At 34.3% G+C, this 57,671-nt stretch carries 46 protein-coding genes (1 of these 46 running past the window's edge); 31 read left to right on the top strand and 15 right to left on the bottom strand.

Going from position 1 to position 57,671, the window contains the following annotated elements; genetic code table 11:
- Positions 1-967 carry the 3' portion of an SDR family NAD(P)-dependent oxidoreductase gene (locus tag IC221_RS13860; RefSeq protein ID WP_188169537.1) on the top strand. The gene continues 17 nt to the left of window position 1, outside the view, so the window shows 967 of its 984 coding nt (coding positions 18-984); the start codon falls outside the window, past its left edge; its stop codon occupies positions 965-967.
- A gap of 82 nt (positions 968-1,049) precedes the next feature.
- Here IC221_RS13860 and IC221_RS13855 read toward each other — a convergent pair whose 3' ends face one another.
- Positions 1,050-1,829 carry an enoyl-CoA hydratase/isomerase family protein gene (locus IC221_RS13855; RefSeq protein WP_188169536.1) on the bottom strand — a complete coding sequence of 260 codons (780 nt, stop codon included), beginning with the start codon at positions 1,827-1,829 and terminating at the stop codon, positions 1,050-1,052.
- A gap of 261 nt (positions 1,830-2,090) precedes the next feature.
- Between IC221_RS13855 and IC221_RS13850 the strand changes: the two genes are divergently transcribed.
- From IC221_RS13850 to IC221_RS13820, 7 genes are all read left to right on the top strand, one after another.
- Complete coding sequence (locus IC221_RS13850; RefSeq protein WP_188169535.1) at positions 2,091-3,761, top strand: formate--tetrahydrofolate ligase; 1,671 nt, start codon at positions 2,091-2,093, stop codon at positions 3,759-3,761.
- 1,221 nt (positions 3,762-4,982) lie between these two features.
- Positions 4,983-5,840, top strand: a complete 858-nt coding sequence (locus IC221_RS13845; RefSeq protein ID WP_188169534.1) for an AraC family transcriptional regulator — start codon at positions 4,983-4,985, stop codon at positions 5,838-5,840.
- 62 nt (positions 5,841-5,902) lie between these two features.
- Positions 5,903-6,328, top strand: a complete 426-nt coding sequence (locus IC221_RS13840) for a DUF4345 domain-containing protein (protein ID WP_188169533.1) — start codon at positions 5,903-5,905, stop codon at positions 6,326-6,328.
- Positions 6,329-6,351: 23 nt separating this feature from the next.
- The gene (locus IC221_RS13835; protein ID WP_188169532.1) at positions 6,352-7,275 is read left to right on the top strand and encodes an SDR family NAD(P)-dependent oxidoreductase; all 924 of its coding nucleotides are present in this window, start codon (positions 6,352-6,354) and stop codon (positions 7,273-7,275) included.
- A gap of 242 nt (positions 7,276-7,517) precedes the next feature.
- Positions 7,518-9,572: a tail fiber domain-containing protein gene (locus IC221_RS13830; protein ID WP_188169531.1), complete on the top strand. Its 2,055-nt coding sequence runs from the start codon at positions 7,518-7,520 to the stop codon at positions 9,570-9,572.
- Between the two features lie 7 nt (positions 9,573-9,579).
- Positions 9,580-12,693: a T9SS type A sorting domain-containing protein gene (locus IC221_RS13825; RefSeq protein ID WP_188169530.1), complete on the top strand. Its 3,114-nt coding sequence runs from the start codon at positions 9,580-9,582 to the stop codon at positions 12,691-12,693.
- Between the two features lie 97 nt (positions 12,694-12,790).
- Positions 12,791-13,435: an HAD family hydrolase gene (locus tag IC221_RS13820; protein ID WP_188169529.1), complete on the top strand. Its 645-nt coding sequence runs from the start codon at positions 12,791-12,793 to the stop codon at positions 13,433-13,435.
- Positions 13,436-13,501: 66 nt separating this feature from the next.
- Here the strand turns inward: IC221_RS13820 and typA are convergent, their stop codons facing one another.
- The gene (typA, locus tag IC221_RS13815; RefSeq protein ID WP_188169528.1) at positions 13,502-15,271 is read right to left on the bottom strand and encodes a translational GTPase TypA; all 1,770 of its coding nucleotides are present in this window, start codon (positions 15,269-15,271) and stop codon (positions 13,502-13,504) included.
- 265 nt (positions 15,272-15,536) lie between these two features.
- Here typA and IC221_RS13810 point away from each other — a divergent pair, with 265 nt between their 5' ends.
- Both IC221_RS13810 and IC221_RS13805 read left to right on the top strand, forming a co-directional pair.
- A complete protein-coding gene (locus tag IC221_RS13810) occupies positions 15,537-15,782 on the top strand; it encodes a hypothetical protein (RefSeq protein ID WP_044205368.1) in 246 nt (81 codons plus the stop codon).
- Positions 15,783-15,982: 200 nt separating this feature from the next.
- A complete protein-coding gene (locus IC221_RS13805; protein ID WP_188169527.1) occupies positions 15,983-16,228 on the top strand; it encodes a hypothetical protein in 246 nt (81 codons plus the stop codon).
- 120 nt (positions 16,229-16,348) lie between these two features.
- Here IC221_RS13805 and IC221_RS13800 read toward each other — a convergent pair whose 3' ends face one another.
- The 3 genes from IC221_RS13800 to purD all read right to left on the bottom strand — a co-directional run bounded on the left by IC221_RS13800 (position 16,349) and on the right by purD (position 22,366).
- Positions 16,349-19,582, bottom strand: coding sequence for a WG repeat-containing protein (locus IC221_RS13800; RefSeq protein ID WP_188169526.1), 3,234 nt, complete (start codon positions 19,580-19,582; stop codon positions 16,349-16,351).
- Between the two features lie 255 nt (positions 19,583-19,837).
- A complete protein-coding gene (locus tag IC221_RS13795) occupies positions 19,838-20,956 on the bottom strand; it encodes a 5-(carboxyamino)imidazole ribonucleotide synthase (protein ID WP_188169525.1) in 1,119 nt (372 codons plus the stop codon).
- A gap of 138 nt (positions 20,957-21,094) precedes the next feature.
- Positions 21,095-22,366 carry a phosphoribosylamine--glycine ligase gene (gene purD / locus IC221_RS13790; RefSeq protein WP_188169524.1) on the bottom strand — a complete coding sequence of 424 codons (1,272 nt, stop codon included), beginning with the start codon at positions 22,364-22,366 and terminating at the stop codon, positions 21,095-21,097.
- Between the two features lie 223 nt (positions 22,367-22,589).
- Here purD and IC221_RS13785 point away from each other — a divergent pair, with 223 nt between their 5' ends.
- The 5 genes from IC221_RS13785 (at position 22,590) to IC221_RS13765 (ending at position 27,504) form a co-directional block, all read left to right on the top strand.
- Positions 22,590-23,504, top strand: a complete 915-nt coding sequence (locus tag IC221_RS13785) for a DUF5675 family protein (protein WP_188169523.1) — start codon at positions 22,590-22,592, stop codon at positions 23,502-23,504.
- Between the two features lie 902 nt (positions 23,505-24,406).
- On the top strand, positions 24,407-24,760 hold the full coding sequence (locus IC221_RS13780; RefSeq protein WP_188169522.1) for a hypothetical protein: 354 nt from the start codon (positions 24,407-24,409) through the stop codon (positions 24,758-24,760).
- A 406-nt stretch (positions 24,761-25,166) separates the two neighbouring features.
- On the top strand, positions 25,167-25,517 hold the full coding sequence (locus IC221_RS13775) for a hypothetical protein (protein WP_188169521.1): 351 nt from the start codon (positions 25,167-25,169) through the stop codon (positions 25,515-25,517).
- 204 nt (positions 25,518-25,721) lie between these two features.
- A complete protein-coding gene (locus IC221_RS13770; protein WP_188169520.1) occupies positions 25,722-26,699 on the top strand; it encodes a hypothetical protein in 978 nt (325 codons plus the stop codon).
- Between the two features lie 139 nt (positions 26,700-26,838).
- Positions 26,839-27,504 (top strand): phosphatidylserine decarboxylase family protein, encoded by a 666-nt coding sequence (locus tag IC221_RS13765; protein ID WP_188169519.1) that lies wholly within the window; start codon positions 26,839-26,841, stop codon positions 27,502-27,504.
- Positions 27,505-27,585: 81 nt separating this feature from the next.
- On the opposite strand, the gene IC221_RS13760 is transcribed toward IC221_RS13765, so the two are convergent.
- The 3 genes from IC221_RS13760 to IC221_RS13750 form a co-directional block, all read right to left on the bottom strand.
- Positions 27,586-28,356, bottom strand: a complete 771-nt coding sequence (locus IC221_RS13760; protein ID WP_188169518.1) for an MBL fold metallo-hydrolase — start codon at positions 28,354-28,356, stop codon at positions 27,586-27,588.
- A gap of 23 nt (positions 28,357-28,379) precedes the next feature.
- Positions 28,380-28,673 (bottom strand): hypothetical protein, encoded by a 294-nt coding sequence (locus tag IC221_RS13755; RefSeq protein WP_044205381.1) that lies wholly within the window; start codon positions 28,671-28,673, stop codon positions 28,380-28,382.
- 72 nt (positions 28,674-28,745) lie between these two features.
- Positions 28,746-29,120 (bottom strand): response regulator, encoded by a 375-nt coding sequence (locus IC221_RS13750; RefSeq protein ID WP_044205382.1) that lies wholly within the window; start codon positions 29,118-29,120, stop codon positions 28,746-28,748.
- A 286-nt stretch (positions 29,121-29,406) separates the two neighbouring features.
- Here IC221_RS13750 and IC221_RS13745 point away from each other — a divergent pair, with 286 nt between their 5' ends.
- From IC221_RS13745 to ftsZ, 7 genes are all read left to right on the top strand, one after another.
- Positions 29,407-29,871, top strand: coding sequence for a DUF6702 family protein (locus IC221_RS13745; RefSeq protein ID WP_188169517.1), 465 nt, complete (start codon positions 29,407-29,409; stop codon positions 29,869-29,871).
- 91 nt (positions 29,872-29,962) lie between these two features.
- On the top strand, positions 29,963-32,893 hold the full coding sequence (locus IC221_RS13740) for a gliding motility-associated C-terminal domain-containing protein (protein WP_188169516.1): 2,931 nt from the start codon (positions 29,963-29,965) through the stop codon (positions 32,891-32,893).
- A 281-nt stretch (positions 32,894-33,174) separates the two neighbouring features.
- Positions 33,175-34,287 (top strand): undecaprenyldiphospho-muramoylpentapeptide beta-N-acetylglucosaminyltransferase, encoded by a 1,113-nt coding sequence (murG, locus tag IC221_RS13735; protein WP_188169515.1) that lies wholly within the window; start codon positions 33,175-33,177, stop codon positions 34,285-34,287.
- A 10-nt stretch (positions 34,288-34,297) separates the two neighbouring features.
- Positions 34,298-35,668, top strand: coding sequence for a UDP-N-acetylmuramate--L-alanine ligase (gene murC, locus IC221_RS13730; protein WP_188169514.1), 1,371 nt, complete (start codon positions 34,298-34,300; stop codon positions 35,666-35,668).
- A 6-nt stretch (positions 35,669-35,674) separates the two neighbouring features.
- A complete protein-coding gene (locus IC221_RS13725; protein ID WP_188169513.1) occupies positions 35,675-36,454 on the top strand; it encodes a cell division protein FtsQ/DivIB in 780 nt (259 codons plus the stop codon).
- 176 nt (positions 36,455-36,630) lie between these two features.
- Positions 36,631-37,974 (top strand): cell division protein FtsA, encoded by a 1,344-nt coding sequence (gene ftsA / locus IC221_RS13720; protein ID WP_188169512.1) that lies wholly within the window; start codon positions 36,631-36,633, stop codon positions 37,972-37,974.
- 194 nt (positions 37,975-38,168) lie between these two features.
- Positions 38,169-39,602, top strand: coding sequence for a cell division protein FtsZ (ftsZ, locus tag IC221_RS13715; RefSeq protein ID WP_188169511.1), 1,434 nt, complete (start codon positions 38,169-38,171; stop codon positions 39,600-39,602).
- Between the two features lie 244 nt (positions 39,603-39,846).
- Here ftsZ and IC221_RS13710 read toward each other — a convergent pair whose 3' ends face one another.
- The gene (locus IC221_RS13710; RefSeq protein WP_188169510.1) at positions 39,847-40,716 is read right to left on the bottom strand and encodes a DMT family transporter; all 870 of its coding nucleotides are present in this window, start codon (positions 40,714-40,716) and stop codon (positions 39,847-39,849) included.
- A gap of 178 nt (positions 40,717-40,894) precedes the next feature.
- Between IC221_RS13710 and IC221_RS13705 the strand changes: the two genes are divergently transcribed.
- Positions 40,895-43,324, top strand: a complete 2,430-nt coding sequence (locus tag IC221_RS13705) for a heavy metal translocating P-type ATPase metal-binding domain-containing protein (RefSeq protein WP_223241380.1) — start codon at positions 40,895-40,897, stop codon at positions 43,322-43,324.
- Between the two features lie 87 nt (positions 43,325-43,411).
- Here IC221_RS13705 and IC221_RS13700 read toward each other — a convergent pair whose 3' ends face one another.
- Positions 43,412-44,098, bottom strand: coding sequence for a head GIN domain-containing protein (locus tag IC221_RS13700; protein WP_188169509.1), 687 nt, complete (start codon positions 44,096-44,098; stop codon positions 43,412-43,414).
- A gap of 234 nt (positions 44,099-44,332) precedes the next feature.
- On the opposite strand from IC221_RS13700, the gene IC221_RS13695 reads away from it, so the two are divergent.
- Entirely contained in the window at positions 44,333-45,670 is a 1,338-nt protein-coding gene (locus tag IC221_RS13695; RefSeq protein WP_188169508.1) for an ATP-dependent 6-phosphofructokinase, read from the top strand.
- A 481-nt stretch (positions 45,671-46,151) separates the two neighbouring features.
- Here the strand turns inward: IC221_RS13695 and IC221_RS13690 are convergent, their stop codons facing one another.
- Positions 46,152-47,198 carry a cytochrome-c peroxidase gene (locus IC221_RS13690; protein ID WP_188169507.1) on the bottom strand — a complete coding sequence of 349 codons (1,047 nt, stop codon included), beginning with the start codon at positions 47,196-47,198 and terminating at the stop codon, positions 46,152-46,154.
- Positions 47,199-47,470: 272 nt separating this feature from the next.
- On the opposite strand from IC221_RS13690, the gene IC221_RS13685 reads away from it, so the two are divergent.
- From IC221_RS13685 to IC221_RS13675, 3 genes are read left to right on the top strand one after another with little or no spacing between them, the layout of a single operon-like run.
- Positions 47,471-48,487, top strand: coding sequence for a sugar phosphate nucleotidyltransferase (locus IC221_RS13685; protein WP_188169506.1), 1,017 nt, complete (start codon positions 47,471-47,473; stop codon positions 48,485-48,487).
- Positions 48,471-49,040 carry a bifunctional 2-polyprenyl-6-hydroxyphenol methylase/3-demethylubiquinol 3-O-methyltransferase UbiG gene (locus IC221_RS13680; protein ID WP_188169505.1) on the top strand — a complete coding sequence of 190 codons (570 nt, stop codon included), beginning with the start codon at positions 48,471-48,473 and terminating at the stop codon, positions 49,038-49,040. Before IC221_RS13685 ends, IC221_RS13680 begins: the two co-directional genes overlap by 17 nt.
- 6 nt (positions 49,041-49,046) lie before the next feature.
- Positions 49,047-49,799: an SDR family NAD(P)-dependent oxidoreductase gene (locus tag IC221_RS13675; protein WP_188169504.1), complete on the top strand. Its 753-nt coding sequence runs from the start codon at positions 49,047-49,049 to the stop codon at positions 49,797-49,799.
- Between the two features lie 339 nt (positions 49,800-50,138).
- Here the strand turns inward: IC221_RS13675 and IC221_RS13670 are convergent, their stop codons facing one another.
- The gene (locus tag IC221_RS13670; protein ID WP_188169503.1) at positions 50,139-50,612 is read right to left on the bottom strand and encodes a hypothetical protein; all 474 of its coding nucleotides are present in this window, start codon (positions 50,610-50,612) and stop codon (positions 50,139-50,141) included.
- Positions 50,613-50,795: 183 nt separating this feature from the next.
- On the bottom strand, positions 50,796-51,224 hold the full coding sequence (locus IC221_RS13665) for a Fur family transcriptional regulator (RefSeq protein ID WP_188169502.1): 429 nt from the start codon (positions 51,222-51,224) through the stop codon (positions 50,796-50,798).
- Positions 51,225-51,413: 189 nt separating this feature from the next.
- On the opposite strand from IC221_RS13665, the gene IC221_RS13660 reads away from it, so the two are divergent.
- The 4 genes from IC221_RS13660 to folE are packed head-to-tail and all read left to right on the top strand — an operon-like array spanning position 51,414 to position 55,524.
- Positions 51,414-53,816 (top strand): TonB-dependent receptor, encoded by a 2,403-nt coding sequence (locus tag IC221_RS13660; protein ID WP_188169501.1) that lies wholly within the window; start codon positions 51,414-51,416, stop codon positions 53,814-53,816.
- Positions 53,817-53,823: 7 nt separating this feature from the next.
- The gene (locus IC221_RS13655; RefSeq protein ID WP_188169500.1) at positions 53,824-54,441 is read left to right on the top strand and encodes a GTP cyclohydrolase; all 618 of its coding nucleotides are present in this window, start codon (positions 53,824-53,826) and stop codon (positions 54,439-54,441) included.
- Positions 54,442-54,447: 6 nt separating this feature from the next.
- Positions 54,448-54,861 (top strand): phosphoribosyl-AMP cyclohydrolase, encoded by a 414-nt coding sequence (gene hisI / locus IC221_RS13650; RefSeq protein ID WP_188169499.1) that lies wholly within the window; start codon positions 54,448-54,450, stop codon positions 54,859-54,861.
- On the top strand, positions 54,862-55,524 hold the full coding sequence (gene folE / locus IC221_RS13645) for a GTP cyclohydrolase I FolE (protein WP_188169498.1): 663 nt from the start codon (positions 54,862-54,864) through the stop codon (positions 55,522-55,524). It abuts the gene before it with no gap.
- A 125-nt stretch (positions 55,525-55,649) separates the two neighbouring features.
- Here the strand turns inward: folE and IC221_RS13640 are convergent, their stop codons facing one another.
- Positions 55,650-56,231 carry a hypothetical protein gene (locus tag IC221_RS13640; protein WP_188169497.1) on the bottom strand — a complete coding sequence of 194 codons (582 nt, stop codon included), beginning with the start codon at positions 56,229-56,231 and terminating at the stop codon, positions 55,650-55,652.
- 223 nt (positions 56,232-56,454) lie between these two features.
- Positions 56,455-57,456: a hypothetical protein gene (locus tag IC221_RS13635; protein WP_188169496.1), complete on the bottom strand. Its 1,002-nt coding sequence runs from the start codon at positions 57,454-57,456 to the stop codon at positions 56,455-56,457.
- Between the last annotated feature and the right edge of the window lie 215 nt (positions 57,457-57,671).

Genomic DNA, 57,671 nt, shown 5'->3' with positions numbered 1-57,671 from the left:
ACAAAACACAAGGATTTTAATTACGGGAGCAAATGGAGGAATGGGTTTAGAAACCACCAAAATACTCTTCAATAAAGGATATGGTAGTATTTTGATGGCTTGTAGAACCAAAGAAAAAGCACAACAAGCAAAGCATAAGATTTTATTAAATGCAGAAAGCAATAAGACTGCTGATACTTTAGAAACATATGGAGGATTTGATATGAATGATCCTTTGGCTATTGAAGAAGCAGTGGGCACTCTTCCTTCTCAACATAAAATAGATGTTGTGTTTTTACAATCAGGAGGAGTCATTTTTGGGAAAGAGTTCAAGTACATCAATTGGAATGGACATACCATTGAGAAAACAATTTTCCAAAACGTAATAGGAGGGTATATTGTACTTCAAAATTTAAAAAGACATAATCTTCTCTCAGAAAACTTTAGGGTGATATTTGCCGGTGGAGAAGGAGCAAGAGGTATTCCAGGAATGATGGATAAACCGACTTTTCGTTCTCCAAAAATCTTGGGAGATTACATTAAAGGTAATCTGAAAGGTCAAAAATATCATGATATGAATGCTATGGGGACCTCCAAATTGATGAGTGCACTCTTAGTGTCAAAGCTCGCTCAAGATGCAGAAGACGGTCAAGAGTACATTTGGTTCACCCCAGGTTTAACTTATGGTACCAATGGCCTAGCCACAAAACCGGCTTTCGAGAGATGGTTTTTAGAGAATATAGGATTTACAATGATGAAATGGGTGGGAATGGCACAAAGCCCTGTGCAGGCAGCTCAAAAGTATGTAAGTGCTATCGAAGGAATAAGAGGTGAAAATGGAGATATTTTAGGTTCTCCCGAAAAGAAAACATTAGGCCCGACCGTAGACCAAAAGCCAATGAATTCAGCTTTTACAGATCAGGGTTTGATCGATGAATTCTACGCTATAATTCAGGAAGTTTATCCTGAAAAAGAAATAGTACAATAAGACTTGTATTAGGTATGAGGTAAGAATGAAGAGGTAAGAATCCCACATCTTACCTCTTTATTCTTACCTCATACCTCAAAAATTACCATTCAATTTTTTCTTTATTCAAAAAAGCAGCAATACCTTTTTTACAATCTTCATTACTTCTAGCTTTTGCATTCGAAACAACGGCTAAATTCATTGCTTCTTCTAAAGGTAAATGCCAAGTTGAAGCAATAAGATGTTTGGTATCCGCTTTGGCTTGTAAAGAGGTTTCGGAAACTAATTTTTTAGCGAATTCAAGAACCTCTTCCTCCAAATTTTCAGCAGAAGTGATTCCATTAATCAAACCATAATCTAATGCTTTTTGAGCTGTAATAACTTGTCCTGAAAGGAGGAGTTGCTTTGCTTTTCCTTCTCCAATTTTTCTGACTAAAAAAATGCTGACAATGGCAGGGATAAAACCAATTTTAACTTCAGAATAACTAAACTTAGCACCACTTTCAGCAAATGCAAAGTCACAAACCGTTGCCAATCCGCATCCTCCAGCAATAGCGGCACCTTGAATACTCGCTATGATAATTTTTGGATAATAATAGATTTTAAGAAACAACTCTTTAAGGTGGTTTGAATCTTCTAGATTTTCCTCATAAGAGAAATTCTGAAGGTCTTGTATATAAGCCAAATCAGCTCCAGCGCAGAAAGCTTTTCCTTCTCCTTTGAGTACTACTGCTTTTACAGTATTGTCTTTTTCTATATTATCGAGGGCCTCTTTGAGTTCAGAAACTAACTGATGATTCAGTGCATTGCGTTTCTCAGGTCTGTTGAGAGAGATGTAAGCTATTTGTTGAGTTTTCTTGTAGTTAATTAATTCCAATGTCATTCTATGTGTTTTTGTTAGATGGTGATTTATAACACCTTAATTTACTATTAATATGTTTTATTTTGGCATACCAATCAATGAAAATTAAACTGTAGTGTGATTTAAGTTGCTGATAATGTAATATTTATCGTTGTTATGTAAATTAAAAATGTTATGAAAATAGTTATATTTCAATTCGCCTAACTATTTCATTTCGCACATGTACTATAGTAAAAGGACCATATTAAGCATTATAAACATATTATTATTTCCTGACGAACTATGAAAACCGATATAGAAATCGCTAGAGAAACTGTCTTAAAACGTATTTATGAGGTGGGAAAAAGTATTGGTATTCCAGAGGAAGACCTGATTCCTTACGGTCATTATATGGCCAAAGTTCCTTATGAATTATTGAATAAGAAAAGAGATAACAAGAAAAAGCTAATTCTTGTAACAGCGATCACTCCTACTAGAGCGGGAATTGGAAAAACAACAACTTCTGTTGGTCTAGCTTTAGGTTTACAAGAGTTGGGACACAATGCAATTCCAGCATTGCGAGAGCCTTCATTAGGGGTTTGTTTTGGTATGAAAGGAGGTGCTGCAGGGGGCGGTCACGCTCAAGTATTGCCAATGGAAGACATCAACTTACATTTTACAGGAGACTTCCATGCCATTACTTCCGCCAACAATATGATCTCAGCATTGGTTGATAACCACCAACATTTTGAAAGAGCTTCTGGGAAGCAATTGAAGTCCATCAACTGGAGAAGGGTTTTGGATGTCAATGACCGAACACTTCGTCAAATTGTTACAGGTTTGGGTGGCATTGGAAATGGTGATGTTGCTGAAGCAGGTTTTGATATTACACCAGCCTCTGAATTGATGGCTATTTTATGTTTAGCCGAAAATAGAGAAGACCTCCAGGAGAGAATCGGTAATATCTATTTAGGGTATGACCATAATAATGACCCAGTTTATGTAAGAGACCTAGGTGTGGAAGGTGCAATGGCTGTATTGATGAAAGATGCTATTCACCCCAATTTGGTGCAAACGACTGAAAATACTCCTGCGTTTATCCATGGAGGGCCATTTGCCAATATTGCTCATGGCTGTAATTCTGTTTTGGCCACTAAAATGGCCATGAACTATGCTGATTATACGATTACCGAAGCAGGTTTTGGGGCAGATTTAGGTGCTGAGAAATTCTTCAATATCAAATGCAGAAAAGCAGGTTTAAACCCAGACCTTACAGTGATTGTAGCGACCTCTCAGGCTTTAAAATTGCATGGAGGTGTGGCTTTAGACGACATTAAGCTACCCAATATTGAAGGCCTGAAGTTAGGGATGAAAAACCTTGAAAGACATATTGAGAATATGCAAGGTTTCGGACAAACAGTGATGGTGACATTCAACCAGTACGCTTTTGATACCACAGATGAGATGAATTTTGTAGAGCAATGGTGTAATGAGAGAGGAGTAGAGTTTGCTGTCAATGATAGTTTTATGAAAGGCGGAAAAGGAGCCACTGACTTAGCTCAAAAAGTAGTAGACGTGATTGAAACTAACCCTTCTGGCCCGTTACAGTTTACCTATGACCTTGAAGACTCTATCTATGAAAAGCTAGATAAGATCGCTAAAAAGATTTATAGAGCGGATGGAATTAAAATGGATTCCAAAGCTTTGAAGAAATTAAAAAGAATTGAGAAATACGGTATGTCTGAATTGCCAGTTTGTGTGGCGAAAACACAAAGTTCATTTACAGACAACCCAAAGATTCTTGGAGCACCAACTGGAGGTTTCCATATTCACTTTGAAGATTTATTAATCAACAATGGTGCAGGTTTTATCGTAGCAAGAGCGGGTAGCATTATGAGAATGCCAGGTCTGCCAAAAGAACCTCAAGCCAATAAAATTATGTTTAAGGATGGGTTAATTGATGGATTATCATAATTAATACATTGTAAACTAAATTATCGTTAATTACAGTATTCAGAAATCAGGAGATTTCTGATGATCTGAAGGACACAAATGACGCTAACGCTTAACATTAGCGCCAGTGAGCTTTCTACCATTTTAGTTTGGTAGTATTCCCCCGGCATTGAAGGGAAAAGCGTGAAGAATTTCATGTATTGAGTCGTTAAAAATGATTTTGTTGTTTGAGTGCAGCGAGTTTAAAATCATTTAGGCGAGAGAAATGGAATTTAGCTTTTGACTTCTAAGCCTTGAATTTTTTGCTTCTTTTTGTTTCAAGACAAAAATGAAGAAGAAAGTAGCTTGAAAGGAGACCCTATCAATACTTGTATGAAGTTAGCTTGAAAGATGGCGATAATTCAGTTAATAATGTATTAGCCTTGACATTAAATGAATAGTTAAGTTCCCTTTGAAGTATCATTTGATATTTTGAAGGGAATTTTATTTTTAAAATTGAATTAAAGCCATTTGACACTATAACCAACTGTCCTTAAAGCAGATCAGAGTTGTATTAATGCTTATTAAAGTTAAAATAATTGAAAAAAATACATCCTATAACATTGTTCAATCATTAAAACCTTAACAAATTAAAAAATGTATTAAAATAAGTTGAATGAATATGATTTTAAAGTGTGATACAATGTTATGTGTAACTTATACAAGTGCAATTGAAAATCTGTTTAATTATAGGAAAAGCCGTATTTTAAATTAAATTATTGTTAAGTGAATATTTAATGTTGTGATTTTTATAAATGTATAACGAACAATAATTATTATATTTTCAAATAAAATGATTTTTATTGAAAATGTCATAAAATTAAATCTGCGTTATAACAGGTTAATTTATGGTGTAAAAGACTATATATGCTTGTTTTAACACATGTTAATTATTAAATACAACCTTTACCTTTGTAATAACGTAAAACATAACTGAAAGGAAAAAAGATTTGAAGTTTTACAAGAATGGTACTTCAAGTTGAACTTGTTTCAATATTTCATTATTCCTTTTAATACTTATCAAAAGTTATTTAAATTAGGATAAGTAATTCAAACAGAGAAAAATATATAATATTTAAAAATATAAGTAATAATTCATTTCATTTCATACTAAGTTGGAGAGGTTATCATGATAATGGTAACCTCTTTTTGTTTTTAGTTATTTTCAATATTTTTGAATAATATCTTTTTTAACTTCTGACCATGGGATATCAAGAACAACATATTACTTATAAAGGGCAACCTGTCTTCATCAAGTTATCTATGCCTAGCTTTGATCGTACTTTAAAACAGTATGTTGAGAATGAAGCTTGTTTTATGTTCGTTAACAAAGGAGAAGTAGCTGTACGAACACCTGAGGATTATTTCAAAGTCAACCGTCATCAAGGAATGTTGGCAAAGTGTTTAAACTATTTCTTCGAGCCAGTGAAAGATTCTAAAAGTTGTGATGAAGGAATTGAATCAGTTGGTATCTTCTTATATCCATCGATTGTAAAAGATCTTTTTGAATTCGATTTTACGAAACTCAATCATAAAGTAGACTATAATGTAAAGCAAGTGGAGGTGGATAAGTTATTGGATAACTATAGGGAGAGCATTAATCTTTTGCTGGATAATCCTTCTTTGGCAGATGAAAGCCTTATTAAGGCAAAACTCAAGGAGTTTATTTTGTTAGTTTCAAAATCAACCGCAGCCCCTTCAGAATTAGATTTCCTTTCGGCAATTTTTAAACCCAATGAGGTAAATTTTAAAAAAGTGATCCAAAAACACCTTTATACAAACTTGTCGATAGATGAATTGGCTAGCCTAGCACAGATGAGTACCTCTTCTTTCAAGCGAAAGTTTAAAGAGGTATTTGATGAAAGCCCTAAAAAGTACATCAACACTAAAAAAATTGAAAAAGCTGTAGACTTATTGCAAAGTACCAATGATAGAGTTTCAGATATTGCTTATGATGTAGGGTATGATTCTTTGGCTACTTTTAATCGAAATTTTATGGATTTTGTAGGGAAATCACCCTCTGATTTCCGCTTGAACCAAAATGAGAAACCTTTGAGCTAAAACGATCAAACAATCCTTTATTTTTCATCGACTTTTGTAGTACACAATTACAAACAGAAGTTATGAAACAATCTAAAACAATCAAGAGTTATCTCGTACTCTCAGGACTATTACTTTCATTTATAGGTCTTTCTTCATTGGTAATGCCTATCGAAATGAAAGCCACTGGAGGAATTGATCTTTCAGGTGGAAATGTAAATGCACTCAACGAAGCGAGAGCATATAGTGCCCTTCTTTTCGCTCTTGGACTGACAACAATAACAGGAGCATTCAATTCAAAACTCTCGTATTTATCCACTTTAATTCCCACTATCGTTTTCCTATCCATAGGTACAGGAAGGTTGATTAGTATACTATCAGACGGAATGCCGGTAGAGGAAGTGATCAAAGCTACAGTCTTAGAATTCATATTAGGTTTTGTAGGCTTTTTCCTTTTCCAGAAGAAAAAAATTGAAGCAAATTCTCCTTCATTCTCATCCTCAATTTAATTAACCCTATAAACATTACAATCATGAATAAAGTAATAATGATTACTGGTGCCAATGCAGGTATTGGTAAAGAAACAGCTCGTCAATTAGGTCAAATCAAAGAAACTGAAAAAATATATTTGGCTTGTAGAAATTTAGAAAAAGCAAAAGTTGCGAAACAGGAATTAGAGAAAGTAACAGGGAGGAATATTTTTGAAATTATCATTATGGATGTTTCTCAAACAGATTCTGTAAAGAAAGCAATAGCAGGTTTAGATACTTCAATTGATGCATTAATAATGAATGCTGGAGGAATGGGAGGAAAGACACCTGATAGAACCACAAAAGAAGGTGTGACTACTATTACTGCATCTAACTTATTAGGTCATGTTGTGCTCGTAGATGAGTTACTCAAGAATAATAAATTGAACAATATTGCACTTTATGCAAGCTCGGAAGTGGCAAGAGGAGTGAAGAAAATGGGAATGGAACAATATCAGCTGAAAAATGCAAGCGTAGATGAATTTACGTCGCTTTTTGATGGTTCTGCTTTTGGGAAAAACTTTGATGCGATTCTAGCTTATTCAGGCGTGAAGTTGAGTGGTACTTTATGGATGTCCTCAATGGCAAGAAAATATCCTAATATCAAATTTATTAGTGTAAGTCCAGGTGGAACAAGAGGAACAGATGGTTTCAATGATATGCCTTTCTTGCAGCGTATCATGTATAAATATGTAGGTATGCCGATCATAATGCCACTTTTAGGACTTTCTCATAGTTTAGAAAGTGGAGCCAGAAGATTTGTGCAGAGTATTAATAACGAAAAATTAGAGAGTGGCGTTTTTTACGCAAGTAAGAAGAATGTGTTGACAGGACCTTTAGTAGATCAAAGTCCTTACTATAATGGTTTTAGTAACCCTGTTTATCAGGATAATGCCAATGAAGCAATACACCGATTTATCAATTAAATTTTATGAGTATCTATTTAAGGTGATGGAGTTTTTCATCACCTTTTTTATGCCCAAATCACCACTATTAATTTCCAATAAATAGAGTATAAAGAGTGTTTAAAAAGTAGTTAACATGTTGATTCATAAAAAATCGAGGTTTAATTATGTAATATTTGTAAATAATGTATAGATTTGAATCGACTCGTGATTTTTGAAAATCACAAAGGAAACTATTTTATCATGCATAACCTACTTTAAAAATGAAAACACTTTTTCTCTTTGCGGTTGCAATGTTTGCAGCCCTTATGCTTCATGCCCAAAAAATACCTTTTCAAGGTAAACTCTCAGAAAATGGTACCCCTGTAAATGGTACCAAAACAATTTCCTTCTCTATTGGTAATTGGAATGAAACACATCAAGATGTTCAAATTGTAGATGGTTTTTATGCTGTAGTATTGGGATCAATTACCCCAATAGAAGGTGATATTTATAACCTTCAAGGAGAAACTACTCTTTTTGTAGAAGTAGATGGAACTAAGCTTGATCCAATTAGCTTATATGCTCCCGTTGTTAATAAAAACATGAAGGAGCTTTCAATTCAACATCCTAATGATAGTGTTGGAACAATGATTACTTCTTCTCGAACTAGAATTTATTCTTTAGATGGAATTCGTAATGTTTCTATAGAGTCTAACCGCTTTAAAAACGGAAGTGTAGCCCTTTATGACAGTACAGGAGCTTCAAAAGCGTGGTTGACTGGTTATTCTCAGAACCAAAAAACAAGTGGTTTACTTTCTTTATATGGCAATGGAGGTGCTTGGGTTGGTACAGGTTTTAAAACTTGGGATGCAGATGATTTACCCTATTTTCACTTGGAGGGGTACAAGGTAGAACACAAACCTTTGGTCAACCTTCAGTTGAATACACTTCATGATCAAAGTGATCAAATGGTAGGAGAGGCAGCATCGTTTAGATTACAAACCTCTGAGGATTCTCAAGCTGCTATTGATTTTCATTTCAATACAGATCCAAACGGAGGACCTTCTTCAGTGATGGAAATTTGGGGACATTCCTCTCCAAATATTACAATGGCAGGACAAGAATGGACCAATTCAAACCGTCCTATGATTCATATTTATGGTGAAACCCCTGATGATGGAGATTGGTTCAAAAGTATGCTAGACATATCTGTTGAGTATGATGATCATCTTCAATCGGAGTATGGTGCAATCTCTTTTTATAATGGTATCTCTGATAAGCAACATACACATATAAATGCATCTAGCTTTAATCATGAAGCAGACAATGGAAGTGGAGTAACAATCTATGAAAAAGACTGGGATGGTCATTTACCTATGGTTGCTTTAAACCCTTCTAAAGATTCTAATGCAAATGGTAGTCTTGTAAATGTTCAAATTTCAAAGTTACAAGAAAACGGTATGGAGTACGGAGATATTTGGATGAAACATGCCAATGATAGTATCTATGCTAGTTATACTTCAGGTTGGATGTCTATTAGTAATGATATCAAAGGAGCTGCTTCTGATATGACTTCTGATAATATTTCAATTAATAAATATGGAAATGTATCTTCAAGAATTAGTTTTGATGTTCCAGATTGGAACAATTATCTTCCTTCAATGCAAATGAGCAAGGATGATGAAAACTTATTTGAAGCTATTGTAATAGAAGAAACAGAAAGTACTCACGCATCGATTTTTGTTAGAAATGTAGGTAGTACAAAAGAAGTTGGAATTGATCCTAATGGTTTCAGAATTTCAAGAGAAAATATTGGTGATTTGGTAAGAGTATCAACCGCTCACGATAATCAATTCGGAGAATATGGTGAAATTATAATTCGTGATACTTTAGGAGGAGAATTGGTATTAAATAGATTTACAGATTTTAGTGCTATTTCATCAGATCGTCGTTACAAGTCAAATATTAATCCACTCCAAAATAGTTTAGAAAAAGTAATGCAATTAAAAGGTGTTTCTTATTTCTATAAAGCAGACCAATTCCCTAAAAAGTCTTTTGATAGAGATCAACAAGTGGGTTTGATTGCTCAAGAGGTGGAGGAAGTATTTCCTGAATTAGTAAAAACAGATCAAGAAGGTTACAAGTCTGTGCACTATGCTCAAACAGTGGCTGTATTGATTGAGGCTATCAAGGAATTAAATCAAAAAATTGAGACATTATCCGAAGAAAATAAGTCACTGAAAGCGAGTTTGAATACTGCACAAGAAAATGCCGAGCAAATCAAAGTATTACAAGCTCAAATGTTACAATTACTATCAGAAGTACAATCGAAATAATAACAATATGATACCTTCTTATGTAAGGGCATTATTGAAAGTAATCTCGTTTGTTACTTTTATTATTTGTGTCTCATTCAACACAAATGCCCAAATAACACAGAAAACGCACAGTGTATTATCTATTGGAGGGGCACATTCTTCAACAGGAAATTATCAGCATTTTTCAAATGTTGGTAGCCCTATTGTTTTCTCTCAAGGTGGACCTTACACACATAGCAATGCTTTTATGCATGTCGGCCAAATTTCTAATGATGGAGACACCACAGTTGTAGTTGATACAACTATGGTTGAGTTTAGGGTGGATATGAAAGCTGCGATCAATCAAAACCTCTTTAGCCCAATTGCAGACTTTGTCGATATAGCAGGAAGTTTCAATAATTGGAGTGGAGGAAATGAATATATTCTTAATGATGATGATCAAGACAGTATTTATACCTTAAAGTTCGAACCTTCATTTAGAGATTCTATTCAATTTAAAGCAAGAATAAATGCTTCTTGGGAACCACTAAGTCATGAGTATGCCGCAACAAGCGTAACTCGTCATGCTTTTATTGCAGACAAACAGCATAACATTATTTCATTTAAGTACAATGATGAAGATGTTTATTATCCATTGACCACATTTGAGGTAAATATGGAACAGGCTATTTTTTTAGGGATTTTTATGCCTGAAGATTCAACTCAAACCCTTAGTTTAAAGGTTTTAAGGCCTGATGGACAAGTGCATCATAAATACCTATTACAACACAAAGAGGAAAGCATTTATAAAACAACCTCGCAGTTGAGAAATGTAGGAGAAGAATATGAATTTATTGTTGAAATAAGCACACACATTCCAGGCACTACACCAACAATTGTTCAAGAGGATAACTTCAGAATCTATACTGTAATGGACAATAGTAATTTGGTTTCCTTTTATTACAATGATATTGATTTTGTCGGTTCATTACAGTTAACTGTTGACATGCGATGGGAAGCTGAGCATGGAGATTTTGATCCAAGTGTCGATACCGTGAACTTTATTGGAAGCAATAGTTCTTGGTCACAAGACATAATGCTTACTGATGACGATGATGATTTGATCTATAATGTTCTGATTGATTCATTAATGGATTCAGATCTGGAATTTAAGATCAGGTTGAACAGTAACTGGAATCGAAACGAATTAAGGTCTTCCTACAATAGGGCGTTGATGTTACAAAGAGGAGTAAATGATTTTTCAATTTTCTATAACAGAGAAAATATTGATAACCCTAGAACCACTTTTGAAATAGATATGTCTAAAGTGATGTTGGAGGATACGGTGACAGGGAATGTACGATTATATCTTTATGATAATGAATTAGCAGTTCAGCCACTGAGAGGGTATTCGTTGGAGCTAAAAGAAGATTTTATTTATACAGGATTTTCAAATGTGATAGGCCTCAATGATTCCTTAATTTATAAAGTCGCTTACAATTCGGTAATAGATACGATAGAAAATGAATTTACAATTTATCCAGTTACAGGAACATCGACCACTTCAAGGTATTTCAACAACGATGAATTCTATACAGGTCTACGTTTTGTAGTGAATATGTTTGGTATGGCTGCAAATGGCCGTTTTGATCCAGGGCAAGATGAACTTGATGTCGTTGGGACAATGACCGATTGGAATGGCGGAATTATTGATTTGACGGATGAAGATGGTGATAATATTTATGAAGGTGAATACAGAATTGGTAATCACTCAGAAGCCGAAATAAGCTTTATTACAAGAATCAATGGAGAATGGTTTAGCCTCAGTCGTGAGTTTCCTGGCGGAGAACGTTTAAGGACAGTTACTCCTGTAAGGGGTCAAACGACCACATTAGAATATCACTTTGATGAGGAGGATATTGACAATAAAGAAGTAGTTTTTAAGGTAAATATGTCACATCAGGAAACGTTAGGTAAATTTGACACTGAAGTAGAAGGTGCTGGTTTGAGAATTGAAATCTACGATGGTATTCACCGTTATAATTACCCAATGATTGTGGATGATGAAGGTTTGTACACTTACAATACAAGAAAGTTTGAAGTAGATTCATTGATTTCATTTACAGTGCTTCATTATACCCAAAAGGATGGAGAAGATGATGTTGTTGTACGTGAAGACAGTATTAGAAGAGTAACAAAGGAAAATAGTCAGCAAATCATATCGATGTGGTTTAATGATGAAATTCCAGAGGAACGTTTTGATGCTGTATGGCAAGTTAATATGCAACCGGCCATCAATACGGGTGGGTTTGATGCAATAAATGATGTACTTACTATAAAAGGTTCTTTTGATAATTGGTCTGAGGAAATTGAATTGGTGAAGAATGATACAACAAATGTTTATTCAACTTCCATTTCCCTTCCTGAAAGCATAATTTACTATCAGTTGTTTGTCAATGGAGAAGCAGAAGCTTTTGTTGGACAGGATGAAAGTAACAATCGTTCACATCATCTATCGGAAAATAATACTGTGATCAGTGTGGTTTACAACTTCGAGGAAGTAGAGAAAGTTGAAGAAGAGGATCTGCAAATCGAAGAAACTGAAGATGGTAAAGCTGTTGTAGAAATTGCAGAAGAGCTGTTTAAGGAACTGATTGGTGAAATTATTTATCAAGTATTGTTAGCCAATGGGGATGCCTTACCTGATTGGGTGATTTTTGATCCAGAAACATTAACCTTCACTATTGATCCGTCAAAATTACCTAGTGGTACAAGGATAGAAAATGCGATTGAAGACTTAGATATTATCATTTTAGCCAGTGACGAAGCAGGTCAATCTGTAGCCGTGGAGGTCACTTTACCAACTGAAGAAATCATTGCTGATATCACTGATCCTGAAGGACCGAATGCATTAGAGGATGGTTTGGGAAATTTGGTGAACGTTTATCCAAGTTTTGTTGATCAAATCACTACAATTGATCTCGATCCAGCTATCCAAGGAGCAACAGTTTTAATTACAAATGCTTCTGGAGTTCAATTAGAAACATTGACCATTAGAAAATCTACTCCATTGGATATGAGTACTTACTCATCAGGGTTATATCTGATCCAATTGAAAGTGGAAGATCAATTGATCATTAAAAAGGTCGTGAAAAAATAATAGCCACTACAGATAAAGAATAGAGGAACCAAGGATTGATTTTCTTGGTTCTTTTTTTGTGTACTAGCTAAAAATCATAAATCTAAACAAAAAACAAATGAACTTAATCGTATTTGATATCGACGGTACATTAACAGACTCAGTAAAGGTTCATATCAATGCCTTTTTAATAGCATTAAAACAGCTAGGAGTAAAGGAAGAAGGCTTTAATTTTAAAACATATAAACATCATACAGACTCTTATATTTCAAAAGTAATTTATGAAGAATACGTTCAAAAAGAATTTACGTCTGAAGTACAAGAACAGTTCGCGTCGATCCTTTATTCAGAGATTAATAAACATGAAATCAAAGAGATTAAAGGTGCTTCTCAATTAATACAAAGCCTTCAAAAAGATGAGAACTATGGTATTTGTTATGCGACTGGCTCAATTATTCAACCCGCTAAATTAAAGTTAGAAGTAGTTGGAGCCTCTTATGATCCTTCTCAATTAGTGCCTTCAAATGACATTTACGAAAGAGAAAATATAGTTTCAAAAGCGATAGAAAATGCGAAGGAATTTTACCAAGTAGAGCAGTTTGATAAAATCTATTCAATAGGAGATGGGCTATGGGATTTGAAGACCGCCCAAAACTTAGAGTTAGAGTTTATTGGAATTGGAGAGGAGAACGAAGCAATTATGAGAGAAAATGGAATGCAGACTTTTTACAAGGATTTGACCGAATTTGAATTACCTCTTTAAAATAAAAAACGGCTTGAAAAATTAATTCCAAGCCGTTTTTTGTAAGTCAAAAATCAATTAATGAAATTACTTCAATTTGATTTTACGCATACGAATATTCTCAGGAGTAACCTCTACTAATTCGTCTTCTCTGATGTATTCCATACATTCTTCTAGAGAGAATTGACGTTTAGGAGCAATCTTAGAGTTGTCATCAGAACCTGCAGCACGCATGTTCGTTAATTTCTTACCCTTGATAATGTTAACTCTTAAATCCATTGGTCTGTTGAATTCACCAATTACTTGACCTTCATAGATTTCCTCAGTAGGATCTACGAAGAATACACCTCTATCCTGAAGCTTATCTAATGAGTAAGCAGTAGGAGTACCAGTTTGGTCAGAGATGATAGCACCGTTTGTTTTAGAGTTCATCTCTCCTTTGAAAGGAGCGTATTCTTTGAAACGGTGAGTCATGATTGCTTCACCAGCAGTTGCCGTTAAGATGTTGTTTCTTAAACCGATGATACCACGTGAAGGAATTTGGAATTCTAAGTGTTGCATGTCACCTTTTGGCTCCATGATCAACAATTCACCCTTACGTTGAGTCGCTAATTCGATTGCTTTACCAGAAACTTCCTCAGGAACGTCAATTACTAATGTTTCAATTGGCTCGTGCTTCACGCCATCAATCTCTTTGTATAATACTTGAGGCTGACCTACTTGAAGTTCGTAACCCTCACGACGCATTGTTTCAATCAATACGGCTAAGTGAAGAATACCACGACCATAAACAATAAATCTATCTTCAGAATCTGTAGCTTCAATTCTTAAAGCTAAGTTCTTTTCAGTTTCTTTATATAAACGATCACGTAAGTGACGAGAAGTAACAAACTTACCTTCTTTACCGAAGAAAGGAGAGTTGTTAATCATGAACAACATACTCATTGTAGGCTCTTCGATCGCCATACGAGGAAGTGGCTCAGGATTTTCTACAGTTGTGATTGTATCACCGATTTCGAAGTCATCGATACCAACAATTGCACAAAGATCACCTGCGTGTACTTCTTCAACCTTCTTACGACCTAAACCTTCGAAAGTTTGAAGTTCTTTGATGTGTACTTTCTTGATTGAACCGTCAGCTTTTGCTAAACCAACAAAAGATCTCTCTTTTAAAGTACCTCTAGTTAAACGACCGATAGCGATACGTCCAACGAAGTTAGAGAAGTCTAATGAAGTGATTTGTAACTGAGGATCACCTTCTGGAGATGGAGCTTCTGGTACAAGATCAATGATACCGTCTAATAATGGAACGATTGAATCTGTTTCATTTTTCCAGTCATCACTCATCCAACCATTTTTAGAAGAACCGTAGAAAGTTGGGAATTCTAATTGCTCTTCAGTAGCGTCAAGGTTGAAGAACAAGTCAAATACTTGGTCATGCACTTCGTCAGGACGACAGTTTGGCTTGTCAACTTTGTTGATTACTACGATTGGCTTTAAACCTAATGAAAGTGCTTTACCTAATACAAAACGAGTTTGAGGCATTGGTCCTTCAAAGGCATCAACTAATAGTAATACACTATCAGCCATTTTTAATACACGTTCTACCTCACCACCAAAGTCGGCGTGACCAGGAGTGTCAATAATGTTTACTTTTACTCCTTTGTATTCGATAGCAACATTTTTAGAAAGGATGGTGATTCCTCTTTCACGCTCTAAGTCGTTGTTATCAAGGATCAACTCACCTGTTTCTTGATTTTCGCGGAACAATTGAGCCGCGTGTAGCATTTTATCTACTAGTGTGGTCTTGCCATGATCGACGTGGGCGATGATAGCGATATTACGGATACTACTCATGATAATTTTTTATGAACGTGCAAAGATAATAGAACTATTAAACTATTATAACTTTCTTTTGATCTATTTAGAATCAATTCATATTTATTTCTAATGAATTGTATTTCATACCATTATAGTTTACAGAGAATTAACAATAAAAGTTTGCGAAATCGGTTGCAGAACTTGACCTTTGTATTAATAGTTGAAAACAATAACAATTAAAGATTGTTATCTCGAAACGTTACCCTTTATTTCTTAACTAAGTAATAACCTAATAATAATTATGTCAACAGAAGTCAAGTATTCTAAGTTCCTTATCGGATTATGCCTGAAAAGTGGTGATTCTCTACAATCCATTGCCAAAAACTTTGGAATTCATGCCAATAGAGATGAAATCAACAATTTTGTATCAAAATTAGAGATGGACGGTTTCGTTTCTAAAATTGAAAGATCAACGAAAGAAACTTTTGCTTATTTATCACCTAAAGGAAATGATAAAGCAATGAGTCTAATCAATGGTGATGCTTAATTAAGCATTCAAGTTATAAAGATAGAGCTGTGGTTTTTTCGAAAATCACAGTTTTTTTGTGTTTTTAGGGTCACGCTTTTAAAGCGTCTTAAAATAATATTGTTTGATATTAAATAGAGTTAAACAATGAATCTTAACGAAACCGATTTCGTAATTAAATATTAACTATTATAACTGTTAAACCTTAACCCTTTATTGATATGTCAAGTGAAATCAAATTCTCGAAACTGTTAGTCGGTATTTGCCTCAATTCTGGAAACTCTTTTGGTGAAGTTGCAAGGAACCTTGGAATTTCAATGACCAATTCAGAGTCGGAAGTATTACTGAATATGATGGAAAACCAAGGTTTTATTCATCATCCTGAAATTTCAAACAAACGAACTTGCCCTCATTTAACATCAAAAGGAGAAGAACAAGCAAAGTCACTAATGAATTCAAGTATATAAATTCGAAACAACTAATAAACAACAATAAATTAAGGTGGTATATAGGTGTCACCTTAATAAAAATGGGCAGATCAAATTGAAAGATTGATCTGCCCATTTTTGTGAAATAAAAGAATATTTTTAGTGGATAAACTCCGAATTCCCTTCATTATAGATTAGAATCCCATCACTGAAAAGCTGAGTGGATTGAATGAAATGTTTCGTTACAATATTTCCATTTTGATCGGTCACCTCACCTATGTTTTTAATTTCAAACGTAAATGTGCCGTCTTTGTGGTCTTTTACATTATAAAATAAAATATTGTTGAGTGGTTGACCATCTAGTCCTATCATTCTCCATTGCCCATCTTTAACTTTTTCGAATCCATGGTCTTGTGATACGTCTCCCGTAAGTGAAACTACCCTTCTATTCTTACCATATTTTTCTTCATAGAACTCCTTTTCTGTTTTTGTAAACAGCTTTGTGACTTTGTTTTCGTTAATCGTTCTATTCAAAACCCATTGCTCACCTGTTTTTACAAAGGCAATTCCTGCACTATTAAAAGCAGTTACTTCGTTAAAATCCATATCATAAAGTTCAATTCCATTAATAGAAAGGTGTTTTTCGTAGCCAATACCTTTTACAATAATATGGTTTTGATGAACCGATTTGATCGATTCTGATTTGAGAATACTCCCTATTGTTTTCCCTTCTTGGTTAATAATTATAGTTTCATTAACAATAGCAATGCTACCATAAAAATCAGAAGCCTTATTGTATTGAATAGGAAGTGTGATTTTATTATTTTGATCGATATAGCCCCATTTGTTTTTCATACAAACTGCAGCTAAACCATTAGTAAAAGAATGTGCATTATTATAAGTGGCTGAGATAACCCATTTCCCTTTTTTATCAATAAAGCCGTATTTTCTATCTTTTGCTGATTTTCCATCTTTTTGTGCAACGGCTATGCCTTCATTAAATGGCAAAATCTTTTTAAAGCTTAGTTTAATGATCACTTTCCCTTCCTTATTAATCACACCTTGCAGTTTTGATTTCCCTTTTTTGGAAACAATAGCGTAATCCTTTCCAATATGATGGTAAGTATATTCGTCTTTCTTTTGAAGAGAAGAAACCTTTTCCTCTTTTTCTGTAATTATCTCATTCGTCCATTGTCCATCATCTAACAAGGAATAAACAAGGGAAGTATCTTGTATCAATTGAGAGTATTTTGAAGATAGAGGTAATGCTTTTGAATGTTTAAAAGCAACCGTTGTATCTCCCTCTTGATTGATCATTCCCCATTTTTTATTGGGTACTTGTCCCACAAATAAATTGGAATTGACTTGAAATAATTTAGGATACACAAATGGCGATATTTTATTTCCTTCGAAGTCTATCAACCCTTTCTTTCCGTTTAATTGAGCAATGGCTACTCCGGTGCTATCGTTCCAAATTTTCTCATAACTTTCACTTATATCATCATATTCAAATGGTAAAACTGCTTTCCCGTTAGAGTCTACAAATGAAGTTAGTCTATCTTTATTTGTTACTTTAGCAATCCCTTTGTGTATAGTCCAAATTTCAGTGAAGTTACCTGTTGAAAGATACTCTGCTTCTAATACTACTTCTCCTAAATAATTGACAAAGCCATGTAGGTTTTTCTTGTTGATAATCGCTAAACCTTCTTGTTTTTCCCAAGCTTTCTGAAAACCAATAATAGAAGAGTAAACAGGAGGAATGATTACTTTCCCATTTTCTTTAATGAAGCCTTGATATTTATAACCACGAATAGTCTTTCTGTCGACTGGATCATAAATCGGTTTTCTTTCCATTTTTGCAATTCCATTATTGAAAGCATGAATTTTAGAAACCTTGATTTTTGGAGTAAAAGCCCACTTATATGAACGTAGATATCGCCCCCAAGCTCCGTTTAATTTTACATTGGCTCCTTGATCATCTAATAATACTTCTTGGTATTTACATTCTAATACTGTTTTTCCAGAAGTGTTGATAACTCCCCATTTACCAGAGATTCCAGAACCCATTTTGACCCTAAACCAACCTTTCTCGCAAAGTGAAATGCCATCATAAGAAATAGGGATAACCACTTTTCCTTGTTGATTAATGGCTCCAAATTTCCCATTTTTCTTCACAATAGAATATCCTTCTTTAAAATCGGACGCTAGTGAATAGGTAGGATGAATAACACTCTCAGCATTAGTATTGATAAAACCGTAGCTGTTATTGTTCTTTGCATGGAAATAGGCAAAACCTTCATAAAAGTTGCCAATGTCAAGCATGCTGTAATTCATACCATCTGCCTGAATTGTTCTCTTTACGTCACCGTCTTTATTAATCAGACAATCCCAAAGCGTATCTACAGAGATTCTAGCCCAGTTACTTTCTCCAAAATCAGCAAAAACAATGTCTTTAAAAGTATCACTAAAAAGGATTTTTCCTTCTTGATGATTAATTAAATAATATTTTAATGTACCATCTCTTTCTTCTCTTCTTGCAATTGAAAGTGGACTGTCTTCTGCTTGTTGAACGTAGAAAAATGACTTGCCTTCTAGTAATTCTTTACCATTGGGAGCAATTAAATAATGATCTCCCATGATTTCGATCCATTGTGGTGCAGTCGTTCCACTTTGTGCAAATTCCTTTTTTATGACACTTAAATAAAATCTTTTCTGAAAAGATTGAAAGTCAGATTTTTTGTTGAAATCTTTTTTACTTTTTAAGCTTCCATCGTCATTAATTAAAATAAATGAAACGAGTGGAGTATTGTGATAAGTCGCTAATAGCTGTTTATGGGCAACGACTTTAATATCTTTGAATTCAATAGTTAAAGGGGCTTCCCCTTTTAAATCAACAAAACCTTTTTGATCTCCATTTTGTACGACAAAGACAGGGTTGTTTTTGAGTAAAGTAACCGTGTCATAAATTGGTTTGCAAATGACCGTACCGTCTTTTTTGATGACACCCTCTTTTCCTTTGTCCGTTACTTTAAGGTACATTCCAAAAGGAGAAATGTGATCGTAATACGTTGTGCTGAGAGGAACGTTTTGTTTATTTACAATTGTGGCTCCTTTCTCATTCCAAACTACATATAATTGATTACTGACAACTTCAATTCGATCATATTCACAAGGGATTAAAGTTTCTCCAGAGAGATCTAAAATTCCAATTTTATTGGATTGTCCAACTTTGAAAACTTCATCATTTTTATTGTAAGTGATGAATTGATAGGGGTAAGTGTTATTTGAATTTTGTAGAAAACCCCATTTCCCATTTTTTGAGACAGGTGTTAAAGTCTGTGACAAGCAGAATAGGGGAGTTATTAATAAGAAGATAAAAGTTAATGTTCTCATCTAGGATTGATAGTGATTGTTTGGAAAACTAAAGTCGAAAGTCATGCCAAATAATATGGTTTGAGTGGAGTTAAGTACCTGTTCAAAATTATCTATAGCTTAAATGCATTTGAATTAAACTCAGGTAAGGTAAAATTCATTCTGTATTTATGAACTATTTTTAATTATGATCAGCCACTTATTACATAATAGACCAACAAAAAAGGAGATGCTATTTTTCATAACATCTCCCTTGTATTGTCATCAAAGCTGCTATTAAGCAATCACTTTGAAGTATTTTTTTACCTTATTCACTTTTTCAAGTAATTCATCTTTGTCATCAGCAATAATGGTAATATGTCCCATTTTACGTTCTGGTTTAGTGAATTTCTTTTCGTAAAGGTGAATATAAACACCAGGAATCGCTAAAATCTCCTCAACACCTTCGTATTTCGCTTCACCTGTATAACCTTTTTCCCCTAAAACGTTGACCATTGCAGAAGCACATCTTCTACTTGTGTCGCCTAAAGGAAGGTCAAGGATTGCTCTAATATGTTGGTCAAACTGAGAAGTTACATTGCCTTCAATTGTTTGATGACCACTATTATGTGTTCTTGGTGCAATTTCGTTAACAATCACATTTCCTTCCTTGTCCACAAAGAATTCAATGGCTAATAATCCTACATAATCCAATTTTTCAAGAAGATCATAAGCAATGATTTTAGCGCGTTCTTCTACATCTGAAGAGATGCTTGCCGGAGAAAGCAAATAATCTACTAAGTTGCTTTCATGGTAAACGATTTCAACAGCAGGGAAAGTAGTGATGTCACCACTTGGGTTTCTTGCAGCAATGATAGAGATTTCTTTATCAATATCTACCATTTTTTCTAATACTGAAGGAGCATTAAATCCCTTTTCGAAATCATCTTTAGATTTCATCACCTGAACACCACGTCCGTCATAGCCACCTTTTCCTACTTTCATTACCGCAGGAAGGAAATCTTCATACTCTTCTAATTCGTCTTTGGATTCAACCAATACAAATGGAGAAGTTGGAATACCATTGTCAAGATAAAATTGTTTTTGTACCCTTTTGTCTTGAATCATTTGAATATGATTCGGTTTGGGATACACAACAATTCCTTGTCTTTCAATATCAATTAATGCTTGGGCGTTTACGTTTTCCATTTCTATGGTTAAAACATCAACGTCTTTGCCGAATTCTACAACAGTGAAATATTCATTAATTGAGCCTTCAACAAATTGGTGTGCCATTGCCTTACATGGGGCATTGGGATCAGGATCTAAGGTTTTCACTTGAATATTTAAATTCATAGCGGACTGTATCATCATACGGCCTAATTGCCCACCTCCTAAAACACCTATCTTTTTCATGGTATAATTGAAATGATTGGAGCACACTTACTTAAAAAGTATGCAGTTATGATTAAGAAATTTACTTTGTAGAGCATGTTTAGAACTTAGAAATAAGCTCTAAACACACCCTTATAATTTTAGATCTGACTCAAGTGATTATAAGTCAAAGCCAATATCTTTTCTGAAGTACTTTTGATCGAACTGAACTGTTTCTGCAGCAGCAAAAGACTTTTGAAGTGCTTCGTTCATGTCTTTTCCTTTAGCAGTCATTGCAATCACTCTACCACCGCTAGTAATTACTTCACCTAATTCGCTGAAAGTAGTACCTGCATGGAAAGGAATCACATCTTGTACCTGATCAATTTCAGTGATTTTTTTGCCTTTTTGGTAAGCTTCTGGGTATCCACCAGATACTAGCATTACTGTAGAAGCAAAGTCCTCGTCAATTTCGATTGAGGCCTCATCAAGTTTACCTTGAGCAGCTAAATCAAGAATCTCAAGTAAGTCACTTTTTACTCTTGGAATAACAACTTCAGTTTCAGGATCACCCATTCTTGCATTGTATTCAATAACATAAGGCTTACCGTCTACTTTGATCAAACCAAAGAAAATAAATCCAACGTAATCAATACCGTCTTTCGTTAAACCTTCAATAGTTGGTTTAACAATCGTTTTATCGATTTCCTCCATAAAAGCTTGATCTGCAAATGGAACTGGAGAAACAGCACCCATACCACCTGTATTTAAGCCAGTATCGCCTTCACCAATTCTTTTATAATCTTTTGCTTCAGGAAGTGTCACATAATTTTTGCCATCAGTGATCACGAAAACAGAAAGTTCAATACCATCAAGGAACTGTTCTACAAGTACTGATTTACTTGCTTCTCCAAATTGACCACTCAACATTTCTTTCAATGAAGCTTTTGCCTCTTCTAAAGAATTGATGATCAATACACCTTTACCAGCAGCAAGACCATCGGCCTTTAATACATAAGGAGGTTTTTGCATTTCCAAAAATGCATAACCACTGTCAAGTGTTTCTAAAGTAAATGTTTTAGAAGCGCCTGCAGGGATATTATGACGCATCATGAACTTTTTAGAGTAGTCTTTACTACCTTCTAAAAGTGCTCCCGCTTTTTTTGGACCAATTACCTTAACATGAGAAAGGTTTTCATTCTCTGCAAAATAATCAGCTACACCTTCTACAAGTGGTGCCTCAGGACCAACAATTAACATGTCGATTCCTTCTTCTTGAACAAATTGTCCAAGTTTTTTAAAATCAGTAGCTGAAATACTGATGTTTTGTGCAACTTCTGCAGTTCCAGCATTACCTGGAGCGGCATATAGCTTTGTTAGCTTGTCGCTTTGGGAGATTTTCCACGCTAATGTGTGTTCTCTACCCCCAGAGCCAAGAATGAGTACTTTCATTTCCCGAATTCTTGAAGTTTTAGTATACTGTATAATCAGTAAACAGATATAATTATCAGAAACTAATTATGTCTGTATACAATGACGAAAAAAAATATAATGCGAATATGCTAAAAAAATACCCCATACCATACTATTTAGCTTGTTTTTCAATGCTCTACTGTTATGAAAAGGATAAATAATTGTAGAAATTAGAAATGAATGTCCATCAACACTATAAAATATGAAAGCAACACTTATAAGAAATACCTATTCGAAATTTCAAACACTAGGTAATTTGACTATCGTAAATGATGATGATGAAGTGCTGTTTAAGTGTAATACACTTGAGCTGCCTTGGAAAGAAAATAAAAATCGAATTTCATGTATTCCCGAAGGAAAGTACAAAGCTGTGTTTAGAAGTATCGGAAATTATGCCAATCGATCTTTTCATATTCAAACAGAAGAGGGAGCAGAAGTACCAGGTCGTACAAGTATATTAATTCACTCTGGTAATTTTTTCACCGACACACGGGGTTGTATTCTGGTAGGTAAAAATTATGCTGACATCGCTTTCAAGACCAAAAAGAGGACCATCAAGAAAGATGGGATTCTTGATATATTATCTTCTAGGCCTACGATGGATGAACTGTTGGGATTAGGCTCTTCATTTACATTGGAGGTGATCTCTGAAGATAAAATTCAACTCCCTAAATATGTAGAAGACTCAAAAGAGGATGAGCTTGACGAGGAACTTAGTCCTTTAAAAATTGGAGATATAGCTACCGTGAATGTAAACACTACTTTAAGACTCAGAGATAAACCATCAAAAGAGAGTGAAGTAATTGATCACTTACCTAATAATCAGAAAGTAAAAGTTTTGGCAGACCATGATGAGTGGTTGAAGGTAAGAGTGGAAGAAATTGAAGGTTGGGTTTCTTCTGATTTTGTTCATAAACAAAACGGAAAGTTTTATGTGAAAACGAAAGGAAGTAACTTAAATATTAGGCAAAAACCTGAAATAGGAAATAATAAAGTATTGCCAGATGGCATCAAAAATGGGACAGAACTTTTTTTTGTTGAAAAATCAGAAAATTGGATGAAAGTAAGAGTGTCAGGGAAAGAAGGCTTTGTATTTCAAGATTATCTTCAAAAGTAGTATTGAAGAGGTTAGAAATGGGATTTTTCATAGAAATGCAAATAAGTTTAAATGAATATTTGTATAAGTGTAAAAAATAAACTTATTTAGTATTGTAATCAAAAAGAACAAAGTATAGAACACAATAAAGCGTAAGCTTTTATAAAATATTCGATTAGTTGGAAGTTTGTTTGTTAGTTTAGTTTTAGTGAAAAGAATCTATAATATTTATAGATTCTTTTTTTGTTTATATAGTAAAGTGTTAAAATTACAATTTTACTTTGATAGTAAATATAATTTGTTGAAATTAAAGATTATTAACACACTTCTTTTAACATTTACCTGTTTATATGACCGTACACTCTACTAAATCTTATTATCAAAATTCTTTCATAACTAAGTCTACAATAACTTTAAATTATTCACTGTCAACTGTTAATCATCAAATTGCAAATGAAACAATAACACTAAACGAATGCAAATCATTACTTTATGAGCGTTTCTTGTCCTTAAGAAAGATAAGACAGCACGTGTCATTGCAAGATTGTATTGATGAATTATCAAAAGAGGTTCCCAAAGAGGTCCTAGACAAAGTTGATCTCCTATAATTAGAAAGAATTCAAAGTACCAATCAGAGGATTGGTACTTTTTTTTGTTTTATAACAAAAGGTATTTCTTTCAAGCAATTTTTTTAAAGTCCATTCATGTATTGTGTCCTGCCGAAAAAGTTCCTGAGACTTAGAAAAAAAACATTTTAAAATATAAGAATATAAAGTAATTCATATCACTATTTTAATAAAATGTATATCATACGGTTAATTATATTGTACAATTGAAATATTTACAATTATTTAGAGTTATTAAACAAAGTCGCTAGGCCTTGAATAATATAAAAATTTAGTTCCTACCAAAAAGCCTGTCCCATGAACGTATATCATAAAATCACATTAGAAGGAGAATTGAAGTATTCTGATATCAATTTTTCAGTTTTCTTACAAGTATCATCAAAACACAACCTTTTGAGATATGATATAGAAACAAATGGAGAGCGATTAACGGAGATCGAAAGATTAAAGTTATTGAAGATGGGAATTAATCAATTTGCAGAAACAAGAGTTTATGAAACTTTTCTTGAGTTTAGAGAACAATGCATAGATGCTACTTTAGAAGATTATTATACAGTACTCTCTAAAGAATTGTCTTATGACATCATTAAAGATAAACTCTATGAATTTGAAATCCTTACTACAGAAGTGGAATTACGTCACGCTTCTTAATTAAGATATTAAAATATTACAACCCATAAAATAGCTTATTGCTTTAAAAATTAGTTGGAAGTTTGTTTGTTAGTTGAGAAAGAACCTGTAAGATTTACAGGTTCTTTTTTTTATTCAGAATTTTAAATTTTTCATTTTATGAAGAATTATTTTTTCTGGTAAAATTATATTTTGTGATAATAACTAATGAGAGAATATTCATTTATTAAATTTTGTTTACTAAAAATCATCTAAAACAGCCTTTTAAATGCGTTTTTAGAAAGAAAATATTGTACTATTTCTTTATTAGTGTGTTTTTTACTATTATTTTTTTGTGCACTTACCTGAAATTTACTTGATTGCAAACGTGGATTTAACAAAGATCTACTGAAACAAATATCGCTGACAATTTAAAATAGTAACCTAGATGATTATCAAATTTAACTTCGTTTATACAGACCATTCTTCAAATGAAACAATTTATGGAACACTTAAAATAACACAATTAGAAGGAGTTATGACTCCTATATATGATGTGATTATTGATAGTGAAAACGAAGTAGTTGATACTACTGTATTATTCAATTTTGCATTACAACAATATGTAGAATCAAGAATTTACGAATTGTTTAGCCAATCAAGAAATTTACACCTTTTCTATACTAGAGAAGATTATAAAAATATAATAGGAAGAGAAGTTCCATCTTTTGTGGTTGATCATGTTTTAGAAAACATGACATCACTTATAGCTGATGTAGAGGTTCGCCAAGCATCGTAAGGAACTTACTTATAACCTAATAAGATTTTATTAGTTGAAAGTTTGTTTGTTAGTTTAGTTTAAGAGGAAAGAGTTTTCGAGTTTCGGGAACTCTTTTTTTTGCTTTTTAAACACTAAAATGGAATTTATTTACAGGTGTAAAACTAAACTTGCATAGTAGTTGCATAGGAGTTTTATATCTTATCAAAATAGAAATCTAAATTAATGCCTCGTAATTTTTTTTATAAACTAATAATAGTTGCTTTTTTGTTGTGCTTTTCAAAAGAAGGGAAAGCTCAATATGCTGTATGGAAGGCAGGTATAGGATTTCAATCTGAGAATATTTTTTCAAGTAAATGGAAAGAAAGTATTTCGTCTACAAATTCAATGACCGGGGTTAGTTATCCTGGGTTAAGTTGGGGTTGGGGATGGAATTTGTCATCAGATTATTTAGTAAAAGATGGAATAGCTGTAGGTTTTCGCTATGCCAATACCTATTATTCAAACTCTTCTAATTCAGCATTTCAAACCGCTTCATCTGAGGCTCAATTTGTAGACTTTACGGTCTATGGAGATTTTTATCTATTAAAGTTTTTCCAAAACTCTTTCTTACCATACATTCACGAGAGTTTCTTTGTGAGAGTAGCACCTTCTTATCATTCTAGTAAAATTACATCTACTGGTCAGATAATCTCTGAAATGGATACGATTAGCATGGAAGGTTCAAATGGTACAGCGGGAATTGGATTAGGTTTAGGTGTGGGGTATACAAAATATGTAACAGACAGAATTAGTATAACAGGTATGTTGAATACTAATTTCTATTATGCTAGTTCGGCTGCACAGCTCCCTAATAATGGCCTTCTGGATTATGATGGAAGTACGAATTCTTCTTTTTTTCTGACAAGAATGTCTGCCGAGGTAAAAGTGGCTTATACCATAAAACAAAGAAAGCCGCTTTGCCCGATAAAGACTTGTGGAGTACAACAGGAACACTCTCATGCAGTCTTAGGAGGTGCAGTTGTAAGGGGGAATAGTTATAAGTATAGACAAAATCAAAAGTATGGAGATGTTCATAGAGGTGATGTGAAACGTAAGCGTTCCAAGGATAAAAAAGCAAAGTCACAGAGACAACAAGGAAAACTCCAAAGAAAAGAGAAACGGAATAGAAAAAGGTTGAGAATTATCGGTGGTGGACATTAGTTTTATTCATATTAAGATAAAAATTTCATAAGAAATACTACATTTGTATGTTTTATCATTAACCGGTGTTTATTTCATTATCTGAATAAATGAAATAAGAGTTACTGGAGATAATAAATAGTTTATTTTAAACACATTCATGACAATACACAGGGAAGGACATTCATTACTTATATCATTATTGATTTTACTTACAGTCCTAAATGCGCCACTTTATTATTACATGCCTGAGGCTAAAACAGTGCATGCAGTAGTTTTAACAGTTAGTGTTATATTCTTTTTACTAATCCTACAGTTCTTTAGAAATCCAAGAAGAACAATACCTCAAGGAGAAAATCTCGTGATCGCCCCTGCAGATGGCAAGGTGGTTGTGATAGAGGAAACAAAAGAAGAAGAATACTTCAATGAGAAGAGAATTCAGATCTCAATTTTTATGTCTCCATTGAATGTTCATTTAAGTAAAAATCCTATCTCTGGAGTGATCAAGTTCTTTAAATACCACCCTGGTAAATTTTTAGTAGCTTGGCACCCAAAGTCAAGTACTGATAATGAAAGAACTACTTTTGTTACTGAAAACGGAAATGGTATTCAAGTACTTTACCGTCAGATTGCAGGTGCCTTAGCACGTAGGATTAGATGGTATGTAAAAGAAGGAGATGCTGTAAAACAAGGAGAAGAGTTTGGTTTTATAAAATTTGGATCAAGAATAGATGTTTTCTTACCATTGGACGCTAAAATCAACGTCAATTTAGAACAAAAAACAAGAGGAGGAGAAACAATTATCGCAGAGTTACCTTCAGCTTAGTTTTAAGATATTTCTAAAAAAGCTCATTAGACAATTTTAAGTTGTTTAATGAGCTTTTTTATTTATGAATAGTAACTTCTTTTAAAGTGTAAAGCTAAGCCCATCATAAGCCAGTGATACATTATCAGGAAGTGTTTTTTCAACTTCAGCATGCAAACCAAGGTTGTGGCTGATGTGTGTCAAATAAGCCTTTTTTGGTTTTAGAATGTCAATAACTTCAAGAGCTTCTTGGAGGTTGAAGTGAGACTGGTGAGGTTTGTGTTGTAATGCATTTAATACTAAAACATCAAGGTGCTTCAATTTTTGCATTTGATCTTCCTCAATTTTATTAGCATCAGTGATATAGGCAAAATTATTAATTCTGTATCCCATAACGGGTAGTTTTCTGTGCCAAACTTCAATGGGAGTAATCAAAGTATCTCCAATTGTGAAGTCCGTATCTTTTTTCACTTCATGCAGTTCTACAGAAGGAACTCCAGGGTATTTGTCTTCTACGAATATATAACTGAACTCTTGTTTTAATTGACCAAAAACACTTTCGGTTCCATATAAATTAATAGGCTTCATGTCATTCAGGAAGTAAAATCCTCGAATATCATCCATTCCGGCCGTATGATCTTTGTGCTGATGTGTAAAGATCAATCCATCTAATGTTGTTATTTTTTCTCGGAGTACCTGTTGACGAAAGTCTGGTCCTGAATCTATAATCAAACTTTTTTGATCATTAGTTTCAATATGTATCGACGAACGTAATCGCTTGTTCTTGTATTCTATAGATCTGCATACCTCGCATTGACATCCAATAATTGGGACACCTTGTGAAGTACCTGTACCTAAAAATGTAATTTTCATAATTACTAAAAAATGAGTTGTAATTATAGACTGAAACCTTCTTGAGTTACAGTGGCATAAAGGTCTTGATTTTTTTCGCTGAGTACACTGCTATCAATACTAATTTCATTGAGGATATCAATCATGGATTGAATTTTACCTTCTTGACTGTAGTACTTGTTGATAATGGCTACTTTTGCATTTTTGATCAAGCAGTACCCTGATTTAAAACTTCCTTTTTCATAACGGAGGTTGTACTCCGTTTCAGCAAATAAATCTTCTAGCTTAGTTTGTAAACCTTTTGTAGGTTTTAGAATAACCTTTTTTGTATTAGACATAAAAAAACTGAATAAATTACATCTTGCAATGTAACTTATTCAGTTGAAATCTTCGTAGGTAAGTAAGGATTTTTAATTATTTGTGACTTTGTTTACCACATTGACTAAGTTGTCAAAGTTCAATGGTTTTGGTAAATATTCATTGATACCTACTGCTTTGAAATCGTCCATGCTATAGTTTTTAGCATTTCCAGTAATAGCTACGATTGGAACGGCATTTTTTGAATCATCATCTAAAGCTCTAATTTTTTGAGCACATTCCATTCCGTCCATCACTGGCATATTAATATCTAAAAGAATAGCGTCGTAATGGTCTTTATTTAGCTTATCTAATACTTGTTGACCGTTTTTAACTGAAATGATTTCGTAATTTTGAAATTGTAAAACTTTTCTAGTGATATTTTGTATTACTGAACTGTCTTCAGCTACTAGTATTTTTTTTCCCATTTGTAAATTATAGTTTCAGATTGATTACAGAAATTTAGACATATATGAGTTGAGTAAATTAGAATTTCTGCTTTAATTGATATTACTAACTTACTTATAAAAATAAAAAAAATATTTAATGAAATTATCAATTGACATTAATAGTCTTAAATAAAATAGAGAAATTCAAAGATTATATTTGTAGAATTATAATTTATCCTTGATTTTAAACATAATCAATTTTCTTTTTCGTATGAATTTTTTAATGATTAAACCTTCTATTGTCCTATTTAGTATTCTCCTTTCAATGGGAGCTAATTTTCACCCAATACATTTAAGTGTTTGTGAGGTAAATTATAATGAAAGCACAAAGGGAGTTGAAATAGCCTTAAAAGTATTTTTTGATGACTTGGAAGAAGGTGTAGTACTCAACGGTGGGCCTCAGTTGCATTTATTTACTGATAAAGAAGAGGTTAAAAGTGATGAGTGGATCTTGAAATACCTTCAAGAAAAGCTGCTGCTCAAAATTAATAGTAAAGATGTGACGCTGAATTGGGTGGGGAAAGAGACTGATGAAAAGAGAGATATTCAGTCACTTTGGATCTATTTAGAGGTCCCTAATGTAAAAAAAGTGAAGGATTTAGAAATAAAAAATACAATACTTTGTGACGTGCATCAAGACCAAAGAAATATGTTGCACTTAAAGTGTAATGGCAAAAAAGTAAGTTGGTTGTTTGATATTGAAAAAATATCTGAAACAATTCACTGGTAATCGTTGACAAATCTGCTAATTGATTTGTATATTAAACTAATGAATCAATCATTCAGACTAAACCTATAAATGATACGCATAGCATTTTAATATGAATTTACAAACATATAAGCAGGTCAGTTTTGTACTGATACTATTGTCAATCAGTTTCTTATTTCAGACTCAAGCGCTAGCTACTCATATTAGAGCAGGTGACCTTACAATGAGAAGGGTCAATGAAGTTTCGTTGACTTATGAGGTGACTGTAATTCTTTATAGAGATGTAACAGGAGTTCAGGCAGGGGAAGGTACTATTTCATTTGGAGACGGTACTGATAATGCTATTGTGTCACCTGAGGAATTGGGATTTACACAAGATGGGGAAACTCAGATTATTCGCTACAGAGTGAGTCACACATTTCCATCGTCAGGAAGTTATAAAGTAAGCTACTTTGAAAGAAACCGAAATCCAGGTGTGAGAAATATGGACATTTCATCAGAGACACCTTTCTTTATTCAATCTGAGTTTTTTATCAATCCAGTTCTAGGGTTGAATAGTTCTCCTTTCTTACTTATTCCACCTGTAATTAAAGGTGCAGTAGGTCAGAAATTTGTGCACAATGCTGGTGCTTATGATGTGGATGGCGATAGTTTATCTTATCGTTTAACAGTTTGTTTACAAGGTGAAGATACACCAGTGCAAAATTATCGTTTTCCAGATGATCCTAATGAAGAATGGTCAAGAGAGACAGAGGATTGTGAGGTGCCACCCGTTTTTTATATTGATGAAATTACGGGAGACCTAGTATGGAATGCTCCTTTTGTTTTTGGTGAATACAATATTGCATTTTTAGTGGAAGAGTGGAGAGACGGTATTCGTATCGGTGCTGTAAACCGTGATATGCAAGTTATAATTACTGACCCGCTCAACTTAAGGCCCTTGATCGAGACACCTCCAGACACATGTGTGATAGCAGGAACTGAGTTGTCAAAGATTATTTTTGCTGAAGATCAAGATACAGAACCATGTTATAATCCTGATTCAACCGTTGAATGGGGACCTCATCCTATTGATTTTAAAATTGCTCAAAAAGATGTAGATATCTCACCTTACGTGGATATGGGATTTGACGTCAATTATTATGGATTGAATAATAGTAAAGCGGATGGAGCATTCTCCTGGACACCAACATGTGATGATATTCGATCTGCACCTTATCAGATTACGTTCGAAGCCGTCGATCAAACGTCAGCTGGAAATACAGATTTAGGAACTCTTGAAAATTGGAATGTACATGTTTTAGGACCACCACCATTAGGCTTAACTGCTAATCCTCCTACTTCAGATGAATTACAGAGGTATGACAACAAAGTTACGTTAAGTTGGGATGCTTATGAGTGTTCTAATGCAAGAGAAATTTATATCTACAGAAAAGTGGGATCATTTGATTATGAACCTTCTTGTGAAACAGGTTTGCCGAATTGGACGGGTTACCAATATGTAGGGCAGGTTGACGCAAGTCAGAATACCTACATTGATAGAAATGTTGAGCAAGGGGTCACTTACTGTTATAGGATTTATGCAGTTTTCCAACCTCCGCAAGGCGGGGAAAGTGTAGCGTCTTCAGAAGCTTGTGCTTTTATTCCAGATTCACAGTATATTGTTAATACTGACGTAAATGAGACGGGTTTAGATGATGGGGAAATTTTGGTGAGATGGACTAAACCAATGGATGTTGCAGACCTTTCAAGTGTTCAGTACAACATTTACAGAGCGGATGGAGAAGAAAAAGCAGAAGACAGTGAATACCTAAAATTAAACGGAAGTCCTTTAGGAGTGAATGACACTACTTTCACGGATCGTCTACTTAACAATGTGAGTATTCATTATCATTATAGAATTGAACTTTTAGAAAATGGATCACCTTCTGATACGACTTATATTGCTAATTTCGTGAAGTTGAGTGCATCTTCGGGAATCGATTTTGTTGATTTGTCATGGGGTGGTACAGTTCCATGGAATTTGACACCTGATTCTGTCATGTTAGCGAGTGGACTGACTGTAGGTGTTTATCATTACATATATAGAAAAGTAGAAGGTGATGAGCCAGATTATTCATTATATGATAGTGTTTATGTCAATACAGAAGGATTAAGGTACACCGATAATGGAACTGCTCTTGAGCCTCTTGACGATCGAAAGTTGTATTCTTATTATGTATCAACTGTGGGTTCTTATCAACAACCCATCATCGCAGAACCTTTAATCAATAAAACGCAGGAATTAACGGTCGAATTATTAGATACTATTCCACCATGTCCACCGATTTTGACACTGAAAAATTATGATGATGGGGTGATATTAAACGACCCAAATGATTGTAATGTTACTCCTTTCAGAGATGGTGAAAGGACTTGTGCAAAAGATAGATTCTCAGTTGAATTGACCTGGGAGAATCAGCTAGGTAATGGATGTGATGAGGATATTGTAAAGTATAATATCTATTTTACTCCAAGAGAAGCGATTAATAAATTAGATTTTGGAGCACCTGTTATGACAATTGATCACCCTGCTGACCGAGAACTCTCAGAGGGGTATTTCTATGAATTCCTTAATCGAGAATTTGTATCTGGTTCTTATGCTGTCACGGCTTTAGATAATTCTGGAAATGAAAGTGCTTTGAGTAATATTATTGTTCAAGACAATTGTCCATATTACGAATTGCCAAATGCTTTTAGCCCGAATGGTGACGGTATCAATGATACATTTATTCCAATGCGTTGTCCACGATTCGTTAAAACTGTAAAGTTCTCCGTGATTAATCGATGGGGATCTGTGATTTATGAATACAACAGTGATGAACACAGTGGTGATATAGAAATCAATTGGGATGGAAAAACAGAAGGAGGAAATCTTTTTGAACCTGGAAATTATTATTACGAAGCTGAATTAACGAATTATAGACTTAATTCAGGAGACGAAGAAGTAAAAATCAAAGGATCTTTTGTAATACTCAGAGGAAAAGATCAAGCCGGGAAATAAAAAGAGGTGTTGTTTTTCACTAAAAGAGCAGTTTCAAACCTACTCATAATCATAAAATAATTCTATTTTTGTGAAAGTATTCTAGTAATAGGATACTTTTACTTTTTTAGAGGGTTGTAAGTGCTTTTAGAATTCAAATAAGAACCTGGAATTATTCTGTTTTTACATTTTTTGAAGTACTTATTTTTAGAAAAGGGCTATCGACATTACAAAACAAGTGAATAGAAGAATTAGCATTAACGTTATTCCCTAGTGATCTTGGTAAACCATAAATAAAACAAATGAAGTTAAAAGTCATCATATCTGGAGGCGGTACTGGCGGTCATATTTACCCTGCTATTGCTATTGCCAACGCAATCAAAGAACAACGTCCAGAAACTGAAATTCTTTTTGTAGGTGCAGAAGGGAGAATGGAGATGGAAAAAGTACCTGAATCTGGTTATGAAATTGTCGGTTTACCAATTGCAGGAATTCAAAGAAGATTGACACTTGAAAATCTATCATTCCCTTTTAAGTTGATAAAAAGCTTATGGAAAGCCAGCTCGATAATCAGTGATTTTAAACCGAATGTGATTGTAGGAGTAGGAGGTTATGCAAGTGGCCCTATTATGTGGAGAGGACAGTCAAGTAGAATTCCAACCGTAATCCAAGAGCAAAATGGCTATGCTGGTTTAACAAATAAAATATTAGGAGGAAGAGCCGAAAAGATTTGTGTGGCTTATCCTGATATGGAATATTATTTTCCAAAAAAGGTTATTTCTTTTACAGGAAACCCTGTTCGTCAAGATATTATTGAGTTAGAGAGCAAAAAGGAAGAAGGGTATAAAGAGTGGGGTTTTGATCCTACTAAAAAGGTTGCCTTCGTATTTGGTGGAAGTTTGGGTGCTTTGACTTTAAATGAAAGCATGGCAAAAGGAGTTCAAAGGTTATTAGATGAAGGTATTCAGGTGATTTGGCAGACAGGGAAGTATTACTATGAAAAATACCATGCAGAGTTTGGAGGAAAAGAAGGCTTACATGTCGTGTCATTTATTAAAAATATGGCGAATGTATATGCTATTTCTGATATTGTAGTAGCGAGAGCAGGTGCATTATCCATTTCTGAACTTTGTTTAGCAGGGAAACCGTCTATTTTGGTACCATCTCCTAACGTTGCTGAAGACCACCAAACAAAAAATGCAACAGCTTTAGTGAAAGAAGATGCTGCCATTCTTGTCAAGGATACTGAAGCGAGAGAGCAATTAGTGAACGAGATGTTAGCTTTGATGCAAAACGAAGAAAAGTTACAATCTTTAAGTAAAGCAATCCTTCAATTAGGAAAGCCAAATGCAGCCAATGATATAGCAAATGCTGTATTAGAATCTGCTGAACGTCATTATAAAAGAATGAATTAATTTATAGAAAATGTTACCTGCATACATATATTTTTTAGGAGTCGGAGGAATAGGAATGAGTGCTTTAGCACGTTGGTTTAATGCTAATTCCTATGAAGTGGAAGGTTATGATAAAACACCTACAGATTTAACAGCAAAACTTCAAGAAGAAGGTATCAATATTGTATTTGATGATAGTAAGGAGGCTTTATCGAAAAAACTATTATCCTTACCCAAAGAAGATGTTTTAGTAGTGTATACACCTGCTATTCCAGCATCACATCAAGGAATGCAATACCTGAAAGAAAACGGCTACACGTTAAAGAAAAGAGCTGAAGTATTAGGGTTGATTACGAGAGATAGTTTTACTGTAGGTATAGCAGGTACACATGGGAAAACGACTACCTCTTCTATGCTTTCCCATATTTTGAAATCTGCCAATAAAAATGTTTCGGCGTTCTTAGGCGGTATCAGTACAAATTATGGAACGAATATGTTACTTGGTGATAGTAATAAATCGGATCATATTGTGGTAGTGGAAGCCGATGAATTTGATCGCTCATTTTTACAACTGTCGCCTGATATTATTGGAGTAACAAGTTGTGAAGCAGATCATTTAGATATCTATGGCGACGAAGATGCTGTTTTTGTATCATTTCAAGAGTTTATTAATAAATTGCCTGATGATGGACAATTGTTTTTGGAGAAAAGTATTCAAAAATTAAAACCTCAAGGGAAAGTAGACCTTACTACATACGGTATTGAGGGAGGTGATGTTTTTGCTGAAAATCTTCACGTGGAAAACGGAGCTTTTGTATTTGATGCTCATATAAATACTACTACATTTAATAATGTAAACCTTCAAATGCCAGGTTTTCATAATGTAGCCAATGCATTACTAGCAATGTCAATTGCTTTACAAATCGGAATCACCTCTGAAGAAGTAAGGGAAGGTATTGAGAGCTATAAAGGTGTGAAAAGACGATTTGAAAAGTGGGTTGATACAGCAAATAAAGTGTATATTGATGATTATGCACATCACCCTACAGAAATCACTACTTTTATAAAGTCGATCAAAGCTTTATATCCGGGAGAAAAGATTACGGTAATTTTCCAACCACACTTATATTCTAGAACAGCTGATTTTGCAGATAACTTTGGTGAAAGTTTATCCCTTGCGGATGAAGTTTGGTTATTACCGCTTTATCCTGCGAGAGAAAAGTTTGTGGAAGGTGTCAATTCAGAAATGTTGCTAGGTAAAATTCTTCATGATAATAAACGTATTGTTCAAGATGAAGACCTTTTAGATGAGGTAACGAAGTATGATGGTAAAGTTATTGCCACTGTTGGTGCAGGAAATATCGACCGCTTTATAAAAGATATTGCTCAAATTCATAAGTAATAGTTTATGAAAGAAAATAAATCACTATCACAACTCTTTTCTCAAAAGGGAATAGGAAGCATTTTAGTCTTGGTAGGCTTATTAATCATTTTTGTACTTTACACAGTTACAAGAAGGAATGTCTATACTACAGATGGAGAGTTGGTTATTAATGTGACAAACTATAATGCTCCTCGTTTTGTGGAAGATACTGAAGTGAAAGATGCTATCACAAAAATGAATTTGGAAAGAAAAGATCTCAATCAAATTTCAATAAAGGAAATTGAGAATTCTTTGAATGCCATTCAATTTGTAAGAAAAGCAGAAGTATCTCGTGATGTCTCCAATAATTTAATTATTGATATTGAACAGGATAGGCCAATTGCTAGAGTGATTACACCTTCAGGTAAATCAACATACATTAATAAAGAAGGAAAACTTATAGGACTTTCTAAAAAATATGCCGCAAGAGTGTTGTTAATCACAGGTGATGGTACTGAAAAATTAATGTCACACAAATATTGGAGTGAGGAGGTATTTGGACAAAATTTATTGTATTTTATCAACAAGCTGAATAATGATCGTTTTTGGAATGCACAGTTGACACAACTTGACTTAAAACGTGATATGACCATAACTGCTTATCCTCAAGTAGGCAAAGAACGTATCGAATTTGGAAAACCATTGGATTTTGATCAAAAACTAGGGAAATTAAAAGTGTATTATAATACTATTTTAAGTTCTAAAGGCTGGAATGTATATAAAAAAATTAAGTTGCAGTACGAAGGTCAAATTGTATGTAACTAAGATTATAAAGGGCAAATAAAAGAAACGTTTCAGGCGTACTAACTAATTTCAATTTGAATAATTTGCTTTTTTGGATACATATTAGGAAATTTTGATTTTTTAATAGTTTTCGGATTTAAGATCCTCATTAATAAAACATAAACCCACAAATTACTCATCATAAATTTGTTTAGAGTATGGAAGAAGAAAAGATAATCGTAGGGCTTGATATTGGAACTACAAAGGTGTGTGCTGTAGTTGGCAGAATGAATGAGTACAATCAATTAGAGATACTCGGATTAGGTCATTCTACTTCAGAAGGTGTGCGTGATGGTACGGTGAGTAATATCGCAAAGACTACAGAGGCGATTGACCAAGCAATTACAGCCGCTGAGCAAGACTCGCAAATTGAGATCAATGTAGTGAATGTGGGTGTTGCAGGGAAGCATATTAAAAGTTTCCGTCAACATGGAAGTATCACTCTTCCGCATCAAGAAGACGAAATATCAGTGACAGATGTTGAGCGTTTAACAAACGATATGTATCGTGTAATCACTGAACCTGGAACTGAAATTATACATGTATTGCCGCTTCATTATACAGTAGATAGTGAGGAGAAAATCAAAGATCCTGTTGGTATGGCAGGGGTGAAGTTAGAGGCCGATTTTCATATCGTTACAGCCAATTCTAATTCAATACGTAATATCAAAAAATGTATTGAAAGAAGTAATTTGGAATGTGATCAGATGATGTTGGAACCATTAGCTTCAAGTATGGCGGTTTTGACAGAAGAAGAAAAAGAAGCTGGTGTAGCGATCATTGATATCGGTGGTGGTACTACTGATATTGCTATTTTCTATGATGGAATCATCAGACATACAGCGGTAATTCCTTTCGGTGGAGATATCATCACTTCTGATATTAAACAAGGATGTGCAGTGATGCAGCATCAAGCCGAATTACTGAAAGTAAAGTTTGGTCAATCAATGGCTGTCAATACAAATGACGCTGAGGTAGTTGAAATTCCTGGTATTAATAATAGAACTCCAAAAGAGATTTCTATTAAAAATCTTGCTTATATCATTGAGGCAAGAATGGAGGAAATCATCGATTTAATTCAAGCAGAATTAAGAGCTTCAGGTTATTTGGATAAATTAGCCGGAGGATTAGTACTGACAGGCGGAGGGTCTAAACTTAAAAATATCCAACATTTGTTTGAATATAAAGTAGGGTTAGACACAAGAATTGGTTACCCAACAGCGTTCTTAGGTAAGAGTGATCGTTCTGAGAAAGTAAAAGATCCAAAATTCTCAACAGGATTAGGATTAGCTTTAGCAGGATTTAAAGCTTTAGACCAAAGAGAGTTGGAAAGACCAAGAAGTATTTACCAACAAGAAGTAAAGAGTGAAGGAACTTCAGACCGAGTAAAGGTACCTGAAACTTCTGGACCAAGAGGAAAGAATATTTTCTCAGATTTCCTTCAAAAGGCGAAGGATTTATTAATTGATGACTATGACGATACTGAAGATTATAAAGATTAACCAATAAAACTATAAGTTAATTGGATTGTTTTTATTAATTCTGTATTTTCATTGAATAAAATGACCATATTCTACCATAAAAGTGGAATAATGTGTCATTTTTTACGAATAATGCTATTATTTTAGCACTTTGAATTTTTGATATAAATAAGCAACCATTTTAGGTGGTTGAATAAATAAATTTTTTAGAATCTATGGCTGATACGAGCTACGAGTTTGATATGACAAGCAACCCTACGGCTAACAAGATCATTAAGGTGGTCGGTGTTGGTGGTGGTGGCGGTAATGCTGTCCGTCACATGTATGAACTTGGAATCCATGATGTAGATTTTTTTGTGGCTAACACAGATAAACAAGCATTGGAATCGAGTCCAGTACCCAACAAAATTCAATTAGGCGTTGAACTTACTGCAGGTTTAGGAGCAGGTGCAAAACCAGAAATTGGTAGAGAATCTGCAATGGAAACAAAAGATGAAATTAAATCATTCTTGTCCAATGGTACAAAAATGGTCTTCATCACTGCTGGTATGGGTGGCGGTACAGGTACAGGAGCTGCTCCTGTAATTGCTGAAATCGCGAGAAGCTTGAACATTCTTACTGTGGGTATCGTAACGATGCCTTTCAGATTTGAAGGTAAGCCAAAAGAAAGAAGAGCACTTCAAGGTATTGAAGACTTGAAAGAACACTGTGATACTGTTCTTGTGATTCTAAATGAAAAATTGAAAGAAGTTTACGGACGTTCTTCAATGAGAGAAGCTTTTGCTCAAGCTGATAATGTATTGGCTCGTGCAGCAAAATCAATTGCCGAAATCATTACTGTAGACGCATACATCAATGTTGACTTTGAAGATGTAAATACTGTAATGCGTGATGCTGGTACTGCCGTAATGGGCTCATCAATTGAGTCAGGTGAGGACCGTGCTATCCGTGCAACTGAGGCTGCAATTGCTTCACCATTATTGAACAACACTGACATTACCAACGCTAAATATATCTTACTTAGCCTTGTGGTTAGTGATTACGATAACTTGGATATGAGTGAGTTGGAACAAGTGACAACTTACATCCAAGAAAGAGCTGGAGACGAGGCCGAGGTTATCTTTGGTGTGGCTAAAGATGAATCATTGGGTGATGCAATCAGCGTAACTGTAATTGCTACAGGTTTCGAAGAAGATAAAGAAATCAAAACAAGCGGCGATTTTTTTAGCAAAGGGGAGTCAGGTTCACAGAGCACTAGAATAAGTACGCCTATTCCAGTGGCAAAACCTACTTCAGAAGTTAAGGAGGAAAAACCTCCAGTTGTTGAAGAAAAGACAGAAGAGGAAGAAAAACCTCTTGAAGTTGAAGCTTCAGCGGCTCCCCAACCAAAAGAAGAGCCTAAAAAAGTAGTATTTTCTTTAGAGGACGATTATGTTGGGAATGAAGTAACTTCTGAACCTAAAAGTCCTGTAACTTCAGATGATGTTTCTAAAGAAGCTGAAACACCACATTTGAGCAGTTACAAAAAATTTGAATCAGTAAAGGATATTTCAAATGAAGATATGAAAGATCTTCGTGATGTTCCTGCTTATATGAGAAGAGGAGTGAAATTAAATCCTCCATCATCTGAACAGGAAGATGCAGAATAAATAACCTTTTGAAAATAAAAAACGCCATTGAAAGTTAAATTTCAATGGCGTTTTTCTTTACAGAACTATCTATTAAATTTTACTTAAGCAGTTGTACAATTAAAATCGGAAGTTTTGGATTTTCTTTTTTAGCCTACTCTTCGTTAGAATATCATCACGTAGCTTCGGCTATGCTCTTCTATTCTGCCTTGATTAGACTAAAAAATAATAATCCAACTTATCCCAATTTTAAATGTGCAACTGCTTAAACAGCTCCTTTTTTATTTAAATTGTGTTTGTAGACGAGGTTCAATAAGGTACCTGAAATCACGAGGAACATACCTATTATAACTTCCATTGTGAAAAATTCACCGAAGAAATACATGCCGTAAAGTGCTCCATAGATGACACTTGTGTAATTCATACTAGAAACGGTCAGTGCATCATCATCAGATTGATAAGCCTTTGTTAAAAGAATTTGACCGATTTGTGATAAAACACCAATGCTCAATAAGGCACCCCATATTTCGATACCTTCAGGCATTACCCAATCAAAATAACTCCATATACCCGTGATGGGAACCGCTACAAAAGGAAAATAAAATACTACTACGACAGGATGCTCTTTTCCTTTTAACTTTCCGATAACTGTGTATGCCGCCGCTGATCCAATGGCTCCCAATAAAGCAATCGTTAAAAATACAGGGTCAACTCTTGGGTCGAAACCTTTGATGAAAACGACTCCAATAATACTGATTCCTAAAAATAAAAATTGTAAAGGTTTCAGTGGTTGTTTTAAGAAAAGCATCGCAAAGAGTGCAGTAAACAAAGGTGCTAAATTCTGTAATACAACTGCGGTAGCTAAAGGAAGGTTTTGAAAACTGGCAAACACTAAAACTAGAGAGATGGTTCCAAAAAAGCCTCTTAGTAACAGCATTTTCTGATTATTTCCCCAAAGATAAACTCCAGCTTTTTTGAGTGTAATATAACTTAAAACGAGAGAAATTAATGCTCTGAAGAAAACAACTTCTTGAGGAGGTATTTGTGGAATTGCTTTCACTATCAATTGCATAGTGGTCATTACTAGTGCAGCCAATAGCATCTGTTTAACTCCACTTCCAACTTTTATATTCATATATTTTTTTCTTTTTCCGAAAGGTAGTGCGAATTGAAGCCCAAAAATAACGGATTAGAAAGGCTTGGTACCCAATTTTTAGTTTTTATTTGTCAATAGGAGTGATGAATTGATAATTGTCAGTGCTGATTTCAATTTTGCTGACGAAATTTACGCCAATCTATTATTAGACATGAACATGCACTCAAACGAAAATAAAGAAACTTGTTATCACTGTGGAGAAGACTGTACAGATGAAATTATAAAAAATGAGGAAGGGAAATCATTTTGTTGTAATGGATGTCATATGGTTTATGATCTTTTGCAGGAAAATAATCTTACGGATTACTACCGTTTAAATAATCAGCCTGGTGTAAAACAAAAAGGAAAATCACAACGTGAAAAGTTAGCTTATTTGGATGATGAAACGATCATTAAAAAGCTAATAGATTTTTCAGATGGGAGAATTGCCCGACTCAGTTTTTACCTTCCGCAGATCCATTGCTCATCTTGTATTTGGCTACTCGAAAAGTTACCTGAACTGAGTGAAGGTATAGCAGAGTCTAAAGTCAATTTTCTTAAGAGAGAAATCTACGTTACATTTTTAGAAGAGAAACTATCCTTACGGGATGTGGTGGAATTGTTGATCAATCTTGGGTATGAACCCTTGATCAATCTTGAGGACTTAGAAAAGAACAAAAAAAATAAAGCAAAAAAAGCACAAGAGAAATCCTTTTACATCAAACTTGGTGTTGTAGGTTTTTGCTTTGGTAATATTATGATGCTGAGTTTTCCAGAATATTTGGGAATCACGGTAGAAGATCAGCACTTTATAGAACTGTTTGGTTACTTAAATTTAGTCTTGAGTATTCCCGTTTTCTTCTATGGAGCAAGGGATTATCTGACATCTGCTTGGCATGCACTAAGACACGGAGGAGTGAATATTGATGTGCCAATTTCACTGGGGATTTTTGCATTGTTTTTACGGTCAGCTTATGAGATTCTATCTGATACCGGAGCGGGTTACCTTGACTCTTTAGGTGCTTTGATTTTTCTATTACTGATTGGTAAGTGGTTTCAGCAAAAGACATTTGATAATATTTCATTCGAAAGAGACTATAAATCATATTTTCCTATTGCTATCACGAGGATTGTAAAAGGCATCAAAGAGAATATTCCCCTTTCTAAATTGGAAGTAAATGACACTTTACAAATTAAAAATGGAGAATTAATTCCTGCTGATTCAATATTGAAAAAAGGAGAAGGTAGAATTGATTATAGTTTTGTGACAGGGGAGTCAGTACCTATTCGAAAAGTATCTGGAGACCTTTTATATGCAGGGGGAAAACAGACAGGCGGTGTCATTGAAATAGAGACCACAAAGGAAGTATCTCAAAGTTATTTGACGCGTCTTTGGAATGAACAGACTTTCCAAGAAGAAGCGATGAAGGATTTATTGCAGTCTAAAACCAATGTTTTAAGTAAGTGGTTTACGATTGCTATTTTAATTATTGCTTCTATTGCAGGGGCTTATTGGTGGTCAGTGGACGGTGCAAATCATGCCGTGAATACCTTTACAGCAGTTTTAATTATTGCTTGTCCTTGTGCATTGGCCTTAAACGCTCCATTTGCTTTAGGCAATGCCATGCGAATTATGGCAAGGTTTGGTTTGTATACAAAAGATACTATAGCTGTAGAAAAAATGGCAGCTGTCAACCATATCGTTTTTGATAAAACAGGGACAATTACATCAGCTAAAGAACAGTCCATTTCATTTGAAGGAGAGGATCTAACAGAAGAACAATTACAATTGGTCTATGCAGTTACTTCTCAATCGACACACCCTGTTAGTAGTCGAATTGCTCAACATTTAAGACAATTAGATCAAAAATATAAGGTCGATAATTTTGAGGAAGTGCAAGGGAATGGTATACAAGGTGAGGTAAATGGACACACTATTAAATTAGGAAAAGCTTCCTTTGTCAACGCTGATCAATCAGGGAAGAAAACATTCCAAACCGTTTCGTATGTTAATATTGATGGAAAGGTGTTTGGTAAATTCTTACTAGCACAATCTCTTCGTGAAGGTGTTGATGGACTATTATCGTTCCTTCATGAGAGAGGTTATAAAATTTCCTTATTATCAGGTGATAATTCGTCAGAGAGAGAAAAGCTTTCAAAGTCTTTTCCCGAAGGTACAGAAATGCATTTTGATCAGTCTCCAAAAGATAAAATGCATTTTATTCAGGCAAGTCAGGCCAAAGGAGAAACTGTATTGATGATTGGTGATGGTTTAAATGATGCAGGAGCCTTAAAACAGTCAGATGTAGGGATTGCTGTCGCTGAAGATGCACATCAATTCTCTCCAGCTTGTGATGCCATTTTAGCCGCTCAAAAAGTGAATCAACTGAACCGTTATTTATCATTCTCTCAAAAAGCGATGACGATGGTTTATTTGGGGTTTGTAGTTTCACTACTGTATAATGTATTAGGTTTGTCTTATGCAGTTCAAGGAAATCTCTCTCCTTTGATTGCTGCTATCTTAATGCCATTAAGTTCTATTTCGGTGGTGCTTTTAGGTACGATTGGAACGACTTGGTTTGGAAAGGTGTTTTTGAAGAAAAATTAATATTAAATCCTGTATAAATATATAAAGCCTTCTATCTACAAAATGAGATAGAAGGCTTTCTTTATATGAATTCTATATGAAATTTATCTATTGAAATTGTGAGATATCACCCGATCCAGAAACCTTAATTTTTGTTCTTTCAGGAGTACCTTTGTATCTGATATCACCCGACCCAGATACTCTTGCATTGATTTCTTCTGTTGCCCAACAGTCCACATCACCTGAGCCACTTACTGAGATGGTAACAATTTTTGATTCCATGTCTTTAGCGTCAATATCAGCAGAACCACTCACTGATATACTGAAATTATCAGCCTTACCTTTAAGGTCTAACTCACCCGAACCACTAAGGCTTGCTTTTAATTCATCTACATTTACTTCTCCAGTAAAACTTCCTGATCCACTGCCTGCTAAAGTTAAGTTGTCTGCTAATACTTTTCCTTTACAAACAATATCTGAAGAACCAGAAAAACTTACACTATTGATTTTATCGCTGTAAGTAATTTCGATGTCAGCTCTTACATTACGAACCCCTTTTTTAGGACGAATAGAAAGTTTACCGCCTGAAACCTCAGTAATTACATCCGTAGGTTTAGTACTTCCATATAAATGTACAACCGCTTCATTTTTTTTACCTGAAATAAGTTTTACGTCCATTGAACCACTGATTTTGATGCCTTCAAATGAACCTAATGAACGAGTGTCTGTTTCTTGTGCGTGAACAAATGATGAAAAAAGAATTGCAATGCTAAGGATAAATAATTTTGTTTTCATTTTTTATTGTATTTTTGCGACTCATTGTTTGTTATGGATAACAACAATTAACAAATGAATATTGTGTGAAAATAATTGTATATGCCTTAAAGACATAAGAAATTCCTAAGGGTTGCATGAATTTATTGTGATGATCAAAATAGGGTTACTTTTGTCATCCTTTTTTAATAGAAATATACTGTTATTCGTGTTTGAAAAAATTGATACATACATTATAATAAATAATACTATCTCATGAACGACTTGAAACAAGAAGACTTCGAGGTTAAAAAGTTAGGCAAAGCCACTTTGGTATCTCCTATTTATAAAAATTACGCAGACGAAGAGATTAGTAACGAATTATTCATCGATGAGTCAAGAAAGATCGTATATGACGCTTCTTTAAGTAGCTACAAAAATACATTAGAGTCCGGTGCTGAACCTATCTCATTCTTAAAAGCAGGACCTAGAAAAGACATTTATTTTGATCCCTCAAAAACAAAAGCCGCGATTGTAACATGTGGTGGTTTATGTCCTGGTATCAATAATGTAATCCGTGGATTGGTAAATGGCTTATACTACAGATATAAAGTAAGAAACATTTGGGGTATCCAATATGGCTACCAAGGATTAATTCCTGAGTATGGCCATGAAATGGTGAAATTAACGCCAGATGTAGTAAAAGATATTCACTTATTTGGTGGTACTATCTTGGGATCATCAAGAGGTCGTCAGGATATTTCTGCTATGGTTGATGCACTTGAAAGAGAAAACATCAACATCCTTTTCACTATTGGTGGTGATGGTACACTTTCGGGTAACCACGTAATCAACGAGGAAATTGAAAGAAGAGGTTTGAAAATCGTTACTGCAGGTATTCCAAAGACGATTGATAATGATGTAAACTTCATGACAAAGACTTTCGGTTTCGATACAGCTTTTACAACCGCAGCAGCAGTAGTAAGAGATGCTCATAACGAGGCGACAGGTGCTTATAATGGAGTAGCAATCGTGAAACTAATGGGTAGAGACTCTGGTTTTATTGCAGCTAATGCAGCGTTGGCAATGCCAGATGTAAACTTCGTATTAGTACCAGAATCTGAATTCGAGTTGCACGGGGAGAAAGGTTTCCTAGCAGCATTGAAAGAAAGAGTATTGGATCGACATCATGCACTAGTTGTAGTGGCGGAAGGTGCTGGACAAAATCTATTTGATGATGAAAATGTGAAAATGGATAAGTCCGGTAATATCAAGCATAAGGATATTGGTGTTCACTTAAAAGATGAAATCAATAAATTCTTCAAGAGCGAGGATATTGAAGCAACTGTGAAGTATATTGACCCTTCATACATCATTCGTTCAGAAGTTGCAATTCCTGCGGATAGTGTTTTCTGTAACGATTTAGCCTTAAACGCTGTTCACGGAGCAATGGCAGGTTTGACAGATTTCGTAGTAGGTCGTTGGCATAACCAATTCACTTACTTACCAATTCCAGTAGCAACAGCATCAAGAAAGAAAATTGATGTAAATGGTCCATTATGGTGGGCAGTATTGGAGACTACAGGTCAGCCATTAAAGATGAAAGACGAGTAATATATCTTTGGATATTGAAAATAAAAGAAAGGTGTCAGTAATGACACCTTTTTTTATTTGAGAATTTTCTTCCCTAGCATATTGTAAACTAAATTATCGTTAATTGTAATATATTTCTATATGAATTGTGTGTGGTAGTGTATTGTGGTTCTTGAGGGCGTTTTACTAAAACGTCCCTACAGTACTGCACTTTAGAAGATTATTATAAAACCTTAGCATTTTTGATTTGTAATCAGGTAATCATTAGTAGTATCTAAGTCGGCCTTGAAGGGAAGAAGTAGCAAATGAATTGGGTAGAAGGTCCACTGGCGCGAATGTTAAGCGATAGCATCATTCGTGTCCTAAAGATCAGCAGAAATCTCCTGATTTCTAAACATCATAAATATTCGATAATTTAGTTTACAATGTATTCATTTTACCTGATCCAAAAAAAAGAGCACCGATTAAGATGCTCTTCAAAATAAATAGTACAATGCTTTTGTTATGGTAAAGTAGGGGCTTGAGTTACTTCTTCAGGAATTTTGGAAGTTAACGTCCCTAAGAATGCAGAGATATTTGAAGCTTGTTCATCAGTGATCTCAACATTTGACTGAAGTTTAGCCATAATTTTTACAGCATCTTCCAGTTTTTCTACAGAACCGTCATGGAAATAAGGAGCAGTTTTAGCGATATTTCTCAACGTAGGAACTTTGAAATGGTATTTGTCATTCTCTTGTCCCGTTACTTCTTTTCTTCCTTCGTCTTGTTTCTTTGAACCTGTCATTTCCCAGTAGTTGCCATATACACCAAACTTTTGGTACATATTACCACCTAGCATATTGCCTGAGTGACATGTTACACAACCTGCCTCTTGGAAGTCTCTTAACCCTTGTGCCTCTTTTGCAGTCAGCAAGTAAGAATTGCTCTCTTGAGCAAGGAATCTATCAAAACGTGAAGGGAACAATAAAGTTCTTTCAAAAGAACCAATTGCATTACCTACATTTTTGTAAGTAAGTGGTTGTTTTTCGTTAGGAAATGCTTCTTTGAATAATTTTACGTATTCAGCTACCTCGCTTAAACGGTTAATCACTTCTTTTTCATTTGGCATTGCATGCTCAATTGGATTTAGGATAGGTCCGATAGCTTGCTCTTCCACGTCTTTTGCTCTACCATCCCAGAACTGTACAAATTGTAAAGCTGAGTTGATAACGGTAGGAGAGTTTCTATCGCCAAACTCACCTGTATCACCTGGTGAAGTGGCTTTGTTGTCTACCCCGAAAGTAGCTAAATCATGGCAAGAATTACAGCTGATATTACCGTCTTTTGATAAACGTGTATCAAAGTACAACATCTTACCTAATTGGATTTTTGATTCGTTGGATGGATTTTCTTCATTGATAGCTTCAGTTGGTAGAACACCAAACATAGAAGATGCAATTTTCCACTCCTCTGCAGTTGCTTTTTCAAGTTTTTGCTCAGTTTTTTTATTTCCTTCTGAACAAGAAGTTAAGACTGCAGTTAGTGATAGAAAGTAAAGTACTTTTCTCATTTTTAGTTTTAGTTAAAATGTAAATTTGGAATAAAAGGTATCGATACTATTTATTTTTGAATTGGATAATTTTTCTGATTTTAGCAACGCTTAGTATTAGCTAGTACAAAGTTAGTTGATAACTGTTTCCTAAAATATTTTTTATGTGAACAACATTAAAAACGGTATAAATTCTATTTTTTAGAGGAATGCTATCGCAAAAAATAATAGATAGTAATAATAATTTTGTTTGAGTACTTATATTTGATATATATAGGAACAAGATAATCAAAATGAAAGTATTAATACCAGTTGCAGGGCGAGGCTCTAACTTACGTCCTTTGACCAATACTCAACCTAAGGCGTTATTGCCTGTTGCAGGGAAACCCGTTATAGCTCATATTATAGATATATTTATAGATGCAGGTTTTGATGATTTTATCATCGTCATAGGTTATATGGGTACACGTATTGAATCCTTTATTTTAGAAAATTACAAAGACACTAAAATCAATTTTGAATTTGTAGTACAAATACCAAGGGAAGGATCAGCACATGCCGTTTATGTTGCTAAGAATTTCTTTGAGGAGGAAAAAGAACTGATGGTGTGTTTGGGTGACTCTATTGTGAATTTGGATATTAAACAAATGTTGGAGAACCCCAATTCTGTGGTAGGGTACCAAAAGGTAGATAATCCTGGTAAAGTTGGTGTCGCAGAATTGGATGCAGAAGGAAAAGTGAAGCGGTTTGTAGAGCGTCCGGTGATTCCAAAGTCGAATTTAGGATTAGTGGGTATTTATAAAATAGTGGATATTCCTGCTTTCATTCAAGGCTTGGAATATGTAATTGATAATAATATTACATCTCAAAATGAAATCGTAATTACAGGTGCTATTCAAAAAATGGTCGCAGAAGGTTGTAATTTTGAGGTGCAAGAAGTTGAAAACTGGTACGATTGCGGAGCTAGAAATTCTCTTTTAGAAGCCAATGCAACGCTATTAGGAAGACCCGGTTTTCAATTGACAACTACAGATGATATTAAATGTGAAAATTCAATTATTATTAAACCTGTAAAAATTGGAAAAAATACTGTCGTCAAAAATGCGATCATTGGACCGAATGTAGTGATTGGTGAAGAGGCAATTATAGAAAATTGCATCATAGAAAACTCAATTATTGGAGCATTTACAGATTTAAAAGATTTATTGTTGAAAAACTCTCTTGTAGGACACGATTCAACTTTAAAAGGTATAGCTCAAAGTTTAAATTTAGGCGATCATACTGAAATCAATTTTGGCAACAAAGTCTAAAGCGGAAGAATGGGATGCTTTTTATCAGTCCCAAGGTGCATTTGGTGCTCCCTATCCTGAATTAGTTGATTTCTTAAAACAAATTCAACCGAAGACGAGTTTGTTAGACTTGGGAGCAGGACAGGGAAGAGATGCAATTGCAGCTCAACAGTTGGGGTTTGAAGTAACTGCTGTAGATATCTCTAACGAAGGTATTCAGCAAATTCAAGCAAATGGAATTAGAGGCGTTGTTGATGATATTTTTAATTATACATTAGATCAAAATTATCAAGTGATACTACTTGATGCAGTGATTCATTGTCAGCCTGAAGATCAAGAAGAGGAGAAAAAGCTATTTAAAGCTATTGAAGAACATTTGAATCAAGAGGGCTACCTTTTATTGCTTACCCATCAATGGGATATGAGAGAACAGTACCTCCAAGATCTTTTTGCAAAGCATTATCCCACATTACAGTTACAATTCAATAATTATATCGAACATATATTCACACCTCCTCAAACGGAGGAAGAAAGCATTATGGAGTTATCTTTTATGTGCTTTCAAAAAACATAAAAATTAATGAAAAAGACAGCGTTAGTCACTGGAGCAACTTCAGGAATAGGTAAAGCAACCGCAGAGTTATTTGCTGAAAATGGTATCAATTTGATCATTTGTGGCAGAAGAGAAGAGCGTTTGTTAGAGTTGAAAAAACAGTTAGAAGAAAAAGTAGATGTACATACACTTACTTTTGATGTAAGAGATAAAGAAAGTGTTTTTTCACAGATTGCTTCATTACCAACATCTTTTCAGAAAGTAGATATTTTAGTAAACAATGCCGGTAATGCTCACGGTCTTTCTCCAATTCATGAAGGAGATGTTGATGATTGGGATGCTATGATTGATATTAATGTCAAAGGATTACTCTATGTTTCGAAAGCCATAATTGAGCAGATGAAAAATAGAAAAGAAGGACATATCATTAATATTGGTTCCATTGCCGGAAAAGATGTTTACCCTAATGGCAACGTTTATAATGCATCAAAATTTGCTGTTAATGCACTCAATGAAGCAATGCGTTATGATTTGAATGAGTTTGGAATTCGTGTTGGTGCTGTGCATCCAGGTCTAGTACACACAGAGTTTTCTGAGGTGAGATTTAAAGGTGATAAAGAAAAAGCAGAAGGAGTTTACCAAGGTTATGATCCTCTTTATGCTGAAGACATAGCAGATATCATTTACTTTATGGTCTCAAGAAAGAGACATGTTAATATTGCTGATTTAGTGGTGTACCCAACAGCACAAGCATCAGCAACTATTGTAAATAAAAAATAGAACGTTTTCGAGTTAAGAGCGTTGTGTTGTGAGGAAACATTGTTTTAAAACATCCTTACGAACTGTCTCAACTCTTACCTTTGAAACATAAAAACATCATAAATAAGGTTTCGTAATCTCTAACGAAGCCTTTTTTATTTGATGTGGGGATCTAGGGAGGTTAAAGTTTGTAGTTGAAGTTGGTTTTATCTGTAGTATGTTAGGAACCGTTGGTTTGATGTGTGTAGAGAAGGAGAATTAAGAATAAAAAAGTAGTAGTTTCATTGTTTAAAACTACTACTTACATGATTTACAGTTTTAGTCCTTGTTAATAAAATTTAGGAACTGATTACTTTAACATTATGCTGTTGGTGCAGGATCATAAGGAAATGAAGAGTGATGTAAATCAATCTTCAACTCACCATCAACAATCTTATAACCAAAAGTATATTCTACTTTTGCCTCGTTTCCATTAAGATCAGTAAAGAAATAGTTACCCATTGCAATAGCACGATTTTCTTCTAAAATAATATCCGAATTTTCAAATCGTACATTTGTCCAAGGATTAATAGCAAAACCTTTGTCCTCAAGTGAAGCACGGTTCTGCCCTGCAATAAAATAAGATAGAGCCTCTATTTTCGTTGGCCTGAATTGTTCTTTCGCACATTTTGTAGGTTTAAATAATACAGGACCAGCTTGAAATGAGTAAAGGTTATCCAAGAAATTATTAGCAAAGGCTTCACATTCAGGTCTGTTTTCTTTTAGGGATCCGATTTTTACAACTCCAGCACCCCATTTTTTTTGAGCATTAACGACTTGTTCTTGACTTATCATATTGTTAATAAATTGATTATATACAAATTATGACCTACATCAAATATAATAATTAATGCGATACTGTTGCATTAATAAAGTTTAAATAACATTTTGGTAACAGTGTTTAAAGTGTAAATTGTGTGATCGAAATTTAAAATATAAATAAATCAAGAAAGGTAGTTGAACTTTTAACATTTCATACTAATGTGAACATTCCGAACAATCCGAACATTTTCCCTCTAAGATTAACTTAATACTATTGATTTTAAAACCGTGAGCATTTTGTATTTCAGGAATTTGAATGTCATCCATACAAAAAGTTTTATGGCAAGAATTACAGATAAAATGAGCATGATTATGATGAGTTTCAGCACACTCATGTTTTGTTAAAGCATACCTAGAGACGTTATTGATATCTGGAACTTTGTGTATGATTCCTTTCTCCATAAAAGTGTCTAAAGCTCTGTAAATTGTTACTTTATCGGGCATGCATTCTATTGCTTCTTTAATATCTCTGTGGGATAATCCATGTTTATTTTTATAAAATAATTCTAGTAACTCAATTCTGAAATTCGTCTTCCTTATCCCATTATTAGAGAGGAGTTCTAATATCTTCTGTTCGGTTTTCATGCACCAAAGATAAAATAAATTAAAAAAATAAACACAACAATGTTGCGTTTGTGGAAATGATTTTTTTATTTTTGCAACATAGTCGCATTTAAGATGAATTTGGATTAATTAAAAATTAGAGATTTATAAGTTAGCCTATTTTATTCCTATGATGTTGCTCTTTTCGTAACAAACTAATTTTCAAAGTACATGCACAAAATTCTTTTTCTATTCATCCCATTTATTGTATCACTGAGCCTACATGCCCAAGAGACGAATAATTGTAGTTATGAATTGAAAGGGGTTGTGCTTGATGCAGAAACAAAAGAGGCATTGCCTTATGCATTGGTTAGTATCAAAGGAACAACACAAAAAGTGTTGACAAATATTGATGGGGAATTTCAATTAGGAGATTTGTGCAATGCGACTAACTGTTTGATTATTTCTTGTAACGGCTATTGCAAAACTACATGTGATGCTTCTTGTAAAGTACATCAAACTAAAGAAGAAAGATCGGTCATTTATCTCAAACCCGATGTGGTATCGTTGGATGAAGTGACAGTTTCAGAGGTAAGTGATATTCAAGGAACATTGACGGTTGCTCAAGATTTAGTGGATGGAGAAATGTTACAAATCGATCCAACTCAATCCTTAGCCAATGCACTTTCTAATGTAGAAGGGGTCACATTTACATCAACAGGAAGTAATATACAACTTCCCGTAATTCACGGCCTTTATGGTAATCGAGTTTTATTGTTGAATAATGGATTTAAACACGGTTTTCAAAATTGGGGATCAGAACATGCTCCAGAAATTGATATTGCATCAGCCAATAAAGTTACTGTAATCAAGGGAGCCTCGGGTGTACGATATGGACCTGAAGCTTTAGGGGGAGCGATTATAGTAGAGGGAAACCCATTAAATTTTAATCAATCTCTTAGAGCAAAAATAGGAACGGGGTATCAATCTAATGGAAAAGGCTACTTTGCAAATACTGAAGTGAGTCAAGGTTTTGAAAACATAAGCTATCATGTTGGTGGTGGTTATACTCGAATTGGTGATCGACATGCTCCAGATTACTCCTTAACCAATACAGGTAAAGAAGAAAAGGCATTTAATGCTGGTGTCAAATATAAATTAAAGGATTTTGACTTCAAGCTCTATTATAGTTTCGTGGATCAGAATTTAGGAATCTTAAGAGCTTCAATTACAGGGAATGCTGATGATTTTGAAAGAGCGATTGGTGCTGATCGACCAGCGATTATTAAGCCTTTTTCATATGATATCAATGAACCAAATCAAATGATTCAGCACCACTTAACAACAGCAGAAGTCAATTGGTGGTATTCAGAGGAGGAAAAGCTAACATTTAGAGTAGGTAGACAGCTCAATCATCGTGAGGAGTATGATGTTCGTAGAAATTCCTACAAACCAATCATGAATTTGGACCTCACGACTACTGATTATCAATTGGAGTGGATGCATAAGAAGTGGTTTCAACTGGAAGGTATTATGGGACTTCAGTTTTTTACTCAAGATAATGATAACCTTCCTGGAACAGACACTACACCTTTTATTCCTAATTATAATACGTACCGTTTTAGTGGTTTCATTATAGAAAGCTTAACGAAAGGGAAAAATACCTTTGAAATGGGCCTTAGAATGGATTATGAAAACAATAATGTAAGAGGGTATGATATCTATAAAAATGTCTTCAGGGACGATTATACTTTTGTAAACCTCACTACCTCTTTAGGGTTCGTACGTCAACTTTCTGATAATGCCACTTACAGAACAAACTTTGGAACAGCGTGGCGTACACCAAATGTAGAAGAACTATTTGCTTTTGGTCAGCACGGATTTAAGTATTCTTTCGGAATGCTCCGTTATTACTTAAATGAAGATGATGAATATAAATCAGATAAAGTAACTCCTTTAAGCGAAAGCGATGTGAAACCTGAAAGAGGTTTTAAATGGATCAATGAGTGGAATATAAGTAAGAATACCAACGACTTCACAATTACAGCTTATACAAATTATATTGAAAATTTTGTATATGAGCGTCCATACGGTCCTGTAGGTACAGTTAGGGGGCCAATGCCTGGATTTTTCTTCGACCAATCCAATGCTTTATTTATTGGAGGAGATTTCACATGGCAGAAAAAATGGTCAGAAGTTTTAGACGGTTCTTTAGGGGTGAGTTACCTATGGTCATGGAATGTTGAAAAGGATGAACCATTGATCAACCAACCTCCTATAAGAGCAAGTTATAATCTAAAGTGGTCTATTCAACCTTTTTGGATAATCGAATCTGCTTATCTATCAGTAGAACCAAGCTATACTTTCCAACAGTTCCAAGCCCCAAGAACTTTAGAGGAAGATGAAATAGTAACACCAGAGTCTGAGATTTTTGATTTTACACCTGCACCTGAAGGCTATTTTCTTTTAGATGCTTCTTGTGGGTTTAAGGTGAAACAATTCTCAGCAAATCTCTCTGTAAACAATGTATTGAATACGAGTTATCGAAATTACCTTAATCAACTGAGGTATTTCGCTGACGACATGGGAAGAAATTTCCTCTTCTCTCTCAATTATAATTTTAACGCTAAATAGTAAACAAATGAACACGATCAACTTATTCAAAAAGTACAGCCTTGTTGGTCTTTTAGCTTCTGGATGCTTATTCACAAGCTGCGACAGCGATGACGTTGTACCAGAGATCGAAAACGAATTAGAAGTGATTACTGATGTGAAATTAATTTTCACAAACACTGCTGATGACACGGATGTAGTAACAGCTACTGCACAAGATCCTGACGGACCAGGTCTTGAAGATCTAGTAATTAAGGATGCAATCAACTTAGGTGCGGGTAAAACTTATACCCTTACTTACGAGATCATGAACAAATTGGAGGAGCCAGGTGAGGATATCGGTGAAGAAATCTTAGATGAAGATGATGAGCACCAATTCTTTTTTGGATTTACGGAAGATGCATTCTCAAACCCAACTGGTAATGGTAACATCGATAACGCTTCAGATGATATCAATTATGAAGATGAGGATGATAATGGTAATCCTGTAGGTTTAGAAACAACATGGACAGCTTCAGCAACTAGCGTTTCAAATGGCGAATTCAGAGTGGTATTAAAACACCAACCAGATGTAAAAACTGCTACTTCTGGTTTTAATGATGGTGATACTGATTTTGATTTAAAATTCGTATTAAACATTCAATAATAAAATATGGAAAACAGTTCAAAGGTAGCTTTGGAAGAGGAGCTTGTACCGCAGCTTCAGTTTGAGAAAAGAGGTGGGTTATTACCCGTCGTTGCACAAGAATTTGATACGGGGCAAATTCTAATGATTGGTTATGCCAATAAAGAAGCTTTCGAGTATACATTGAAATCAAAGAAAGCCACTTTTTGGTCTACCTCACGAAATGAATTGTGGACAAAAGGGGAAACCTCTGGCAACTACTTAAAGATTATTAAAATCATGGTGGACTGTGATCAAGACGCTATCATTTATCAGGTAAAACTGATGGGTGGTGGCGTTTGTCATACTTTCAATCAGGAAGGAGAAAACAGAAAGGCATGCTTCTATAGAAGCTATGATTTAGAGGAAAATAAGTTACAATTTATAGACGGAATGGAATAGATGGAAAAGGAAGAAAAGCTAAGAATTGAGGTAGAAGGGGATAATCATATGATGACAAGCGTTGATACACCAATGCTTGCTGATGCTTTTGAAAAAAGTGACGACGAAAAGATTGAAATTATTCAAGAACATTTTGCTGGTATTATGAAGACATTAGGTCTTGATTTATCAGATGACAGTTTGAAAGGTACACCTTATCGATATGCTAAAATGTATGTCAAGGAGCTTTTCTCAGGTCTCGATCCTAAAAATAAACCCTCATTATCAGTTTTTGACAATAAATACCAATATGATAAAATGTTGATTGAGAAAAATATCACTTTCTCTTCAGCATGTGAGCATCATTTTTTACCTATCGTAGGAAAGGCTCATATCGGTTATATCTCTTCAGGTAAAGTAATTGGTATTTCAAAAATTAATCGAATTGTAGAATATTACGGCAAACGCCCACAAGTGCAGGAACGTATGACACTTCAAGTGTATAACGAACTGCAAGATGCATTAAAAACCGACAGCATCATTGTGGTAGTGGATGCGGAACACCTTTGTGTCTCATCAAGAGGCGTAAAGGACAAGACAAGCTCAACCGTGACCATGGAATATGGAGGTAAGTTTAATGATGTTTCCTTTAGAGAAGAATTTCTTCGATTACTAAAGGACTAACTCACCACGGTTTAGTTATTAGAAGTTATATTGGATTTGAGCTCTTCCCTTAATTTTTAAGGGTTGAGCTTTTTTTCTGATAAAAAGTCAGGACTTGTACAAAAAGTCAGTATTTGTAATAGAAACTAACCCATTACTTTTTGTCTATTATTGTCACGTTCCTCTTTTTTTCTAATCACCCTTTTTGCAGCTTCAATCGCTTCTGGAATAAGTGTGTTTTCTTGAACAATTACTCTCAATTCAAAAATATCATTCTTTTCAAATTTCTTCTCAAAAAACTGTATTTTAAACTCGTTACTTTGCAGATGCTGTTTTTCATTTTTCTTTAACATTGGTTTAATTTCTTCAGAAAGAACAGGGTTCACTTTTATATGAGCGATGAGTAATAAAAGTGATGTGATGTCGATATGGATAAAACCAATTTCTATAGAAAAGATCAAATGGAAGATCTGAACAAGATGGAATGTTCCTGCTAAAAGAAGGGTTGCAAAAGCATGTTTCCAATACTCATTTTTTAGTAGTAATAAAATTATTGAAATCAATAACCCAACATACGAGAGAGAAAATTTCGTATAATAAGAGAAGTGAATACTACCATCATTTTCTAACTGTAAATTTTGGAAAAAAGTGTTCTCAATAAAATAAGGAATGGTTAATAAGGTAGCTATTCCAAGTGGAATATACTTGATTGATTCTTTAGTTTTCATGTTTGCCCAGCAGATAATTTAATTATGTGAGGCAAAACTAATAATAATACCCCTTCTTATCAAACCGTCCTTCTTTCAAAATCTTACAATAGCAACTTTTTAAAAGGGGAGGCCTAAATATGAACCTATCTTCAAAGGACAAACATGATCAAGAACCAAAGAACTTTAGATGACTACTTATTACACTTTTGAAAAATCACCTTCCAACTGAGATTTACATTTACTATTTAGTCATCCATTCTGCTAAGATTTTAATAAACCTTGGGTGAATTAAGTAGCCAACAGAGGCATGAGGATTTGACTTCTCACCCTTAACGGCTAGATTGTAAATTTTATCTTCTTCTTCAATAAAGTTTTCTTTTTTGATAAGATCTAAGTCAATCATTTCTTGGAAATCATCTTGTATATGACTGTCATGACAGATGTAATCATCTTCTGCAGAAATATTTACCCACTTATGGATATTGGTGGGGTATTGTCTGATTTTATCTTTAGCGATTAACTCCTCCTTCAGACTGTTATTTTTACAACCGCTAGGAGGCGAATAAATACTCAAACTTGCACCTCTCAAGTTATCTTTCACATGAATATCACCAAGTGGAGAACCTAAAGTGACAAATAGGTTGACCTTTTTATCTGGTCCAATGGCATTTTTAAATTCATTGAGATGTGATAACTGCCATAGAACATCATAACTTATAATTGTTCCTAAGCTATGAGCAATCAGCATAATTTCATCTCCATTGGCAAGGTACTTTTTTAAAGGCGAAATCAATCTTTCCTGAACAAGGTGATTGAATTCAGAGTCCTTATTCCAATATTCAATAACATCGGGTGCTTTGATCTTAATTAGCGATTCACCGATATTGAAAAGGTTTAATGGAGATGAGAAAAAATCTGCAAGCCCTTCATTGAAGAATCCAAAAGTATGGAGATTGTCATAGTTGTTCTCATTGAAATCGTCTGCTGAATAGGTCTTTAATTTATCTAAAGTTTTAATTCTTAAGTCTTTACCTTCATATTCATTGCTGAAAAATCTTTTGTTTGTGATGTCTCCGTAATAGATAAATTCTTTTTCAAAACTATCAAATTGATCTGCTAGTTGTGGATTGAAGTCTCTTTTTAGGCCGTGTTTTATAGCTTCATACCAAATTGCTCTTATTTCTTCTTTTTTTGGTTTTTGTGCGCGACCATGGATGATTAAAATTCTTTTTGTAGAGGGCATGTTAAAGTTGTTTTAGTAAGTGTATTTATTGTTAATAAATATAGGAAGGACAATGATTAAATTGAAAAAATTAGTGTTATGAAAAGTCAAAATAAATAGTTTATGCTTTAAGTGGGCAAATAAAATTATAATTAATACCTGAGCTATCGCTCTTTTAAAATTTTGAATTTTCATTTCTTTGACAGAAAGCCGATCTTTCTCCTATGAAAAGACTT

The organism is Flammeovirga sp. EKP202, assembly GCF_014534745.1.
Taxonomy (GTDB): domain Bacteria; phylum Bacteroidota; class Bacteroidia; order Cytophagales; family Flammeovirgaceae; genus Flammeovirga.
Note: the sequence above shows the minus strand (reverse complement) of the source record. Positions and strands in the feature narration are given on the sequence as shown.

Bases quoted from the DNA above. Each gene is read 5' to 3' on its own strand.
- IC221_RS13855 (WP_188169536.1), bottom strand. From the start codon at position 1,829: ATGACATTGGAATTAATTAACTACAAGAAAACTCAACAAATAGCTTAC.
- IC221_RS13850 (WP_188169535.1), top strand. From the start codon at position 2,091: ATGAAAACCGATATAGAAATCGCTAGAGAAACTGTCTTAAAACGTATT.
- IC221_RS13845 (WP_188169534.1), top strand. From the start codon at position 4,983: ATGGGATATCAAGAACAACATATTACTTATAAAGGGCAACCTGTCTTC.
- IC221_RS13840 (WP_188169533.1), top strand. From the start codon at position 5,903: ATGAAACAATCTAAAACAATCAAGAGTTATCTCGTACTCTCAGGACTA.
- IC221_RS13835 (WP_188169532.1), top strand. From the start codon at position 6,352: ATGAATAAAGTAATAATGATTACTGGTGCCAATGCAGGTATTGGTAAA.
- IC221_RS13830 (WP_188169531.1), top strand. From the start codon at position 7,518: ATGAAAACACTTTTTCTCTTTGCGGTTGCAATGTTTGCAGCCCTTATG.
- IC221_RS13825 (WP_188169530.1), top strand. From the start codon at position 9,580: ATGATACCTTCTTATGTAAGGGCATTATTGAAAGTAATCTCGTTTGTT.
- IC221_RS13820 (WP_188169529.1), top strand. From the start codon at position 12,791: ATGAACTTAATCGTATTTGATATCGACGGTACATTAACAGACTCAGTA.
- typA (WP_188169528.1), bottom strand. From the start codon at position 15,271: ATGAGTAGTATCCGTAATATCGCTATCATCGCCCACGTCGATCATGGC.
- IC221_RS13810 (WP_044205368.1), top strand. From the start codon at position 15,537: ATGTCAACAGAAGTCAAGTATTCTAAGTTCCTTATCGGATTATGCCTG.
- IC221_RS13805 (WP_188169527.1), top strand. From the start codon at position 15,983: ATGTCAAGTGAAATCAAATTCTCGAAACTGTTAGTCGGTATTTGCCTC.
- IC221_RS13800 (WP_188169526.1), bottom strand. From the start codon at position 19,582: ATGAGAACATTAACTTTTATCTTCTTATTAATAACTCCCCTATTCTGC.
- IC221_RS13795 (WP_188169525.1), bottom strand. From the start codon at position 20,956: ATGAAAAAGATAGGTGTTTTAGGAGGTGGGCAATTAGGCCGTATGATG.
- purD (WP_188169524.1), bottom strand. From the start codon at position 22,366: ATGAAAGTACTCATTCTTGGCTCTGGGGGTAGAGAACACACATTAGCG.
- IC221_RS13785 (WP_188169523.1), top strand. From the start codon at position 22,590: ATGAAAGCAACACTTATAAGAAATACCTATTCGAAATTTCAAACACTA.
- IC221_RS13780 (WP_188169522.1), top strand. From the start codon at position 24,407: ATGAACGTATATCATAAAATCACATTAGAAGGAGAATTGAAGTATTCT.
- IC221_RS13775 (WP_188169521.1), top strand. From the start codon at position 25,167: ATGATTATCAAATTTAACTTCGTTTATACAGACCATTCTTCAAATGAA.
- IC221_RS13770 (WP_188169520.1), top strand. From the start codon at position 25,722: ATGCCTCGTAATTTTTTTTATAAACTAATAATAGTTGCTTTTTTGTTG.
- IC221_RS13765 (WP_188169519.1), top strand. From the start codon at position 26,839: ATGACAATACACAGGGAAGGACATTCATTACTTATATCATTATTGATT.
- IC221_RS13760 (WP_188169518.1), bottom strand. From the start codon at position 28,356: ATGAAAATTACATTTTTAGGTACAGGTACTTCACAAGGTGTCCCAATT.
- IC221_RS13755 (WP_044205381.1), bottom strand. From the start codon at position 28,673: ATGTCTAATACAAAAAAGGTTATTCTAAAACCTACAAAAGGTTTACAA.
- IC221_RS13750 (WP_044205382.1), bottom strand. From the start codon at position 29,120: ATGGGAAAAAAAATACTAGTAGCTGAAGACAGTTCAGTAATACAAAAT.
- IC221_RS13745 (WP_188169517.1), top strand. From the start codon at position 29,407: ATGGGAGCTAATTTTCACCCAATACATTTAAGTGTTTGTGAGGTAAAT.
- IC221_RS13740 (WP_188169516.1), top strand. From the start codon at position 29,963: ATGAATTTACAAACATATAAGCAGGTCAGTTTTGTACTGATACTATTG.
- murG (WP_188169515.1), top strand. From the start codon at position 33,175: ATGAAGTTAAAAGTCATCATATCTGGAGGCGGTACTGGCGGTCATATT.
- murC (WP_188169514.1), top strand. From the start codon at position 34,298: ATGTTACCTGCATACATATATTTTTTAGGAGTCGGAGGAATAGGAATG.
- IC221_RS13725 (WP_188169513.1), top strand. From the start codon at position 35,675: ATGAAAGAAAATAAATCACTATCACAACTCTTTTCTCAAAAGGGAATA.
- ftsA (WP_188169512.1), top strand. From the start codon at position 36,631: ATGGAAGAAGAAAAGATAATCGTAGGGCTTGATATTGGAACTACAAAG.
- ftsZ (WP_188169511.1), top strand. From the start codon at position 38,169: ATGGCTGATACGAGCTACGAGTTTGATATGACAAGCAACCCTACGGCT.
- IC221_RS13710 (WP_188169510.1), bottom strand. From the start codon at position 40,716: ATGAATATAAAAGTTGGAAGTGGAGTTAAACAGATGCTATTGGCTGCA.
- IC221_RS13705 (WP_223241380.1), top strand. From the start codon at position 40,895: ATGCACTCAAACGAAAATAAAGAAACTTGTTATCACTGTGGAGAAGAC.
- IC221_RS13700 (WP_188169509.1), bottom strand. From the start codon at position 44,098: ATGAAAACAAAATTATTTATCCTTAGCATTGCAATTCTTTTTTCATCA.
- IC221_RS13695 (WP_188169508.1), top strand. From the start codon at position 44,333: ATGAACGACTTGAAACAAGAAGACTTCGAGGTTAAAAAGTTAGGCAAA.
- IC221_RS13690 (WP_188169507.1), bottom strand. From the start codon at position 47,198: ATGAGAAAAGTACTTTACTTTCTATCACTAACTGCAGTCTTAACTTCT.
- IC221_RS13685 (WP_188169506.1), top strand. From the start codon at position 47,471: ATGAAAGTATTAATACCAGTTGCAGGGCGAGGCTCTAACTTACGTCCT.
- IC221_RS13675 (WP_188169504.1), top strand. From the start codon at position 49,047: ATGAAAAAGACAGCGTTAGTCACTGGAGCAACTTCAGGAATAGGTAAA.
- IC221_RS13670 (WP_188169503.1), bottom strand. From the start codon at position 50,612: ATGATAAGTCAAGAACAAGTCGTTAATGCTCAAAAAAAATGGGGTGCT.
- IC221_RS13665 (WP_188169502.1), bottom strand. From the start codon at position 51,224: ATGAAAACCGAACAGAAGATATTAGAACTCCTCTCTAATAATGGGATA.
- IC221_RS13660 (WP_188169501.1), top strand. From the start codon at position 51,414: ATGCACAAAATTCTTTTTCTATTCATCCCATTTATTGTATCACTGAGC.
- IC221_RS13655 (WP_188169500.1), top strand. From the start codon at position 53,824: ATGAACACGATCAACTTATTCAAAAAGTACAGCCTTGTTGGTCTTTTA.
- hisI (WP_188169499.1), top strand. From the start codon at position 54,448: ATGGAAAACAGTTCAAAGGTAGCTTTGGAAGAGGAGCTTGTACCGCAG.
- folE (WP_188169498.1), top strand. From the start codon at position 54,862: ATGGAAAAGGAAGAAAAGCTAAGAATTGAGGTAGAAGGGGATAATCAT.
- IC221_RS13640 (WP_188169497.1), bottom strand. From the start codon at position 56,231: ATGAAAACTAAAGAATCAATCAAGTATATTCCACTTGGAATAGCTACC.
- IC221_RS13635 (WP_188169496.1), bottom strand. From the start codon at position 57,456: ATGCCCTCTACAAAAAGAATTTTAATCATCCATGGTCGCGCACAAAAA.